52 protein-coding genes (2 of these 52 cut by a window edge) are annotated in these 55667 nt (G+C 71.8%); 19 read left to right on the plus strand and 33 right to left on the minus strand.

Annotation, left to right across the window (positions count from 1 at the left end; translation table 11 throughout):
- From ACE3UN_RS09840 to ACE3UN_RS09915, 16 genes are all read right to left on the minus strand, one after another.
- A protein-coding gene (locus tag ACE3UN_RS09840) for an AgmX/PglI C-terminal domain-containing protein (RefSeq protein ID WP_374674757.1) crosses the window boundary here: on the minus strand, positions 1 to 679 show its 5' portion. The gene continues 431 nt to the left of window position 1, outside the view; 679 of the gene's 1110 nt are visible here — the first part of the coding sequence; the start codon lies at positions 677 to 679; the stop codon falls past the left edge of the window.
- A gap of 73 nt (positions 680 to 752) precedes the next feature.
- The gene (locus tag ACE3UN_RS09845; RefSeq protein ID WP_374674758.1) at positions 753 to 1250 is read right to left on the minus strand and encodes an ExbD/TolR family protein; all 498 of its coding nucleotides are present in this window, start codon (positions 1248 to 1250) and stop codon (positions 753 to 755) included.
- A gap of 21 nt (positions 1251 to 1271) precedes the next feature.
- On the minus strand, positions 1272 to 1766 hold the full coding sequence (locus ACE3UN_RS09850; protein WP_374674759.1) for a biopolymer transporter ExbD: 495 nt from the start codon (positions 1764 to 1766) through the stop codon (positions 1272 to 1274).
- A gap of 16 nt (positions 1767 to 1782) precedes the next feature.
- Complete coding sequence (locus ACE3UN_RS09855; RefSeq protein WP_374674760.1) at positions 1783 to 2436, minus strand: MotA/TolQ/ExbB proton channel family protein; 654 nt, start codon at positions 2434 to 2436, stop codon at positions 1783 to 1785.
- A gap of 81 nt (positions 2437 to 2517) precedes the next feature.
- Positions 2518 to 2823 carry a hypothetical protein gene (locus tag ACE3UN_RS09860; protein WP_374674761.1) on the minus strand — a complete coding sequence of 102 codons (306 nt, stop codon included), beginning with the start codon at positions 2821 to 2823 and terminating at the stop codon, positions 2518 to 2520.
- Positions 2820 to 6059: a tetratricopeptide repeat protein gene (locus ACE3UN_RS09865; RefSeq protein ID WP_374674762.1), complete on the minus strand. Its 3240-nt coding sequence runs from the start codon at positions 6057 to 6059 to the stop codon at positions 2820 to 2822. Before ACE3UN_RS09865 ends, ACE3UN_RS09860 begins: the two co-directional genes overlap by 4 nt.
- Positions 6046 to 8115 (minus strand): hypothetical protein, encoded by a 2070-nt coding sequence (locus tag ACE3UN_RS09870; RefSeq protein ID WP_374674763.1) that lies wholly within the window; start codon positions 8113 to 8115, stop codon positions 6046 to 6048. The genes ACE3UN_RS09865 and ACE3UN_RS09870 overlap by 14 nt, the downstream gene beginning before the upstream one ends.
- Positions 8115 to 8744, minus strand: coding sequence for an AraC family transcriptional regulator (locus ACE3UN_RS09875; RefSeq protein ID WP_374674764.1), 630 nt, complete (start codon positions 8742 to 8744; stop codon positions 8115 to 8117). Before ACE3UN_RS09875 ends, ACE3UN_RS09870 begins: the two co-directional genes overlap by 1 nt.
- Positions 8745 to 8782: 38 nt before the next feature.
- Entirely contained in the window at positions 8783 to 9937 is a 1155-nt protein-coding gene (locus ACE3UN_RS09880; RefSeq protein ID WP_374674765.1) for a DUF3570 domain-containing protein, read from the minus strand.
- Positions 9924 to 10154 carry a DUF4266 domain-containing protein gene (locus ACE3UN_RS09885; protein ID WP_374674766.1) on the minus strand — a complete coding sequence of 77 codons (231 nt, stop codon included), beginning with the start codon at positions 10152 to 10154 and terminating at the stop codon, positions 9924 to 9926. Before ACE3UN_RS09885 ends, ACE3UN_RS09880 begins: the two co-directional genes overlap by 14 nt.
- 4 nt (positions 10155 to 10158) lie before the next feature.
- Entirely contained in the window at positions 10159 to 10677 is a 519-nt protein-coding gene (locus ACE3UN_RS09890) for a TlpA disulfide reductase family protein (protein ID WP_374674767.1), read from the minus strand.
- 8 nt (positions 10678 to 10685) lie between these two features.
- Positions 10686 to 11330, minus strand: coding sequence for an outer membrane beta-barrel domain-containing protein (locus tag ACE3UN_RS09895; protein ID WP_374674768.1), 645 nt, complete (start codon positions 11328 to 11330; stop codon positions 10686 to 10688).
- A 14-nt stretch (positions 11331 to 11344) separates the two neighbouring features.
- A complete protein-coding gene (locus ACE3UN_RS09900; protein ID WP_374674769.1) occupies positions 11345 to 12199 on the minus strand; it encodes an SH3 domain-containing protein in 855 nt (284 codons plus the stop codon).
- Positions 12196 to 12810, minus strand: coding sequence for a hypothetical protein (locus ACE3UN_RS09905; protein ID WP_374674770.1), 615 nt, complete (start codon positions 12808 to 12810; stop codon positions 12196 to 12198). Before ACE3UN_RS09905 ends, ACE3UN_RS09900 begins: the two co-directional genes overlap by 4 nt.
- Positions 12807 to 15812: a hypothetical protein gene (locus ACE3UN_RS09910; protein WP_374674771.1), complete on the minus strand. Its 3006-nt coding sequence runs from the start codon at positions 15810 to 15812 to the stop codon at positions 12807 to 12809. The genes ACE3UN_RS09905 and ACE3UN_RS09910 overlap by 4 nt, the downstream gene beginning before the upstream one ends.
- A gap of 50 nt (positions 15813 to 15862) precedes the next feature.
- A complete protein-coding gene (locus ACE3UN_RS09915) occupies positions 15863 to 16858 on the minus strand; it encodes an FAD:protein FMN transferase (protein ID WP_374674772.1) in 996 nt (331 codons plus the stop codon).
- 415 nt (positions 16859 to 17273) lie between these two features.
- On the opposite strand from ACE3UN_RS09915, the gene ACE3UN_RS09920 reads away from it, so the two are divergent.
- From ACE3UN_RS09920 to ACE3UN_RS09935, 4 genes are all read left to right on the plus strand, one after another.
- Positions 17274 to 18269 (plus strand): AAA family ATPase, encoded by a 996-nt coding sequence (locus ACE3UN_RS09920; RefSeq protein ID WP_374674773.1) that lies wholly within the window; start codon positions 17274 to 17276, stop codon positions 18267 to 18269.
- Positions 18270 to 18472: 203 nt separating this feature from the next.
- The gene (locus tag ACE3UN_RS09925) at positions 18473 to 19387 is read left to right on the plus strand and encodes a 5'-nucleotidase (RefSeq protein ID WP_374674774.1); all 915 of its coding nucleotides are present in this window, start codon (positions 18473 to 18475) and stop codon (positions 19385 to 19387) included.
- Positions 19384 to 20832: a peptide MFS transporter gene (locus tag ACE3UN_RS09930; protein ID WP_374674775.1), complete on the plus strand. Its 1449-nt coding sequence runs from the start codon at positions 19384 to 19386 to the stop codon at positions 20830 to 20832. Before ACE3UN_RS09925 ends, ACE3UN_RS09930 begins: the two co-directional genes overlap by 4 nt.
- Before the next feature lie 22 nt (positions 20833 to 20854).
- Positions 20855 to 21892: an NAD(P)H-dependent flavin oxidoreductase gene (locus ACE3UN_RS09935; protein ID WP_374674776.1), complete on the plus strand. Its 1038-nt coding sequence runs from the start codon at positions 20855 to 20857 to the stop codon at positions 21890 to 21892.
- A 42-nt stretch (positions 21893 to 21934) separates the two neighbouring features.
- Here ACE3UN_RS09935 and ACE3UN_RS09940 read toward each other — a convergent pair whose 3' ends face one another.
- Together ACE3UN_RS09940 and ACE3UN_RS09945 are read right to left on the minus strand one after the other, a co-directional pair.
- Complete coding sequence (locus tag ACE3UN_RS09940) at positions 21935 to 22774, minus strand: hypothetical protein (RefSeq protein ID WP_374674777.1); 840 nt, start codon at positions 22772 to 22774, stop codon at positions 21935 to 21937.
- Positions 22775 to 22901: 127 nt separating this feature from the next.
- Positions 22902 to 23627 (minus strand): Crp/Fnr family transcriptional regulator, encoded by a 726-nt coding sequence (locus ACE3UN_RS09945; RefSeq protein ID WP_374674778.1) that lies wholly within the window; start codon positions 23625 to 23627, stop codon positions 22902 to 22904.
- 232 nt (positions 23628 to 23859) lie between these two features.
- Between ACE3UN_RS09945 and ACE3UN_RS09950 the strand changes: the two genes are divergently transcribed.
- The 10 genes from ACE3UN_RS09950 (at position 23860) to ACE3UN_RS09995 (ending at position 35700) form a co-directional block, all read left to right on the plus strand.
- Entirely contained in the window at positions 23860 to 25806 is a 1947-nt protein-coding gene (locus tag ACE3UN_RS09950; protein ID WP_374674779.1) for a diguanylate cyclase, read from the plus strand.
- 162 nt (positions 25807 to 25968) lie between these two features.
- Positions 25969 to 27915, plus strand: coding sequence for an AMP-binding protein (locus ACE3UN_RS09955; RefSeq protein WP_374674780.1), 1947 nt, complete (start codon positions 25969 to 25971; stop codon positions 27913 to 27915).
- A 74-nt stretch (positions 27916 to 27989) separates the two neighbouring features.
- Positions 27990 to 28787, plus strand: coding sequence for an ABC transporter ATP-binding protein (locus ACE3UN_RS09960; RefSeq protein WP_374674881.1), 798 nt, complete (start codon positions 27990 to 27992; stop codon positions 28785 to 28787).
- Between the two features lie 15 nt (positions 28788 to 28802).
- Complete coding sequence (locus ACE3UN_RS09965; RefSeq protein WP_374674781.1) at positions 28803 to 29732, plus strand: branched-chain amino acid ABC transporter permease; 930 nt, start codon at positions 28803 to 28805, stop codon at positions 29730 to 29732.
- Between the two features lie 27 nt (positions 29733 to 29759).
- Positions 29760 to 30824, plus strand: coding sequence for a branched-chain amino acid ABC transporter permease (locus tag ACE3UN_RS09970; RefSeq protein WP_374674782.1), 1065 nt, complete (start codon positions 29760 to 29762; stop codon positions 30822 to 30824).
- 76 nt (positions 30825 to 30900) lie between these two features.
- Positions 30901 to 32238: an ABC transporter substrate-binding protein gene (locus ACE3UN_RS09975; RefSeq protein WP_374674783.1), complete on the plus strand. Its 1338-nt coding sequence runs from the start codon at positions 30901 to 30903 to the stop codon at positions 32236 to 32238.
- Positions 32239 to 32410: 172 nt separating this feature from the next.
- Positions 32411 to 33217: an ABC transporter ATP-binding protein gene (locus ACE3UN_RS09980; RefSeq protein ID WP_374674784.1), complete on the plus strand. Its 807-nt coding sequence runs from the start codon at positions 32411 to 32413 to the stop codon at positions 33215 to 33217.
- Between the two features lie 140 nt (positions 33218 to 33357).
- Positions 33358 to 33660, plus strand: coding sequence for a hypothetical protein (locus tag ACE3UN_RS09985; RefSeq protein WP_374674785.1), 303 nt, complete (start codon positions 33358 to 33360; stop codon positions 33658 to 33660).
- The gene (locus tag ACE3UN_RS09990) at positions 33657 to 34937 is read left to right on the plus strand and encodes a phenylacetate--CoA ligase family protein (RefSeq protein ID WP_374674786.1); all 1281 of its coding nucleotides are present in this window, start codon (positions 33657 to 33659) and stop codon (positions 34935 to 34937) included. The genes ACE3UN_RS09985 and ACE3UN_RS09990 overlap by 4 nt, the downstream gene beginning before the upstream one ends.
- A gap of 115 nt (positions 34938 to 35052) precedes the next feature.
- Complete coding sequence (locus ACE3UN_RS09995; protein WP_374674787.1) at positions 35053 to 35700, plus strand: DsbA family oxidoreductase; 648 nt, start codon at positions 35053 to 35055, stop codon at positions 35698 to 35700.
- On the opposite strand, the gene ACE3UN_RS10000 is transcribed toward ACE3UN_RS09995, so the two are convergent.
- Positions 35687 to 36064, minus strand: a complete 378-nt coding sequence (locus ACE3UN_RS10000) for a cupin domain-containing protein (protein WP_374674788.1) — start codon at positions 36062 to 36064, stop codon at positions 35687 to 35689. The genes ACE3UN_RS09995 and ACE3UN_RS10000 overlap by 14 nt on opposite strands.
- Before the next feature lie 141 nt (positions 36065 to 36205).
- On the opposite strand from ACE3UN_RS10000, the gene ACE3UN_RS10005 reads away from it, so the two are divergent.
- A complete protein-coding gene (locus ACE3UN_RS10005) occupies positions 36206 to 37174 on the plus strand; it encodes a tripartite tricarboxylate transporter substrate-binding protein (RefSeq protein ID WP_374674789.1) in 969 nt (322 codons plus the stop codon).
- Between the two features lie 142 nt (positions 37175 to 37316).
- On the opposite strand, the gene ACE3UN_RS10010 is transcribed toward ACE3UN_RS10005, so the two are convergent.
- The 6 genes from ACE3UN_RS10010 to kynB form a co-directional block, all read right to left on the minus strand.
- Positions 37317 to 39197, minus strand: a complete 1881-nt coding sequence (locus ACE3UN_RS10010) for an ATP-binding cassette domain-containing protein (protein WP_374674790.1) — start codon at positions 39195 to 39197, stop codon at positions 37317 to 37319.
- Positions 39198 to 39238: 41 nt separating this feature from the next.
- Complete coding sequence (gshB, locus tag ACE3UN_RS10015) at positions 39239 to 40195, minus strand: glutathione synthase (RefSeq protein WP_374674791.1); 957 nt, start codon at positions 40193 to 40195, stop codon at positions 39239 to 39241.
- 65 nt (positions 40196 to 40260) lie between these two features.
- Positions 40261 to 42069 (minus strand): aminopeptidase P family protein, encoded by a 1809-nt coding sequence (locus ACE3UN_RS10020; RefSeq protein WP_374674792.1) that lies wholly within the window; start codon positions 42067 to 42069, stop codon positions 40261 to 40263.
- A 167-nt stretch (positions 42070 to 42236) separates the two neighbouring features.
- The gene (kynA, locus tag ACE3UN_RS10025; protein ID WP_374674793.1) at positions 42237 to 43097 is read right to left on the minus strand and encodes a tryptophan 2,3-dioxygenase; all 861 of its coding nucleotides are present in this window, start codon (positions 43095 to 43097) and stop codon (positions 42237 to 42239) included.
- Positions 43094 to 44389 carry a kynureninase gene (gene kynU, locus ACE3UN_RS10030; protein WP_374674794.1) on the minus strand — a complete coding sequence of 432 codons (1296 nt, stop codon included), beginning with the start codon at positions 44387 to 44389 and terminating at the stop codon, positions 43094 to 43096. The genes kynA and kynU overlap by 4 nt, the downstream gene beginning before the upstream one ends.
- Positions 44386 to 45039: an arylformamidase gene (gene kynB, locus ACE3UN_RS10035; RefSeq protein ID WP_374674795.1), complete on the minus strand. Its 654-nt coding sequence runs from the start codon at positions 45037 to 45039 to the stop codon at positions 44386 to 44388. Before kynB ends, kynU begins: the two co-directional genes overlap by 4 nt.
- 148 nt (positions 45040 to 45187) lie before the next feature.
- On the opposite strand from kynB, the gene ACE3UN_RS10040 reads away from it, so the two are divergent.
- Together ACE3UN_RS10040 and ACE3UN_RS10045 are read left to right on the plus strand one after the other, a co-directional pair.
- Positions 45188 to 46837, plus strand: coding sequence for an AMP-binding protein (locus ACE3UN_RS10040; protein WP_374674796.1), 1650 nt, complete (start codon positions 45188 to 45190; stop codon positions 46835 to 46837).
- A gap of 2 nt (positions 46838 to 46839) precedes the next feature.
- Positions 46840 to 47259: a RidA family protein gene (locus ACE3UN_RS10045; RefSeq protein WP_374674797.1), complete on the plus strand. Its 420-nt coding sequence runs from the start codon at positions 46840 to 46842 to the stop codon at positions 47257 to 47259.
- 79 nt (positions 47260 to 47338) lie between these two features.
- Here ACE3UN_RS10045 and erpA read toward each other — a convergent pair whose 3' ends face one another.
- From erpA to rplM, 5 genes are all read right to left on the minus strand, one after another.
- A complete protein-coding gene (gene erpA / locus ACE3UN_RS10050) occupies positions 47339 to 47716 on the minus strand; it encodes an iron-sulfur cluster insertion protein ErpA (RefSeq protein ID WP_374674798.1) in 378 nt (125 codons plus the stop codon).
- A 37-nt stretch (positions 47717 to 47753) separates the two neighbouring features.
- Positions 47754 to 48155: a polymer-forming cytoskeletal protein gene (locus ACE3UN_RS10055; protein ID WP_374674799.1), complete on the minus strand. Its 402-nt coding sequence runs from the start codon at positions 48153 to 48155 to the stop codon at positions 47754 to 47756.
- A 22-nt stretch (positions 48156 to 48177) separates the two neighbouring features.
- Positions 48178 to 48891 carry a DUF6776 family protein gene (locus ACE3UN_RS10060; RefSeq protein ID WP_374674800.1) on the minus strand — a complete coding sequence of 238 codons (714 nt, stop codon included), beginning with the start codon at positions 48889 to 48891 and terminating at the stop codon, positions 48178 to 48180.
- Between the two features lie 86 nt (positions 48892 to 48977).
- Positions 48978 to 49370: a 30S ribosomal protein S9 gene (gene rpsI, locus ACE3UN_RS10065; RefSeq protein WP_374674801.1), complete on the minus strand. Its 393-nt coding sequence runs from the start codon at positions 49368 to 49370 to the stop codon at positions 48978 to 48980.
- A gap of 9 nt (positions 49371 to 49379) precedes the next feature.
- Positions 49380 to 49808 carry a 50S ribosomal protein L13 gene (gene rplM / locus ACE3UN_RS10070; RefSeq protein WP_374674802.1) on the minus strand — a complete coding sequence of 143 codons (429 nt, stop codon included), beginning with the start codon at positions 49806 to 49808 and terminating at the stop codon, positions 49380 to 49382.
- Positions 49809 to 50258: 450 nt separating this feature from the next.
- Here rplM and ACE3UN_RS10075 point away from each other — a divergent pair, with 450 nt between their 5' ends.
- Both ACE3UN_RS10075 and ACE3UN_RS10080 read left to right on the plus strand, forming a co-directional pair.
- On the plus strand, positions 50259 to 50840 hold the full coding sequence (locus ACE3UN_RS10075; protein ID WP_374674803.1) for an N-acetyltransferase family protein: 582 nt from the start codon (positions 50259 to 50261) through the stop codon (positions 50838 to 50840).
- A gap of 37 nt (positions 50841 to 50877) precedes the next feature.
- Positions 50878 to 51924 (plus strand): serine/threonine protein kinase, encoded by a 1047-nt coding sequence (locus tag ACE3UN_RS10080; protein ID WP_374674804.1) that lies wholly within the window; start codon positions 50878 to 50880, stop codon positions 51922 to 51924.
- A gap of 31 nt (positions 51925 to 51955) precedes the next feature.
- Here ACE3UN_RS10080 and htpG read toward each other — a convergent pair whose 3' ends face one another.
- The 3 genes from htpG to ACE3UN_RS10095 form a co-directional block, all read right to left on the minus strand.
- A complete protein-coding gene (gene htpG / locus ACE3UN_RS10085; protein WP_374674805.1) occupies positions 51956 to 53836 on the minus strand; it encodes a molecular chaperone HtpG in 1881 nt (626 codons plus the stop codon).
- Between the two features lie 101 nt (positions 53837 to 53937).
- A complete protein-coding gene (locus ACE3UN_RS10090) occupies positions 53938 to 54474 on the minus strand; it encodes a GFA family protein (RefSeq protein ID WP_374674806.1) in 537 nt (178 codons plus the stop codon).
- Positions 54471 to 55667: the 3' portion of an MBL fold metallo-hydrolase gene (locus tag ACE3UN_RS10095; protein WP_374674807.1), read on the minus strand. The gene runs 540 nt beyond the window's last position; 1197 of the gene's 1737 nt are visible here — the last part of the coding sequence; its start codon lies beyond the right edge, outside the window; the stop codon is at positions 54471 to 54473. Before ACE3UN_RS10095 ends, ACE3UN_RS10090 begins: the two co-directional genes overlap by 4 nt.

Genomic DNA, 55667 nt, shown 5'->3' on the forward strand with positions numbered 1-55667 from the left:
TGGAGCGGCCGGCCAGGCCGCCGCCCCCGGTGTCGCGGCTGTAGCCGGCGGTGTTGATGCCGCCCGAGCCGCCGGTGGCGTTGGACGTGATCATGGAGCGCGCCGGCAGGCCTTCCTGCGTGCCCGCGCCCACGCCGGCGCCCGTGCCGGTGCCCACGCCGAGGCCGGGCTTGATGGCCTCCTTGTTGAGCTGCACCGCCACCGGGGCGCCGTGCAGCTCGGCGAGCTGCTCCTTCATGGCCAGCAGGCCGACGCCGGTGGCGCGTCGCCGCGCCGCGTCGATGGCCTCGCCCGGCGGCTTGCCGGGCACCGGGTCGCGCGCCTCGGGCACCGGGGCGTTGCGCCGGTCGCGCTCGGGCTTGGGGGCCGGTTGGTCACGCTTGGCCTCGGGCGCGGGCTTGTCGGCCGGCGTGTCGGCCGGGCGCGCCGGTACGGGAGGCAGCGGCACCGGCGGCTTGGGCCGGGCCTCCTCCGTCAGCAGCTTGGCCAGCGGCGGCGGCAGCGGCTGCACCGCCTGCTCGCGCGTCACCTCGGGCAGCGGCACGAAGCGCACCACCACGCCGAACACCAGGCAGGCGGCGATGGCCACCTGGGCGATGCGCTGGAAGCGGCGCTCGTCGTCCTCCGGCACCGACCACGCCAGCACCGGCTGGCGAAACGAGATGGCGGCCGCGCTCATCGTGCACCCTCCACTCCGTGGTGTCCCTCGGAGAGGGACCGAGCGCCGCCTTCGGGCGGCCGTGCGACGTCGCTCATGCCGCCTCCGCCTTCTGCCGCACCGCGAAGGACACGTCGGCGAAGTTGGCGCGCGCGCAGGTGACCATCACCTTGCGCAGCAGCTGGTAGGGAATGTCCTTGTCGCCCATGATGGTGATGGTGCGGCCGCTGGCGGCGTTCTCCTCGCGCACCACCTGGCGCTGGGCCAGCACGTCGAGCTCGGCCTTGAGCGGCGCGATCACGTCATCGGCGGCGGCCATCACGTCGGCCACCGTCGCCACGCGGCGGCCTTCCACCACGATGTCGCTGCCGCTGACGAGCACCACGAGCGTCGGCTTCGGGGCCTGCTCGGCGGTGGACTCAGGCAGCGTCACGGCCTTGGACGCGGGCAGCACCTCCACCTCTGTCGAGTTCGACAGCAGGAAGAAGATGAGGATGGTGAACACGTCGACCAGGGCGGTGAGGTTCAGGTCCAGCTGCTGCGTGTTGCGCGCCTTGTGGGCGGCGCGCTTTTGCAGCGGGGTGAGTTTCATCGTCGCTTCCTTCGCGGCGGGTCAGCGCGGGCGCACCGGCGCGTCGCCGATCGCGATGTCGGGGAACAGCTCGGCGCGCACCAGCTGCGTGCCGTCCATGGAGTGGGCGGAGCGCACGGCGTCCATCACCTTCACCAGGCGGTCGTAGGAGGTGTCGGGCTCGGCCAGCACGCTGGCGTCGCGCTGCCCGGGGAACTTCAGCTTGATCTGCCGCACCAGCTGGTTGAGCGCCGCCACGTCCGGGCCGGAGGCCGTGTTCGGGATGCGCTGGATGAGGCCGCCGATGCGGTCACCCACCTCCAGCGCGTCCGGGCGGATCACCACCTCGAGCTGCAGCTTGTCGACCTGCAGCTGCTCGGCGCCCGGGCCGTTCTGCGCAGGCAGCGACATGTCCACCACCGCCAGGCGGGTGAACACGGCGGTGGACAGCAGGAACGGCACCAGCACCACGATCAGGTTCAGGAAGGCCGAGATCTCCAGCGCCGCTGGATGCTTCTTCAGGCGTCGCACACGCATGGCGAACCTTCCGTGCTCAGCGCGCGGCCGGCTGCTCGGGCGCGATGCGCTGCATCAGGTTCAGGAAGCTGATCTTGGCGGCTTCCAGGCCGTCGACGATCTCGCTGGTGCGCGCCTGCAGGAAGGCGTGGATCAGCAGGAACGGGATGGCCACCATCAGCGCGAAGGCGGTGTTGTTCATCGCGATGGAGATGGACGCGGACAGCAGCTCGGCCTTCTCGGCGGGGTTGACCTGCGCCACCGCCGTGAAGGCCTTGATCAGGCCCATGATGGTGCCCAGCAGGCCCACCAGGGTGATGACGTTGGCGAAGGTGGCGATGTAGTGCGTGCGCTTCTCCAGGCGCGGCACGATCTCCATCATGCCCTCCTCCATGGCGGCATCCAGGTCCTCGCGGCGGCGCGAGGTCTGCAGCCGGGTGAGGCCATGGGTCACGATGTTGGCGATGGCCGATTCGGACTTGGCGGCCTTGGCCAGCACGTCCTTGAGCTGGCCCGACTGCAGCGCGGGCAGCATCTGCGCCCATTCGGCGCGGTTCTGGGAACGCGCACGGCGCAGGAAGATCCAGCGCTCGATGGCGATGGCGATGCCGAGCGACATGATCGCGAGGCTGGGGAAGATGAACCAGCCGCAGTCCACAAAGAACTTCACGACCAACTGGAAGGCATTCATCACAGGTCTCCGAGAGGCAAACGGGCGAAAGGGAACAGGAACAGGACAGGGACGGGACAGCGGGATCGGGCGGCCGACGCCTCAGCGCGCGGCCGGTGGCGGCGCAGGCGCGGCCGCGGCCGGCGCGCCGTACTGGAGCTGGCGGCGGAAGACCTCGCGGTCCACCGGCGCCAGCGCCTCGTCGAGCACGCTCACCGTGGGGCGTCCGCTCATCTCGCCGGGCAGGGGTTTCTTCCACGGCACGATGTAGAGCACCTTGGGCAGCTCGCGGTTGCCGATGATCTGGGCACCGCGCTCGATGTCGATGCGGTCCTGGGCGCGCGCGGGGGCGGCCAGGCAGGCCAGCGCCGCGAGCGACACCAGGCCGACGGAAAGGCGGAGGTTCATCGTGGGTTCTCCTGGGCGGCGGCCGCGGGAGCAGCCGCCGTGCCCGCAGCCGGGGCAGCGGCGGGCGCAGCGGCGGGCGCCGGGGCGGCGGGCGGTGGGGCAGCGGGCCGGCGCTTCTTCAGGTCGGCGACCCACTTGGCCACCGTGGCGTCGCCGCCGGGGGTGAGGGCGAGGTACTTCTCGTACAGCGGCAGCGCCTGGTCGGGCTGGCCGAGGTACAGGTCGTGCAGCACGCCCAGGTTGAGCGTGGCCGGTGCATGGCCAGGGTCGGCGGCCAGGGCCTGCTCGTAGGCGGCACGCGCCTTGGCGAACTCGCCCTGCTCGCGCCATTGCACCGCCTGGCGGTTCAGTGGCCCGGCCGCGGACGAGCCGCCGTCGTCGGCACGCTCGACCTTGCCCCAGCGCACGGGGCGCAGGCTGCGCAGGGCCACGAAGCTCTTCTTCACCCAGTCGTCGTACACGCCCTGGGTGGCTCGGCTGGCGTTCAGCTCGTGCAGCTCGATGGCCTTTTCCTCGAAGGGGAAGGCCTGCTCCTCCAGCAGCACGTCGTACTGCTCGCGCTCGAGCTTGCTCAGCTTCTTCGGCCGCTCGGAGCCCATGAGCGACTTGCCGAAGTCCTGGTACACGGACGCGGTCTGGAAGGTGGCGGCGGTGGTCACCTCGGCCACGCCGTAGTCGGCGGCCACGGCGTAGGCCTTGAGCGCCTCCTCCATGCGGGTCTTCTTGAGCTTGAGCTGGCGCTGCAGCGGCTCGACCAGCTTCACCTGCTCGTAGCCGGCACGCACCGGCTCGGCCAGCGCCAGCGCGGCCAGCGCCGCCAGGGTGCGGGTGCGGCCGGTGCGCTCGCTGCCGCCCGCCTGGTCGGCGGCCAGGATCTCGCGCTGCCAGGCCAGGGCCTGCGCCGGCTGGCGGTCGGCCTCGGCGATCTGCGCCAGGCGGTGGCGGGCCTCCAGCGCCGGCTCCAGTGGGCGCGGATGCTGGCGCAGGTAGCGCTCCCAGGCCTTGGCCGCCTGGGCGCGGGCGGTGGGCGAGCCCTGGGCCGCGGCCTTGTCGTACAGCTCGGCCGCCTGCCACTGCGCCGACCGCGCCAGGGCCGGGTCGGACGCGGTGGCGGGGCTGGCGGCCACACGCTCGTACTCGGCCGCCGCCTCGGGCCAGCGGCCCAGCTCGGTGTAGGCCAGCGCCAGGCGGGCCGGCACCTGCTCGGCCAGCGCATGGCGCGGGAAGCGGCGACGGAAGTCCTCCAGCGTCGCGGCGGCGCCGGCCCAGTCCTTCAGCGCCAGCTGCGCCGCGGCGGCATCGAACTGGGCCGCCGTGCGCACGCTGCTGTCGGGGGCGGCGGTGGCCACCCGGGCGAAGTGGCCCGCCGCCGCCTGCGTCTGGCCGGCGCTGCGGGCCTGCTCGCCCTGCTTGTAGATGGCCGCGGCCAGGCGCTCGTTCAATGCCGCGCGGCCGCCATCATTGGCGGGCGTGAGGGCCAGCACCTCACCGTAGGCTGCCTCCGCGCGCTCGTGCGCGCCGGCCTCGAAGGCGGTATGGGCCACCACCGTCCAGGCCACGCGGCGCAGCCCGGCGTCCGCCGGCGGCTGCAGCGCGATCACCTGCTGCGCCGCGGCGGCGGCGCGCTCGCCCTGGCCCAGGTTGTACAGGCGTTCGGCGGCGTTCGTCAGCACGGCGGGCGTGCGGGTGTCCGTCGGGAAACGCTCGGCGAAGCGCAGGCCGCTGTCCACCTGCGTGGCCTGCAGCGCCGTGTGCTCGGCCGGGCGGTTCTCGGCCTGGGCGCGCTTGTCCTGCTCCACGTAGGACAGCAGGGCCGCGTAGCCGGCGTCCGCGCTCTGCGGGTGCGCCGGGAAGCGGTAGGCCGAGGTCTCGTACTCGGCCGCCGCGGCGGCGAACTGCTTGTCCTCGAACAGCAGCTCGGCGAGCAGGAAGTGCTGCTTCGGCGCCTCGGCCGCCTGCGGGAAGGCGGCCAGCCAGGCCCGGTACCAGCGCACCGCCTCCTGCACCTCGGCGGGGCTGCGCGTCTTCTGGGCGGCGGCGTGGTGGTGGGTGGCCAGCTCGGTGAGGTGGGTCTTGAGCAGCGGCTGGCTGCGCTCCCAGGCCTCGGGGTTGGCGCGGCGGTAGTCGCTGTCGGCGCCGTAGCGGGCCACGTACTCGCGCTTGGCATCGAGCGCCAGCGTGGCGAAGCCCGCCTGCTGGTGGATCTCGATCACCTGCGCCTGCATGGCCGGCGCCTGGGCGTGCCGGGGCTGGCGCCGCGCGAAGGCCGTGAGGGTGTCGGCCGCGTCCTTGGGGCGGTCCTGCTTGAGGTACAGGCCGGCGAGCTCGCGGTAGACCCGGAACTCGTAGCCGCGCCGCACGTCGCTCGTGACGTAGGCCGGAATGGACGCCGCCCCCTGCAGGTTCTCGAGCGACAGGCTGGTGACCCGGAAGGTGTCCTCGATCAGCTCGCGGTCGGCGCGGCTGAGGGACTCCACCTCGTCCAGCGGCGCGTCGGTGTCCAGCGGGCCGAGCTTCAGGTCGAGCACGGCGAAGAAGGAATGCAGCGCCTCCTCCAGCTTGGCCTGCTTGAAGACCGACCAGCCGTGCATGTACAGGGCCCGCTCGCGGAACACGCTGTCGGGCGTGGCCAGCACGGTCTCGTAGGCCTTCTCGGCGGCCGGGTACTGGCGCGCGGTGAACAGCAGCTCGCCACGCCGGAACTGGGCCTCGTCGAGGTAGCGCGTGCGCGGGTGCTCGGCCACCAGGCGATCCAGCGTCTTGAGCGCGGTCTCCAGCTGGCCGCCCTGCTCCTGCGCGCGGGCCAGCTGGTACAGCACGCGGTCGGTGTCGGCGGCGTCGGGGTAGGCCTTGAGGTAGTCCTGGTAGCGCGCGATGGCCCTGGCGTAGTCGGGGTCGGCCGGCGCGTTGCCGCTGGCGGTGGCCGCGCGGTTGTCCGCGGATTCCATGGCCAGGTCGCCGAGGCGGCGCATGGCCTGCGGGCGCTGCGGGGCGTTGGGCGCGGCCTCGAGGAACTGGCGGTAGGCCTGGATGGCCCGCTCTTCGTCGGCAGGGATGCCCGGGTCGGCGGCGATGGCGTAGCGCTTGCCCGCCAGCGTCTTGAGCGTGGGCGCGTTGTCGCCCGGCGCGGTGTCGGGCGTGCTGCCGCAGGCGGCCAGCACGGCGGCCGCCGCCAGGACGGACAGGCGCCCCACGAAGGCCGGGGCGCGGGACAGGAGGACGTCAGGGCTGGCCACGGTCGCCTTCCTTGGGCTGCGGCGCCGGTTGGGTCGCACGGTCGTAGAGCTGGGCCACGGCATAGCGTGCCTGGTCGGCATAACTGTCGAGACGCTGCTGCTGGGTCTGCAGCGCGGCCACGGCTTCGGTCTGCAGGGCCACGCGCTGCTCGGCCGTGAGCGCCGCCAGGCGGGGCTGCAGCGCGCGGATGCGCTCGGCCAGGGCGGCCAGGCGCTCGGCAAAGCGCTGGAAACGCACCGGCTCGTCGCGCTGGGCGGCGGCCAGCGAGGCATCACGCCCGCGGGCCACGCCCAGGGCCTCGTCCACGCGCTGCAGGCCCTTGTCGGCGTCCCACCGGCGCTGGGGCAGGGATTGCGCCAGCTGCCAGGTGAGGGCGCCCTCCAGGCGGCGCAGGCGCTCGCGCACGGCGGGCAGGTCCACCTCGGCGCCCAAGGCCGCGCCCTGCTCGTCCAGCAGGCGGCGGGCACGCTCGAGCTTCTGCAGCTGCGTGCGCTCGGCCGCGCTGGCGAACGCCACGCCGTCGGCCGCCCCGCGGGCCGCGGCCAGCTCGGCAGCGAGGGCATCCCGCTGCGCCTGCAGGCCATCCACCTGCAGCCCGGAGGCCCGTTCGCGCACCTGGGGCAGCCGCTCGGTGAAGCCGCGCTGGCGGTGCGTCAGCATGTCGCCGTACACCGCGAGCCGCTCCTGCCAGGCGTCCAGGTTGGCGCCCAGGAACACGAGGTCGCGGTGGTTCTTGAAGGCCTCCTGGAAGGCGTGGCTGGCCAGCACCGGCGCCAGGTGGGTGCGGTGCGGCACCTCGGGCAGCCGGGCCAGCGGGCGTGCCCAGCCCAGTTCCGCGGGCGGGTTCTCCTGCAGCAGCGCGTCGACGAACTCGCCGCCGCGGATGCTGGCGATGGAGTCGTCGAGCGCCCGGCGTTCGGCGGCGTAGACGGCGAGCGCTTCCTCGTAGCGCGTCAGTGCCTGGCCATGGGCCCCGGCCTCGGCCAGCGCATACGGCACGGCGATGCGGGCCTCCAGCACGGCGGGATCGGACGGGTCGCGGCCGGCGAGCTCCATCCAGGGGACCAGCGCCTGCTCGGGCTCGTCCTGCGCCGCGGCGGCCCAGCCGAAGCCCAGCAGCGCCTTGTTGGAGTGGCTGCCCTGCAGCCGCACGCGTTCCAGCGCCACGGCCGCGGCCTCGGGGTCCTCGTCGGCCAGCGCCGCATAGCCCAGCGCCACGTTGGCCTGGTCGCGCAGGCTGCGGCCCTCCTCGTCGTGCATGGGGGTGCGACCGAGCTCGTCGAGCACCGCGCGGCCGCCGTCGACGTCACCGCCACGGATCAGGGCGATGCCCAGGTTGTAGCGGGCGTAGTGCGGCGCGTTGCTGGTGCGCACGGGCACGCTGCGGAACCAGCGCAGGGTGAAGGCGTCGGCGAGCCAGCCGCCCACACGCGCGAAGATCGAGCGCTTGGGCGGCGGGGGCGCACCCGGCTCCGTGCCCTCGGCGGGCAGCGGCTGCGGCGGGCGCGCCAGCAAGGCACGCAGCGCCTCGGCCGCGCCCCCGGTGTCGCCCAGTGCCAGGCGCACCTGGCCGGCCAGCAGCAGGCGTTCCTCCTCCAGCAGGCCGGGCAGCGGGGCGCCGATGCGGCCCAGGGCCGCGTCGGCGGCCTCGGCCTCGCCGCGCTGGTAGCGCAGGCGCGCCAGGAAGAACCACGCGCGGTCGCGCACCGCCGGCGAGGCGGACCCGGCCAGCCGCTCGAAGATCTCGCCGGCTTCGCGGGTGAGGCCGTAGCCCAGCAGCAGGCCGCCGCGCAGGATCTCGGCCTCGTCTTCGTGGCGCGGCATGCGCTGGAAGTGCTGCGAGACCATCAGCGAGGTCAACGCGGGAAAGGGCTTGTCCTGGAAGAACTGGAACAGCACGTCGCCGTAGTGCGGCGCCTGCACGGTGCGCGCCGGCGCGGGCGCCGGCTGCGCGGACACGCCCGACCCGGCGGCGGCCGCACACAGCAGCGCGGCCGCCGCCCGCAGGGCGTGCCCCGCGCGCGGCCGGCGCGAGAAGGCGAAGGAGCCGCGCATCACCAGACCTTGACCTCGAACTGCGGCTGCAGGTTGGCCGTGGCGTCCTTGATCTGCAGCTCGATGTACTTGGGCTCGCCGCCCTTGTCGAACTTCAGCGTGGTGGCGCGCTTGTAGTCGCGCGTGTGCGGGCCCTGGCCGGTGAAGAACGCGGTGATCTCGTGGGCGCCCGCGCGCAGGTTGCCCACGTACAGGCGCTGCACGCCGCCGCGGTGCAGCGCAGCCACCTCGGCCGGCGTGTAGAGGTAGTGGGCGACGGTCTTCTCGTCGAACTTGATCTCCACCGATTCCAGCGAGAACAGCTTGCCCACGTCCATGGAGACGAACACCGCCACCTGGGTGCTGGCGGGGTAGAGCAGCTCCTCCTCCAGCACGAGCAGGTCGCGGTTGAGGTTGATCACCTCGGACTTCAGGTCCTGCACGCGCTGGTCCAGCGCGGCGCCGGAAGCCGCCGGTGCCGGGGCGGACGCCGCCGCGGCCGCGGGGGCCGTGGCCGAGGCCGCGGGCGCGGGAGGCACCGCGGCCGGCTGGGCCTGGGCAGCGGCCGGCACGCCCAGGCAGGCGGCGGCGAGCCACGCGGTGGCGAGCAGGGCGGAGGCGCCGAGGCGCCGGAAGGTCAGGAGGTGCATGCCGGTGTGCGCAAGGTGGACGTGGATCGACGAAGCCATCAGAAGGCGGCCGTGAGGTAGAGCTGCAGCAGGGTGCCGTTGAAGGCGTAGGGCCGCCCGGTGCGGATGTCGGTGAAGTTGTCGTAGTCGAAGCGCACGAACTCCAGCGAGGCATGCGCCTTGATCTCGTACTGGCCGGGCACCTTGGTCCAGCTGTAGGTGACGCGCCCGCCCAGGCTGGTGCTGCTGAAGGCGGCGAGCTGGCGGTTGCGGCTGACGTAGAGCGTCTCGGTCTCGGCGTTGTCGCTGTAGAACAGCGCCTCGCCCTGGCGGTTGAAGCGCAGCCAGCCGTCCACCAGCCAGCGGTCGCCCCAGTAGCGGCTGTAGCCGCCTTCCACCGTGTGGGCACGGATGCCCCAGTTGTCCCAGTAGTAGCGGTAGTCGGCATGCACCGCATGGCGCTGCCCGTCGCCCCAGCGCGTGCCGGTGAACCAGTCGCTCACGTCGCCCAGTGCGCGCAGCTTGATGGCCCGGCCGCCCCGCGTGCGCGGCACACGTTCGGGCACGGCGGCGCCGAACACACGCGCCACGCGGTAGGGGCTGCCCAGGAAGCCCTCGTCCGCGATCGCCTCCATGTTCAGGCTGGCCAGCCATCGTGGCGTGAGGATCTGGGTGACGCCGACGCGGTAGTTCCAGTGGCGGGCCTGGTCCAGCCAGCCGTCCAGCCCCTTCTGCCCCACCTGGTCGAAGCCCTCGGTGTAGCCCAGGCTCACGCTGGTCATGCCGCCGAACATCTCCTGCGTGACGTCCACGCCCCAGGTGTCGGCGGTGTAGTCGGGCTCCTCGCCCTGGCTGCCGAACACGCGGATGGACGAGTCACGCACCACGTAGTCCACGCCCACGTCGTACTGGCTGCGCGACTCGCTGTAGGGGCTGGCGGTGGTGACCACATCGATGGACGCGTTGCTCACCGCGTCGACGTAGTAGCCGGCCGAGAGCGAGACCTTGTCGAACAGGCTCTTGCGCACCAGCAGCGCGGGGCCCGAGGCCTGCACGCCGCCGCCGTCGTAGAGGTGGTACATCAGCTCGGCGCGGTCGGCCGGGAGGTCCACCGCGTGCGCGGCGCCCACCACGCTGCCCGACAGGCCCAGGATGCGCGCGAGCGCGCGGCCAGCGGCCCGCAGGGCACGGCGGATCGGGTCAGTTGCAGCCACAGCCGCCCCCCTGCACGCCGGTGGCGCCACGCGCGCCCTCGCGCACCGTGAACACGTGGTCGCGGTGGCGCTCGGCCAGCCCGTCGCGGGCCAGCTGCATGATGGGGTCGGACAGCCGCTCGCGTTCGTACGGCTTCACCCACGGTTCCACCGAGGCGCAGCCGGAGGCCGCCACGGCGCCGGCCAGCACGGCCAGGGTCAGGCAGAGGCGTCGCACGGCATCACTCCTTCAGCAGCGCGCGGATCTGGCGCTCGTACTCGGCCTCGGTGCCGCTGCGGTAGCCGCGGTGGACGAAGCGCACCTTGCCGTCGCGGTCGATCAGCACCGTGGACGGCATGGCGCTGAGGTCGTAGAGCTTGCTCACGCGCTTGTCGGCGTCCAGCAGCACGGGGAACTTCACCCCCAGCTGCGCGGCGATGCCGGCGGCGTTGCGGCTGTCCTCGTCGATGTTCACGCCCAGCAGCGTGAAGCCCGAGGCCTGGTACTTGGCGTGCAGCTTGTTGAGCTCGGGCATCTCCTCGCGGCAGGGCGCGCACCAAGTGGCCCAGAAGTTCACCATCACCACCTGGCCGCGCAGTTCCTGCAGGCGCACGTTGGGGCCGGACAGGGCCTTGAGGGTGAAGTCGGGCGCGGGCGCGGACGGCGCGATGGCGGCGGCAGCAGGCAGCACGGCGGCACCGGCCAGGGTGGCCAGCGCGGCCAGGCAGGTGCGCAGGACGGAGCGGAGTCGGTCGGCCATGGCGGGCGTCAGAACAGGAAGGACACGCCGGCGTTCAGCTCGACGTTGTGGGTGGTGTCGCGCTTGCCCAGCAGGTCGAGCTGGTAGACGTTGTCGCGCATGTCGATGCGCAGCGCCCAGAAGTCGGTGAGGTAGACCTTCACGCCCACGCCGATGTCCCAGGTGGACATGCGCTGGCCGTTGAACCGCGTGGTGCCGCCACCGGCCACCAGGTACACCTGCGAGGGCATCGCGTAGCGCGAGCCGATGAAGATCTCGCCCGGCAGCACGTTCCAGCCCACGTTGAGGTTGGAGTAGATGAGCTTCTCGGTGTCGCCGGTGAAGATGCCTCCGGGCAGGATGCGGCGGAAGGCCTCGTCGCTGACGGTCGTCTGGCCGGCGGAGGCCTCGACGAAGAAGTCCTCGGTGATGTGGTACGCCATGCGGGCGCCACCGGCCATGCTCGAGCCGAAATTCTGCGTCGAGTACAGGCCGCCGTAGAGGCCCACCTCGAAGTCGCTCGAGGGGAATTTCGGCAGCTTCACGTCGCGGCGGTCCACCTCGGGCACCACGGCGGCGTCCTTCAGGTCGGCGGCCGCGGCCGGCCCGCCGGCGAGCAGCGCGGCACACAGCGCGGAAACGAGGACGGCAGGCAGGCGGAATGCGGGTCGCATGGGCAGCAGGTGGCTCAGAAGTGGATCGACAGGCCGACGGTGCCGGCCTGGTACAGCCGCGAGTCGTCGTCATCGACGAACACGGCGTAGCGGGAGTAGTCCACCCGCAGCGACACGCGGCCGCTGAGGTGGTAGCGCGCGCCCAGGGTGAGCACGCCCATGTTGCCGTCGTACGGCTGGTTGTTGACGAGGCTCTCGTTGGGCGTGTGGTTGAAGCGGCCCACGCCCACGCCGACGAAGGGCGACAGGCGGCGGTCGGACCAGGGCTCGGCCAGCAGGCTGGCGGTCCAGATCGTCGTGCTGGAGGTCTGCCGGGCCACGTCCGCGAAGTTGACGTCCACGCTCAGCGTGTCGGAGAAGCGCCAGCCCGCCCAGGCGCGGGTGAACGCCGTCTTGGCCGTCGCGCCATAGCCGATGCCGAGGTCGAAGCGGCGGTTCAGGTAGTCCTGCAGCGTCGGGTCGGCCAGGTCGAAGGGCACGCCGTCCTCGGTGACGGTGTGGCGCATCTGCGCGCGCGAGACCCAGCCGGACACGCCGCGCGGCGTGCGCACCTTGAACCAGTCGGTGTGTCGCAGCTCGATGACCAGCCACTCCTCGCGCTCGGCGGCGTAGAAGACGGGGTAGCCGCGGCCCGGGCCGCTGCGCATGTCCACGTAGGGGCCGACCACCTGCACGCGGGCGACACGCTGGGTGGCCGACGGCGCGGTGGGGGCGACGCTGGCGGTGGCCGGGGCCGCCTCCTGCAGGCTGCCGGGCGGCAGCGAAGGCGGCGGCGTCTGCGCCTGCGCGGCGCAAGCGGCGGCGGCCAGCGCCAGGCCGAGGCAGCGGCGGGGCACGACGTGTCGCTGCGCGCGGTCGAGGTGGGTCATTCGGTCTTGCAGCTGCCGGTGTTGGGATTGGGCGGCGAGAACATGCCGTAGCTGGCCGTGCTGAACTCGTCCTGGCTGCTGGGCACGGGGTGCTCGATCCAGTAGCGGAACAGCCTGGCGTTGGGGTCCTCGTCGCTCTCGAAGACGAGCCCGCCGCCATGCAGCATGTTCAGCAGCAGCGGCTTGGCCAGCAGCCGGCTGTGGGTGGGGTCGCCCGGGATGGTGACGCCCTGGGCCGAATAGTAGTTGCGGTACATGTCGGTCGCGCGAATGACGTCGGGCGTGTTGGCCGGGTCGAGCAGGTCGATCACCACGGCGCTGCGCACCACGCGCAAGGCGCCGCCCGTGCCGGTGACGTCGTCGTGGCAACCGCTGCCCGCGCAGGTGTTGATCGAGATCTGGCCATTCTGGTCGATGGGCAGCTCGGCCAGCAGCACGGGGTACACGCAGCGCTGGAAATAGGCGAACGACAGCTTGCGGCCGTCGGCCCCGGGCGGGTTGACGATGTCGGGCGGGTTGTCGAGCGGGTTGCTGCCGCCGCCGCAGCCGGCCAGCGCGGCGCACAGCAGGGCGGCAGCCGCGCGCCAGGGAAGCGGGGCAGGTCGTTTCATCGGGTCGGGCAGCCGCTGGCGATCCAGTCGGCGATGGTGGTGTAGTCGGCGGACGCCGCCGGGAGCACGGCGCGTGCCTGGCCCGTGGCGCCCGCGGGGTGCGGGATCGTCGAGGGCCGCGACAGCAGGTAGTTGGACGGCGGCGAGCAGGTGTCGGAGATCATGGTCAGGGTGACGCCATAGTCGCCCTCCGCGTCGCCTGTGAGCACGAAGCGGTTGTGCGCGAAGCCGTCGGTGCCGCCGGGCGAACTGCCCCCTGCCTGGTGGCAGCTGGCACAGCGCGCCGTGAGGATGGGCTGCACGCGCGCGGCGAAGGTGGCCTCGCTCAGCCCGTTGACCACCCGCACGTTGGGCCCGTTGAACGGGTTGTTGTAGTACTGGCCGCCGAGGTCGATCCACTCCGCCACGAGCCGCTTCTCGGCGGCGTTGAGCAGGCTGCTGTGGTCGGGCGCGGGGGCCGGTGGCGTGGGATGGGCCGTGCGCGCGGCCTCACCCGCCTGCAGCGTCTGGCCCGACAGGATCTCCACGAGCCGGCTCTGCCGCGCCAGGCCGAGTGCACTGCCTTCGCTGGCCATGGTCTGCACCAGGGCGGGCTCACGCTGCAGCACCGGCACACCGCGCTCGATCACCGTGACCGGCCGGCCGTTGGCATCCAGCAGCGGACGGCCCAGCATGAGGCTCTCGTAGGACACGACACGGCCGGTGCCCGAGACGGTGGCGGACAGGTCGAGCGTGGCGGACGAGGCGTTGTGGCATGTGGTGCAGGTGTTCGCGCCGCGCGGCCGGGTCCACAGCGGCTGGATGTGCTCGCGGTAATTGATGATGCCGTCGGCCGGCACCGGCGTGGCCAGGTCATCGGCCGGGTTCGCGTTGCCGTCATAGCGGATCGCGACCGCGCTGCGCGCCACCACGCCGGGCTGCGCCGTGTCGGCCCAGTCGTCGGTGAAAAGCATGTCGCGTACCAGCTTCAGCGCATTCGCGTCCAGCCGGGTGCGCGTGGAGGCCATGGTCTCGCCCGACTGGTGCTGGCCCGCCAGCGCGGCGCGCAGGGCGCTGGGCATGGTGTCGGCCACCAGGCCGGAGTTGAGCGCACCGCCCCGGCGCGGGCTGTGGCAGCCGTCGCAGGTGCGGCGTTCACCCGGGCGCACCTGGATCCAGTTGGTGTGGGTCTGGAAGGCCCGGCCCTGGGCATCCACCACCGACAGCAGCACGGGCGTGTCGGCCGGCACATGCAGCTTGAAGGAGCCGTCCGGCTCGATGGGCGCGTAGCCCAGGATCTGCTGCGGCTCGAAGTCGGTCTCGCCGATGGCCTCGCGCAGGCCCATCATGTTCGACGGCGGCGGCACGCCGCGCACCGCCCGCACGAAGCGCGCCGGGCCGCAGCGGTAGGCCGGGTCGGCCGGGTTCTTCAGGCGCAGGATGTCGGCCACCTGGGCGCGCGTGTCCAGCCGGTCGCTCGGCGCCGTCTTGGGAATGGATTCGCTGCAACCCTCGGGCCGGTCGGCGGCGACGAGCACCGCGTCACCCATGCGGCCCAGGCCGTCGGTGTCGTAGACGCTGCGCACCTCCAGCAGGCCCAGGCCCTGGCGGGCCAGGTCGGCGTCCACCGAGGTGGGGTCCACCACGTTCGGGATGGGGCGCGCCATCAGCGCCACCGGGTCGGTGTACATGAAACCCTCGGGCGGCGCGGCCACGTTCAGCCAGGTCTGCTTGGCCGGGTCGAACATGTAGATCGCGTACGGCGGCGGCACGTTGTCCTGCAGCTCGTCACCCTCGACCTCGCCTTCCGAGCGGTTCTCGTCGGACAGGCGGGCGATCTCGTCCTCGGTGAGCGTGGCACAGGACACGATGTCCGCGCCGCGGCGCACTTCGCAGGGGCGGTAGGCCACCAGCAGGCGGTCGGTGCCGTCCCACAGCGGGTACGGGGTGGTGACGCGGCCGAAGCGGGACAGGCCGCGCTCGGTGTTGAGCGGCTCGGCGGTGGCATGCACCTGGCCGCCCTCCTGCGGCACGTCGGCATTGGCCGGCGTGTTCTGCTCGGAGTAGTTGGCCACGTCCACGAACATCAGCGCACCGCCCTCGTTCGTGCGCTGCAGCGGCATCACGGACGACGCCACGAAGCCGGCGTACTGGCCCTGCGGGTCCATGTCGCGCGGGTGCAGGAAGCTGTTGCCCTCGCTATGCGCGCCGTACAGCACGAACAGGTCGGTGCCATCGGGCTTCACGCGGAAGATCTTGAAGTGGTTGCGCCCGCCCACGTGGTCCCAGCGCGAGAACATGATGTCGCCGTTGGGCCGCACCACCGGGTTGCGGTCGTGGCTCTGGTTGAACGTGATCTGCTGGACGTTCTCACCCTGCAGGTTCATGGTGTGCAGGTTGAACACGCGCTCGCGCTCGTACTCGTCCAGCGCGAAGTAGCTGCGGCCGAGCGCCTGGTTGAGCTTGCTCTTGGCCTGGCGGTTGGACGAGAACACGAAGCCGCGGCCGCCCGGCAGGTAAGCCGGGTCCACGTCGTCGTCCTCGGTGGACGCCGTGAGGCGGCGCAGCTTGCCCTTGTCGAGCGAGGTGCCGCGCACGTCGTACTCCCAGATGTTCCAGCGGCCGGTGCAGGCGCGCTGCCCGTCCACCTGCGAGGTGTTGCTGGCCGGGCAGCGCAGCGCGAAGATGATGCGCCCGCCGTCGTACGAGACCTCCGGGTCGGAGGCATCGCCCTGCCCCTGCGTGATGGCGGCGGTGACGTTGTACTCGGTGGCGCTGGGCGAGGACAGGGCCTTGACGATGAGGTCGCCGCCCGGCGCGCTGGGTGCGCCGTTGGTGGGGTTCAGCGCGATGGTGTTCACGCGCTTGACGAACGCGATGGGCACGGCCCCCTCGCTGCTCAGCTCGTCTTCCTGGCTGGACGAGCCGGAGCCCGAGCAGGCGGCCAGCGTGGCGAGCGCCGCGCCGCCCAGGAGGGCGGGCAGGGCCCGCGCGGCACGGGCGATCAGGTGCAGGAGTGCCATGGGGGAGTCCTTTCGCTTCTGGGGGCGTTCGGTCGGAGACGGAGGAAGGCTCACTGGGGCAGCAGGCCGGCGGAGTGGTGCAGGCCGCCGGCGGCGTCCACGATCACCGCATCCACGCCGGGCAGCCCGTTGACGAGGGCGAGCCCCCGCTCCCGTCCCAGCACGAACACGGTCTTGGACAGCGCCTCGGCGGTGAGGCCGTCGTCGGCCACGATGGTGACGCTGCGGACACCGCCCGGTGAACGGCCGGTGCGCGGGTCCAGCAGGTGGTGGTGGCGCACGCCGGCGCGCTCGAAGTAGCGCTCGTAGTCGCCCGAGGTGGACACGGCCGCGTCCTGCAGCGGCAGCACCGCGACCGATGCGCCCGCGCGGCGCGGGTCGCGCACCGCCACCATCCACGGCCGCCCGCGCCGGTCGCCCAGCACATGGCTGTCGCCGCCGGCGCTGACGATGGCATGCCCGATGCCGCGCTGGCGCAGCAACGCGATGCAGCGGTCCACCGCATGGCCCTTGGCGAAGCCGCCGAGGTCGATGCGCATGCCGGGCAGGCCGAAGCGCAGCGTGCCGGCCCGGCGGTCCAGCCACAGGTGCTGCCAGCCGATGGCCGCACGGGCCTGGGCCAGCGTGGTCTCGTCGGGTGCCACCCCGGCGCGGTAGTCGTAGTGCTGGCCCGCGCTGGCATAGCTGATGTCGAACGCGCCGTCGGACCAGCGCGAGAAGTCGATCGCCCGGGCCACCAGCTCGGCCATCTCGGCCGACAGCGGCACGGGCCGGTCGCCGGCCTCGCGGTTGATGCGGGACAGCTCGGAGTCGGCGCGGTGGGGGCTCATGGTGCGGTCGATGCGGTGCATCTCCGCCATCACGGCGTCCATGGCGGCGCCGGCGCGCCGTGCGTCGTCCGCCCACAGCTCCACGGAGACCGCCGTGCCCATGATGGCCTCTTCCCGCCGGTGCCACGCGCCGGAGGCGGCGCTGCGCTGGCCGGCCAGGCCGGGAACGGCGCGGGCAGACAGACGGGAACGCAGGGCGGACAGGGCGGACAGCATGGGCGGGGGTACGGCGGACAGCCCCGCCGGCAAAGCCCGCGATGGCGCGGTGGAAATGTAACGGCGACAACCCCGCGCCGCATCGGGGCGATCGTGAGCGGTGTCCGTCGATGTGTATGCATTCGAAACACCGGCCGCAGGCGGGCACGCCAACCGTCCGCCAACAATGTCACGGCCCGAAGGCCAGCTCGCGGTCGGCGTGAGGCTTTCGCACGCGGTCGGTGCACGCCGGGACTCCACCGTTCGTTACCGCTTGCACCGACCCGGAACGCCGCCTGCACAACTGCGGCCGCGCTCGCCGCTTGTTCTTCGCTTCAGGCAGGCAACGGACTTGCTTGAATGGGCCACCGGCCGGCGTGCGGTATCTTTGTCCTGACGGTGCCCGCGCCGGTGACCGATGTCGACGGAGGTTCGCATGTCCACATCCGCCCAACGCCTGCCCGCCCTCGGGGGTGTCCTGCCGATCGCGCGCCTGCGCCACCTCTTCCGCCCGGAGGACGTGGAAAAGCGGCTGCAGAAGCTGCCGCCGCGCGAGCACGAATCGCTGCGCGCCACGTACGAGCGCATGCTCGAACGTGGCCCCGAGCGCTTCCAGGTCAAGCCGGGCGGCCTGCCCGCCATGGACCACCTCTACGACGAGCTGCCTAACTTCCACGAGGTGCTGGACGACCTCAGGCGCCAGCTGGCGCTGTGCCAGGACAGCCAGGACGCGCTGGAGCTCACGCCCATGCTGCTGCTGGGCCCGCCCGGCGTGGGCAAGACGCACTTCGCGCGCGAGGTGGCGCGCCTGCTGGGCACCGGCATGGGCTTCGTGTCGATGAGCTCGCTGACGGCGGGCTGGGTGCTGTCTGGCGCGTCCAGCCAGTGGAAGGGCGCCCGCCCGGGCAAGGTGTTCGAGACGCTCATCGACGGGCCCTACGCCAACCCCGTGATGGTGGTCGACGAGATCGACAAGGCGCGCGGCGAGCACGCCTACGACCCGCTCGGCTCGTTGTACAGCCTGCTCGAGCACGACACCGCCGGCGCCTTCACCGACGAGTTCGCCGAGGTGCCCATCGACGCCAGCCAGGTCATCTGGGTGGCCACCGCCAACGACGAGCGCAGCATTCCCGACCCCATCCTCAACCGCTGCAACGTCTTCGAGATCGACATGCCCGACGCGGACGCGGCGCGCGCCATCGCCGTGCGCCTGTACCAGGGCATCCGCGGCGAGCACGACTGGGGACGCCATTTCGATCCCGCGCCCGAAGAGGACACGCTCGCCCGGCTGGCCGAGATGCCCCCGCGCGAGATGCGCCGCGCCTGGATGACCGGCTTCGGCAATGCCCGCCTCGCCGCCCGCGACAAGGTCACCCCCGATGACCTGCCCGCCCCCACCGGCAAGAAAGCCGGCATCGGCTTCATGCACTGAGCCAGGCGAGCGCAGCCAAGCCGCCCGTCAAGCGGCGTGCGCGGATCCGGCTTGGCCGGTCCGCTGCGCGAGCCCCCTCGGGGGGCCGAGGCCGGACGTGGAGAGTCGAGTGGACTCTTCACGCCTGCCGAGGGGCCGGGCCACTGCCCCGGCGCGGTCTGCAAGACGCCCCCGGCAGGGGGCGTGGGGGCTAACATCCCTCGATGCCTGCCACCCTGGACGGCCGCCTGGTCGTTGCCCTGTCCTCTCGCGCGCTGTTCGACTTCGAGGAGGAGAACCGCCTGTTCGAGGCGGGCGACGACCGCGCCTACATGCAGCTGCAGCTGCAGCGCCTGGAGCTGCCCGCTCAACCCGGCGTGGCGTTCTCGCTCGCGCGCAAGCTGCTGGCCTTCAACACCCGGCCCGATGCGCCGCGCGTGGAGGTGGTCATCCTCTCGCGCAACGACCCGGCCTCGGGGCTGCGCGTGTTCCGCTCGGCCAAGCACTACGGCCTGGCCATCGAGCGCGGCGCGTTCACCCGCGGCGCCTCGCCGTGGCGTTACCTCAGGCCGCTGGGCGCCACGCTGTTCCTCTCGGCCCACCTGCCGGACGTGCGCCAGGCGCTCGATGCCGGCGTGCCCGCCGCACAGGTGTACCCGCATTCGGCCCGCGCCTCCGAGGCCCATCCGGACGAGCTGCGCATCGCCTTCGACGGCGACGCGGTGCTGTTCTCGGACGAAGCCGAGCGCATCTTCCAGGACCAGGGGCTCGACGCCTTCCAGCGCCACGAGGTGAGCCGCGCCGCCACCCCGCTGCCGCCCGGGCCGTTCAAGCCGCTGCTGGAGGCCCTGCACCGCCTGCAGCGCAGCGACGACAACGGCGACGGCGTGCGCATCCGCACGGCGCTGGTCACCGCCCGCAGCGCGCCGGCGCACGAGCGCGCCATCCGCACCCTGATGGACTGGCAGATCGAGGTGGACGAGGCCATCTTCCTCGGCGGCCTGCCCAAGGGCCCGTTCCTGCGCGAGTTCGAGCCCGACTTCTTCTTCGACGACCAGACCGGCCACATCGACAACGCCGCCCCGCATGTGCCGGCCGGCTGGGTGGCCGCCGGCGTGCGCAACCCCCCTTCACCATGAGCGACACCCTGCCCCGTCACCCGCCCGGTCTGCGGGTGATCTTCTTCACCGAGATGTGGGAGCGCTTCAGCTACTACGGCATGCGCGCCCTGCTGGTGCTGTACCTGGTCAATGCGCTGGGCATGCCGCGCGCGGACGCGCTGGCACTGTACGGGCTGTACACCGGGCTGGTGTACGTGACGCCGCTCATCGGCGGCGCGCTGGCCGACCGCTGGCTCGGCGCGCGCCGCGCCGCGGTGGCCGGCGCCCTCATCATGATGCTGGGCCATTTCGCGATGGCCTTCGAGCCGCTGCTGCACCTGGCGCTGGGCCTGCTCATCGTGGGCAACGGCTTCTTCAAGCCCAACAGCACGTCGATGGTGGGCATGCTCTACGCGCCGGGCGACCCGCGGCGGGCCGGTGGCTACACCATCTTCTACATGGGCGTGAACCTGGGCGCCTTCCTCGCGCCGCTGGTGGCCGGCACCCTGGGCGAGCGCCTGGGCTGGCACTACGGCTTTGCCAGCGCGGGCGTGGGCATGGCCATCGGCTCGGTCGTGCTGTGGCGTGGCCAGCATCGGCTGGGTGACGCCGGCCTGCGGCCCGGCCAGCCGCCGCTGGGCGGCCTGGCCGACGCGCGGCTGATGGTCGCGCTGTGCGTGGCGGCGGTGGCGGGGGTGGGCACGGTGCTGGCCGTCTGGCCCTGGGTGCAGGCCGGCTGGCAGGCGCTGCCGGCCGCGGGGCAAGCCGTGCTGGGCCTGGCGGGGCTGGCCGCCGCAGTCGCGGCCGTCGCCCGGCCACCGGCCGGTGCCGCGCCACTCACCGCCGCGGAGCGCGGACGGCTCGTGGCCATCGGCATCGTCGCCTTCTTCGTCGTCTTCTTCTGGATGGGCTTCGAGCAGGCCGGCGGGTCGATGACCTTGTTCGCCGACACGCAGACCGACCGTCACGCGTTCGGCCAGGAGATCCCCGCCTCCTGGTTCCAGGCCATCAATCCGCTGGCCATCATCGTGCTCGCGCCGTTGTTCTCCGCTGGCTGGACGGCACTGGATCGCTCGCGCTTCGCGCTGTCCGACCCGGCCAAGCAAGGCTGGGGCATGGTGGTGCTGGGCCTGGGCTTCGTGGTGATGGTCATGGCCCAGCAGCGGGCCGAGGTGCAGGGCACGGTGGGGCCGCAGTGGCTGGCGATGGTGTACCTGCTGCACACCATGGGTGAGCTGATGCTGTCGCCCGTGGGCCTGTCGCTGGTGTCCGCCGCCGCGCCGGCGCGGCTGGCGGGCCTGCTGATGGGGCTGTGGATGGCCGCGATCGGCGTGGCCAACTACCTGGCCGGCGCGCTGGAGGGCCTGCTGGCCGGCAGCGGCATCCCGCTGTTCGCGTTCCTGCTCGGCTCGTCCCTCGGCGCGGGTGCGCTGCTGCTGCTGGCCAGCCCCTGGCTGGCGCGCCAGCTGCGCCGTGTCGACTGACACCCCTGCCCCGGAGACCACCATGGACCTCGCCCGCTGGCTCGGCATCGAGCACCCCGTCCTGCAGGCGCCGATGGCCGGCGTGCAGGGCCATGCGCTGGCCGCCGCCGTGTGCCGGGCCGGCGGCCTCGGTGCGCTGCCGGCCGCCATGCTCACGCCCGAGCAGCTGGCCGACGAGCTGCACGCGCTGCGCCAGGCCACCAGCGCGCCCTTCAACGTGAACTTCTTCTGCCACCGGCCGCCCGTGCCGGACGAGGCGGTGCTGGCGCGCTGGCGCGACGCGCTGGCCCCGGCCTACGCGCAGGCCGGCATCGACCCCGCCACGGTCCCCGCGGGCGCCGGCCGGCAGCCCTTCAGCCACGCGGTGGCGGACGTGGTGGAGCCGTTCCGGCCTGCGGTGGTGAGCTTCCATTTCGGCCTGCCCGAGCCGGCCCTGCTGGCGCGCGTGAAGGGCTGGGGGTCGAAGGTGCTGTCGTCCGCCACGACGGTGGACGAGGCGCGCTGGCTGGAGGCGCATGGCGCCGACGCGGTGATCGCCCAGGGCCTGGAGGCGGGCGGGCACCGCGGCATGTTCCTGGACCACGAGATCGCCACGCAGCTGGGCAGCCTGGCGCTCTGGCCGCAGGTGGTGCGGGCCGTGCGTGTGCCCGTCATCGCCGCAGGCGGCGTCGTGGACGCCGCCACGGTGCGCGCGGCCCGGGCGCTGGGCGTGCACGGCGTGCAGGCGGGCACGGCCTACCTGCTGTGCGACGAGGCGCTCACGTCCCCGCTGCACCGCGCCGCCCTGCAGGCCGGCGGCCCCACCGCGCTGACCAACGTGTTCACCGGGCGTCCGGCACGTGGCATCGTCAACCACGCGGTGCGGGCGTGGGGCCCCATGAGCCCGCTGGCGCCCGCCTTTCCGCTGGCCACCGGCGCCATGGCCCCGCTGCGCAGCTGGGCCGAGTCGCGCGGCGACAGCGGCTTCACGCCGCTGTGGGCCGGCCAGCACCACCGCGGGCTCTCCACGGGCGGTGCGGCCGGCATCACCGCCGCGCTCGCGGCGGGCTGGCGGGCCTGAGCCGCGCGAGGGCCGCCGGCTGGCGGCCCTGCGGCGGGCCCGTCAGGGCGTGGGCAGCCGGTCGCCGCTGGCGTTCACGTAGACCGTGTCGAAGGTCGCGGCGGCCCAGCCGCTGCGCAGGGCACCCGTCGCAGTGCAGTTCTCCACGATGTTGCGGATCTGCAGCGCCTTGAACGGCAGGCCGGGCGCCACCGTGTCCACCATGGCATAGGTGTAGGTCGCGTAGGGGTCGGCCCCGCGCTTGAAGCTGAACGTCTTGGCGGCCTGGTCCCAGCGCAGGAAGAGCCGGACCGACGTGTTCGCCGCCACGCTCGCGCCAAGCTGCTGGCGGAACAGCTGGGTGGTCGTCGAGCAGTCGGCCGACGTGCACTTGTCCACCCGGGCGACGATGTTGCTGTAGCCCTCGGGCGCCACGCTGGCCGCGCTGCGCTCGAACCGCACTTGGGCGATCACGTCGTTCAGCTGGCTGCCCGCCGTCTTGCCGCCGCTGTTGAAGAAACTGCCGGCCAGGCGCGCCGTGGAGATGCCGATCTCGGTGTTCGCGGCACACGGCTCGCTGCCGATGCCCAGCACCGCCACGTTCGCGGCGATCTCCTTGATCTTCGCCGGATCGTAGAAGGCCAGGCCGTAGGACGCCGCGGTCAGCCCGGTGTTGTCGGTCTTCTTGGCCAGCACGCGCTGGCCGAGTTCCAGCTGGCCGGCGGCGTTGATGTAGCGCTTCTGCTCCACCGGGCCGTACGCCGGGCCCCACAGGTTGGGGTCGAGGTCCCCATCCACCGAGACGAAGCTGTCGTACTCGACCAGCGTTTCCAGGGCGGCATGGCTGGGCAGGGACAGGGTGGCGGCCAGTGCGGCCCAGGCCAGGGCGGTGCGGAAGTGCATGGGATTCCCTCAGGGTGTAACGAATTGGAACCAACCACTGTAGAGGCGCTGCCACCAGGCCGGGGAGCGGCATCCGCACGCCCGGGCGTGCAGAAGTCTCGCTCGCCTGGGGAACGTTCGGGCGGCGTCAGGCCGGCACCACGCCCGGCGCGAACTGCCGCAGCCCCTGCAGGTCCAGCACACGCAGGCCGCCGTACTCGATGGCGATGAGCCCGGCGGCCTGCAGGGTGCGCAGCGCCTGGTTCACACGCTGGCGCGACAGGCCCACCAGGTAGGCCAGCTCCTGCTGGGTGATGCGCAGCAGCTGGCCCACGCCCGGGTACAGCACGGGATGGAACAGCGACGCGAGGTTGCGGGCGACCCGCGTGTCGGGGTCGCCCAGCCGGTCCGTCTCGCGCGCGGCGATGAACTGGCCCAGGCGTTCGTTGAGCTGGTTCAGCACGAAGCGGTTGAAGGGGATGCTGCGCGCGAGCAGGTCGTGGAAGGTCTCGATGGGAAGGCCGGCCACGCGGCTGCGGCGCAGTGTCTCGATGTTGTAGCGGTACGGCTCGCGCTTGAGCAGCGTGCCTTCGCCGAACCAGGCGCCTGGCGGCACGCCGGTGAAGGTGATGGGCGCACCGGCCCCGGGCTCGTTGCTCATCTTCAGCAGGCCGTCGATGACGCCGAACCAGAAGGTGGCGGGCCGGCCGATGCGGCAGATGAGCTCCCCCGGCTCGGCGTGCGCCACCATGAGGCTGCCCGCCGCCCGCTCGCGGTCGGCCGGCTCCAGCAGGGCCAGCCAGGCGATGCCGGCCAGTTCGCCGCTGCTGAGCGAGCGGGCGCGGTCGCGCAGGGGACGGGATTCGAGCAGCATCGTGGCGGGCGGGGCGAACAGCGCGACGGACAAGGTGACCGGCCGCCGAATTGTCATCACAGATGGGCTTTGGCGTCAAAACCGGGCCGCGCCCGGGTCAAGGCGGCCGCCACCGGGCCGATAACGCGCCGTGGTTCCGTTCCGCCCGCCCCGTCTTGCCTGCGTGCGCCACCCGTCGTGGCCCCGTGCGGTCGCCCTCGCCCTCTGCCTCGCCCTCGGCGCCGCCCTGCCCATGGCGGCGCCGGCTGCTGTCGACGGCACCGCATCGACGGTGGTGCAGGCGCTGCGCGAGCACGGCTATGCCTCCCCCGCCGACGCGCTGCAGCGGCTGCGCAGCGCGGCCGCGCCGGCCGATGCCGAGGGCACCGCCTGGGACCGCGTGGGCTGGCGCGCGGCGTCGCTCATGGCCGACATGGCCTGGCGCGTGAACGACCCGGCCGTGCACGCCGGGGCGATGCAGCGCCTTCGCCATCTGGCCGACGACCCGGCGTGCGCCCCTTGCCGGGCCGCCTTGCTGCTGCGCCAGGTGCAGCAGGACGAATCGGTCGAGAACGCCCCCTGGGCCGACCTGCTCGCCCGCCTGTCCGCCCTGCCCGAGCCGGCGGATGCGGCCTTGCGGGTGGAATGGCGCCTGGCGCGCGCGATGGCGCACTCCATGCTGGGCGACTACGACAGCGCCATCGCCGACGCGGTGCACGCCACCGAGGTGGCCGCCTCGCACCACCTGCCCGCCGACCGCGTGGAGGCGCTCAGTGCGCTGGCCGTGGTCAGCGCGAACCGCCGCGACCTGCCGCGCGCCGTGGGCTATGTGCGCGAGGGCATCGCGCTGGCCCGCGAGATCGGCTTCGAGCACGCGCTGGTGCGTCTGCTGGTGGACCTGAGCTACTCGCTCGCGGCCCAGAAGGAAAGCCGCGAGCGCCGCCAGGTGCTGGAGGAGGTGCTGCGCCTGGCCGAGCGCCGGCCGGGCCAGGAGCAGGTGCAGATGAACGCGCTGATCAACCTGGCGGCGCTGGGCAACGACACCGGGCAGTACGCACGCGCCGCCGAGTTCGCGCGCCGCGCCGAGCGCCTGGCCGACCGCGAGGTCGACCCCAACGGCCATGCGTTCGCCTTGGTCAACCGCGGCGTGGCCTGGGTGCACCTGGGCCGCCACGACGAAGGCCTGGCGCTGGTGCGCACGGCGGTGGAGATCGCCGAGCGCACCGGCAACCAGCGCGAGCTGGCCGACCTGGTGGAGCAGCAGGTGGCCGCGCTGGAGGCTGCCGGCCGCCCACAGGAGGCGCTGCAGGCGCTGCGCCGCTGGGTGAAGCTGGACCAGGCGCTCACCACCACCCAGCGCGAGCAGGCGGTGGCCAGGCTGCAGGAGCAGTTCGCTGCCCAGCAGCGCGCCCGCGAGATCGAGCACCTGAAATCCGACAAGGCGCGCCAGGACGCCGAGCTGCAGCTGCGCACATGGCGCGAGATCGCCTGGGCCCTGGCGGCGCTGGCGGTCGCCTGGCTGGCCTTCGCCACCTGGAAGCGGCTGTCGCGCTCGCGCCAGGACGTGGCGCGCCTGAGCGCGGAATCGTTGCACGACCCCCTGACCGGCGCCTGCAACCGCCGCTTCGGCGAGGGCCTGCTGCAGCGGCTGGAGCAGGACAACGCGGCCCTGCCCCCGGCGCGCCGACGCGCCGTGTCGCTGCTGCTGCTGGACGTGGACCACTTCAAGCGGGTCAACGACACGCACGGCCATGCCGCCGGCGACGCGGTGCTGGTGGAGATGACACGCCGCCTGGCCGAGGTGCTGCGCGACGGCGACGCCATCGTGCGTTGGGGTGGCGAGGAGTTCTTGCTCGTGCTGCCAGGCACCGACGCCACCGGCCTGCGCGCCGTGGCCGAGCGGGTGCTGGCCGCCCTGGGCAGCGCACCCATGGACCTGCCGGGCGGCACGCCGCTGCCCGTGCGCGCCTCGGCCGGGGGGGTGAGCTTTCGCGCCGGCCGCGGCCAGCCCTGGGCCGCCTGGCTGGCCCAGGCCGACGCCGCGCTGTACCTGGCCAAGGCCCAGGGGCGCAACCAGGTCGTCCTGGCGCTGGGTGAGGCGCCGCTGCCGGAGGCCGACCTGGCGCGGCTGCCCGCCTGTGCCGCCGCCGGCGGCGTGGACCTGCGCGCCGTGCCCGGCGTGCCTGACGCGTCAAATTGACGTATCGCTGACACGCGGCACCGCCGCGGGCTGGGGAAAGTCCGGGGGTGGCGGGTGGGCGAATTGTCGTCCAACCGACAACACAGCGTCAAACTTCGGCCTACGATGCACAGCACACCGGCAGGCATGCCCTCGTCGGTGCACCACAAGGAGACACCCGCCGTGCAGACCACCTTTGTGCGCCTCATGCTGGAGCACGCCGCCCGCCGCCCCCACGCGGCGGCGCTGCGCGAGAAGGAATACGGCATCTGGCAGACCACCACCTGGGGCGATCTGGCGCAGCTGGTGCGTCACCTGGCCTGCGGCTTCGCGGCCGCGGGCCTGAAGCGCGGCCAGCACATCGTGGTCATCGGCGACAACCGCCCGCGGCTGACCGCCACCATGCTCGCCGCCCAGGCGCTGGGGGCCGTGCCGGTGCCGCTCTACCAGGATGCGGCCGCCGCCGAGTTCGTCTTCCCGCTGAACAACGCCGAGGTGGCGTTCGCGGTGGTGGAGGACCAGGAGCAGGTGGACAAGCTGCTGGAGATCCGCGAGCAGTGCCCCGCCCTGTCGCGCATCTGGTACGACGACCCCCGCGGCCTGCGCAACTACCAGGAGCCCGGGCTGGCGTCCCTCGACGCGCTGCGCGAGGACGGCCGCGCGCATGACCACGCGCATCCGCGCCTGTTCGACGACGAGGTGGCCCACGGCCAGGCCGACGACGTGGCGGCCATGTTCTTCACCTCGGGCACCACAGGCAACCCGAAGGGCGTGGTGCACACGCACTTCTCGCTGCTGGACCGCGCCGCGGCGGGCAAGCACTTCGACCACCTGACGGAAGGCGAGGAGGTGCTGGCGTACCTGCCGCCCGCGTGGATCGGCCAGAACATCTTCAGCTTCGCGCAGTGGCTGGCCTGCGGCTACATCGTCAACTGCCCCGAATCGGCCGCCACGGTGGCCATCGACCTGAAGGAGATCGGCCCCACCTACTACTTCGCGCCGCCGCGCATCTTCGAGGGCATGCTCACCTCGGTGATGATCCGCATGGAGGACGCCGCTCGCCCGAAGCGCGCGCTGTTCCACCACTTCATGGCCCTGGCCAAGCGCGTGGGACCCGCGCTGATGGACGGCAAGCCGGTGGGCCTGCTCGACCGGCTGCGCTACGCCATCGGCAACCTGGCCGTCTACGGGCCGCTGCGCAACACGCTGGGGCTGTCACGGGTGCGCGTGGCCTACACCGCGGGCGAGGCCATCGGCCCCGACCTGTTCAGCTTCTACCGCTCCATCGGCGTGAACCTGAAGCAGCTGTACGGCTCCACCGAGACGGCCGTATTCGTGTGCCTGCAGCCCGACCACGAGGCCAAGGCCGACACCGTGGGCGTGCCGGTGGACGGCGTGCAGATCAGGCTGTCCGACTCGGGCGAGCTGCTGGTCAAGTCGCCCGGCCTGCTCAAGGAGTACTACAAGAACCCGCAGGCCACCGCCGAGGTGCTCACCGCCGACGGCTGGTACCACACGGGCGACGCCGGCTTCCTGGACGCCGGTGGCCACCTGAAGATCATCGACCGCGCCAAGGACGTGGGGCGGCTGATGGGCGGCGCCAACGACGGCGCGATGTTCGCGCCCAAGTACGTGGAGAACAAGCTCAAGTTCTTCCCGCACATCAAGGAGGCGGTGGCCTTCGGTGACAAGCGCGACCGCGTCTGCGCCTTCATCAACATCGACTTCGAGGCCGTGGGCAACTGGGCCGAGAAGCGCTGTCTGCCCTACGCCGGCTACACCGACCTGGCGGGCAAGCCGGAGGTGTACGCGCTCATCCGCGACTGCGTGGAGCAGGTGAATGCCGACCTGGCCCGCGATGAGCTGCTGGCGGGCAGCCAGATCCACCGCTTCCTCGTGCTGCACAAGGAGCTGGACGCCGACGACGGCGAGATGACGCGCACCCGCAAGGTCAAGCGCGGCTACATCGCCGACAAGTACGGCGTGCTGGTCGAGGCCATGTACGCCGGCCGGCCCGAGCAGTTCATCGAGACGGCGGTGAAGTTCGAGGACGGGCGCAGCGGCAGCGTGAGCGCCACGCTGAAGATCCAGGACGTGAAGACCTTCGACGCCGTGCGGAGGGCCGCATGAGCGTCGACACCATGACCCGCGCGGACACGCGCATGGCCGCGGCAGGGGCCGACGGCACCTTGGAAGGAGGGGCCATGACGCCCCAGGGCAAGCAGCGCCGCGTCGGCGACGTGATCCTCGACGTGCAGAACATCAGCCTGCGGTTCGGCGGCGTCAAGGCGCTCACCGACATCAGCTTCAACGTGCGCGAGCACGAGGTGCGGGCCATCATCGGCCCCAACGGCGCCGGCAAGAGCTCGATGCTCAACTGCATCAACGGCGTCTACACGCCGCAGGAGGGCAAGATCACCTTCCGCGGCCAGACCTTCAGCCACATGAACTCGCGCCAGGTGGCCGAGATGGGTGTCGCGCGCACCTTCCAGAACCTGGCGCTGTTCAAGGGCATGAGCGTGATTGACAACCTCATGACCGGCCGCAACCTCAAGATGAGGACGAACATCCTCCAGCAGGCGATCCGGTTGGGCGCCGCCGAACGCGAGGAGGTGGCGCACCGTGCCTTCGTCGAGCGCATCATCGATTTCCTCGAGATCCAGGCCTGGCGCAAGACGCCCGTGGGCCGCCTGCCCTACGGCCTGCAGAAGCGCGTGGACCTGGGCCGCGCGCTGGCCATGGAGCCGCAGGTGCTGCTGCTGGACGAGCCGATGGCCGGCATGAACGTGGAAGAGAAGCAGGACATGTGCCGCTTCATCCTCGACGTGAACGACGAGTTCGGCACCACCATCGTGCTGATCGAGCACGACATGGGCGTGGTGATGGACATCTCCGACCGCGTGGTGGTGCTCGACTACGGCAAGAAGATCGGTGACGGCACGCCCGAGGAGGTGCGCACCAACCCCGACGTGATCAGCGCCTACCTGGGCACCAGCCACTGAAGGACGCGACGGACCATGGGATTCTTTCTTGAAACGCTGTTCGGCGGCCTGATGGCGGGCATGCTGTACTCGCTCATCGCGCTCGGCTTCGTGCTCATCTTCAAGGCCTCGGGCGTCTTCAATTTCGCGCAGGGCGCGATGGTGCTGTTCGCCGCGCTGGCCATGGCGCGCTTTTCCGAGTGGTTCCCCAAGTGGCTGGGCTTCGACAACCCGGTGCTGGCGAACCTGCTGGCCTTCGCCGCGGCCATGGCGCTGATGGTGGCGGTGGCCTGGGCCATCGAGCGCTTCGTGCTCGGCAAGCTGGTCAACCAGGAGGGCATCACCCTGCTGATGGCCACGCTCGGCATCAGCTACTTCATGGACGGCTTCGGCCAGACGCTGTTCGGCTCGGACATCTACAAGATCGACATCGGCATGCCGAAGGACCCGATCTTCCTGTTCGAGGGCACCTTCGAAGGCGGCGTGCTGCTGAACAAGGAAGACCTGTACGCCGCGCTCATCGCCGCGGCGCTGGTGGCGGGGCTGTCGCTGTTCTTCCAGAAGACGGCCACGGGCCGCGCGCTGCGCGCCGTGGCGGACGACCACCAGGCCGCGCAGTCCATCGGCATCCCGCTGTCGCGCATCTGGGTGATCGTGTGGTCGGTGGCCGGCTTCGCCGCGCTGGTGGCCGGCGTCATCTGGGGCAGCAAGCTGGGCGTGCAGTTCTCGCTGCAGCAGGTGGCGCTGAAGGCGCTGCCGGTGGTCATCCTGGGCGGCCTGACCTCGGTGCCCGGCGCCATCATCGGCGGCCTGATCATCGGCGTGGGCGAGAAGCTCAGCGAGGTCTACATCGGCCCCAGCCTGGGCGGCGGCATCGAGATCTGGTTCGCCTACGTGCTGGCGCTGGTGTTCCTGCTGTTCCGGCCGCAGGGGCTGTTCGGCGAAAAGATCATCGACCGCGTCTGAGCGCGCACGGCGGAACAGGAGAAAGACATGCTCTACCGTGAGAACGGCCAGTTCAAGACCAGCTACCACGCCGACCAGCAGATCTTCCCGGTCGTGCAGGACAAGGTGGTGATCCTGGCACTCATCGCGCTGGCCTTCGTGGCCGTGCCCTTCCTGGCCAGCGAGTACATGCTGCGGGCCATCTTCGTGCCCTTCCTCATCCTCGCCATGGCGGCGCTGGGGCTGAACATCCTGGTGGGCTACTGCGGCCAGATCTCGCTGGGCACGGGCGCCTTCATGGCGATCGGCGCCTACGGGGCCTACAACTTCTTCGTGCGCATCGACGGCATGCCGCTGATCGCCGCGCTGCTGCTGGGCGGCCTGTGCGCCACGGTGGTGGGCGTGCTGTTCGGCGTGCCCTCGCTGCGCATCCGCGGGCTGTACCTGGCGGTGGCCACGCTGGCCGCCCAGTTCTTCACCGACTGGGCCTTCCTGCGCATCCGCTGGTTCACCAACGACTCGGCGTCGGGCTCGGTGAGCGTGGCGGGCCTGAACGTGTTCGGCATGCCCATCGAGACGCCGGTGCAGAAGTACCTGTTCTGCCTGGCCTTCGTCACCGTGTTCGCCCTCATGGCCAAGAACCTGGTGCGCGGCCACATCGGCCGCGAGTGGATGGCCATGCGCGACATGGACGTGGCCGCGGCCGTGATCGGCATCCGCCCCGTCTATGCCAAGCTCAGTGCCTTCGCGGTGAGCTCCTTCATCGTGGGCGTGGCCGGCGGGCTGTGGGGCTTCGTGCACCTGGGCTCGTGGGAGCCGGCGGCCTTCTCGGTGGACCGCTCGTTCCAGCTGCTGTTCATGGTGATCATCGGCGGCCTGGGCTCCATCGCCGGCAGCTTCTTCGGCGCCGCCTTCATCGTGCTGCTGCCGATCTTCCTGGACGCGCTGCCCGCCGCGCTGGGCATTCCCATCGACACCGCCCTGGCCTCGCACCTGACCTACATGATCTTCGGCGCGCTGATCGTGTTCTTCCTGGTGGTGGAGCCGCACGGCATCGCGCGGCTGTGGTCCACCGCCCGCGAGAAGCTGCGCCTGTGGCCCTTCCCCCACTGACGCCCGCCCCGCACCCCTTTCCCACACCGCAGGGCGAAGCACCCTGCTTCTCGAGTCCCCACCCCTGGAGGTAGACATGACGACGAAGTTGAAGACCCTGACCGCCGCCGCCCTCGTGGCCGTCTCGGGCCTCGCGGCGCTGGCCACCGCACCCGCGGCCCACGCCCAGGCCAAGGAGCAGTTCTTCCCCCTGCTGGTCTACCGCACCGGCCCCTACGCGCCCAACGGCACGCCGTGGGCCAACGGCAAGCAGGACTACATCAAGATGATCAACGCCCGCGACGGCGGCGTGAACGGCGTCAAGCTCACCTTCGAGGAGTGCGAGACGGGCTACGCCACCGACAAGGGCGTGGAGTGCTACGAGCGCCTGAAGGGCAAGAACGCCACCGTGTTCGACCCCCAGGCCACCGGCATCACGTTCGCGCTGACCGACAAGGTGCCCAATGACAAGGTGCCCCTGATCACGCTGGGCTACGGCCTGTCGGCCAGCGCCGACGGCGGCGTGTTCAAGTGGAACTTCCCGCTGATGGGCAGCTACTGGACGGCCGCCGACATCCTCATCCAGCACCTCGGCAAGAAGGAGGGCGGGATGGACAAGCTCAAGGGCAAGAAGATCGCGCTGGTCTACCACGACAGCCCCTTCGGCAAGGAGCCCATGCCGCTGCTGGACGAGCGCCAGCGCATGCACGGCTTCGAGCTGGTGAAGATCCCCGTCACGGCGCCCGGCGTCGAGCAGAAGTCCGCCTGGCTGCAGGTGCGCCAGCAGCGCCCCGACTACGTGCTGCTGTGGGGCTGGGGCGTGATGAACTCCACCGCGCTGAAGGAAGCCCAGGCCACCGGCTATCCGCGCGAGAAGATGTACGGCGTGTGGTGGGCCGGTGCCGAGCCGGACGTCAAGGACGTCGGCGCCGGCGCCAAGGGCTACAACGCGCTGGCGCTGAACACCTCGGGCCAGCAGCCCAAGGTGATCCAGGACATCCTGAAGTTCGTGCACGACAAGGGCCAGGGCACCGGGCCGAAGGACGAGGTGGGCTCCGTGCTCTACACCCGCGGCGTGATCATCCAGGCCATGGCCATCGAGGCCGTGCGCCGCGCCCAGGAGCGCTTCGGCAAGGGCAAGGTCATGACCGGCGAGCAGGTGCGCTGGGGCCTGGAGAACCTGTCGCTCGACGCCAAGGCACTGGACAAGCTGGGCCTGACCGGCGTGATCCGCCCGGTGAGCACCTCGTGCCAGGACCACATGGGCTCCACCTGGGCCCGCGTGCACACCTGGGACGGCGCCAAGTGGGACTTCTCGTCGGATTGGTACCAGGCCGACGAGCAGATCATCAAGCCGATGGTCAAGGCCGCCGCGGACAAGTACGCCGGCGACAAGAAGCTGACGCGCCGCGCGCCGGCGGACTGCCAGAGCTGAGGCGCCAATGCGCCTCAGCTCTGGCCTTGCCAGGGCCTTGGCGCACCCTCCCCTTCCCCTCCCGCCAGGCGGGAGGGGCCTGAGACACCCCAGACCCCGCCAGGCGGGGTGGCCCCTTGGCGGGGCCTTCTTCGAAGCACTGCGCGCAGTGCTTCGAAGAGAAAGGCCAACGATGAGCAATGTGCTTTTGAACGTCAACGGCATCGAGGTGATCTACAACCATGTGATCCTCGTGCTCAAGGGCGTGTCGCTGCAGGTGCCCGAGGGCAGCGTGGTGGCGCTGCTGGGTGGCAATGGCGCGGGCAAGACCACCACGCTGCGGGCGGTGAGCAACCTGCTGGCCGGCGAGCGGGGTGACGTCACCAAGGGCTCGATCGACCTGCGCGGCGAGCGCATCGAGCGCCTGACCCCCGCCGAGATGGTGGAGCGCGGGGTCATCCAGGTGATGGAGGGGCGGCACTGCTTCGCCCACCTCACCATCGAGGAGAACCTCATGACCGGCGCCTACACGCGCCGCGACGGCAAGGCGGCCGTGGCCGAGACGCTGGAGAAGGTCTACACCTACTTCCCGCGCCTGAAGACACGCCGCACCAGCCAGGCCGCGTACACCTCGGGCGGCGAGCAGCAGATGTGCGCCATCGGGCGCGCGCTGATGGCCAACCCGAAGATGGTGCTGCTGGACGAACCCAGCATGGGCCTGGCGCCGCAGATCGTGGAAGAGGTGTTCGAGATCGTGAAGGACCTGAACACCCGCGAGAAGGTCACCTTCCTGCTCGCCGAGCAGAACACCCACATCGCGCTGAAGTACGCCGACTATGGCTACATCCTGGAGAACGGCCGCATCGTGATGGACGGCGAGGCCAAGGCCCTGCGCGAGAACGAGGACGTGAAGGAGTTCTACCTCGGCATGGGCGGCGGCGACCGCAAGAGCTTCAAGGACGTGAAGAGCTACAAGCGCCGGAAGCGTTGGCTTGCGTGATGGGACCACCCCCGAAGCGCCTTCGGCGCGCCCCCTCGAGGGGGCGCCACTGGCGGCCCGGCATAGCCGGTTCCGCGGTGGCCGCTTGACGGCGTGGCGGCTGTGCCGCGCGCGATTGATACCGTCGCAGAGGTCTGCCTGTGAACGAAGAAGAGTTTGGTTTTGCCGCACCGCCCTTCAAGCCGGCGGAGGCGCTGCTTGGCCTGCAGCGCAGCCTGCGTGACACCCGGGTGCTGGCCGAGCGCGGCGACGGCTTCGAGTGGAAGGGGCTGCGCGTGGTGGAGCTGGCGCTGACGGACACCGCGATCGAGGCGCGGCTGGCGAAGCGGCCGTCGCGCCAGGTGCCCGAATGGGACCGCCACACGCTGGACAGCAGCGCCGCCGTGCGCCGGTTCACCGACGAGCTGAAGAAGCGCCTGGCGCGCTGGAGCGAGGACGAGTGATGAGTTTCTACGATGCCCTGGAGACGCGCCCGGCGGCCGAGCGCGAAGCCGCGCTGATGGCGGCCCTGCCCGGCGTGGTGAGCCACGCCCGTGCCCGGGCCGGCGCCTACGCCGAGCTGCTGCGCGAGGTGGACGCCGCCGCCGTGGCCAGCCGCGAGGCCCTGTCCCGCCTGCCCGTGGTGCGCAAGAGCGAGCTGCTCGCCCGCCAGCAGGCGGCCCGCGCCGCGGCCGGCAGCGCGCCGGTGCACGACCCCTTCGGCGGCTTTGCCGCCATCGGCTGGGCCGGCCTGCCGCACGCCACCGGCGCGCGGCGCGTGTTCCAGTCACCCGGGCCCATCTACGAGCCCGAAGGTGCGGCCGCCGACTACTGGCGCATGGCGCGCGCCATCCATGCCGCGGGCTTCCGTGCCGGCGACCTGGTGCACTGCAGTTTCAGCTACCACCTCACCCCCGCCGGCTCGATGATGGAGACCGGCGCCCACGCGGTGGGCTGCACCGTGTTCCCGGGCGGCATCGGCAACACCGAGCTGCAGCTGCAGGCGGTGGCCGAGTTGAAGCCGCACGGCTACATCGGCACGCCCAGCTTCCTGCGCATCCTGGTGGAAAAGGCCGAGGAGACCGGCCAGCGCCTGTCCTTCACCAAGGCCATGGTCAGCGGCGAGGCGCTGCCGCCGTCGCTGCGCCAGTGGTTCGCCGAGCGCGGCATCGCCGCCTTCCAGTGCTACGCCACGGCCGACCTGGGGCTGATCGCCTACGAGACGCCGGCCCGCGAAGGCCTGGTGGTGGACGAAGGCGTGATCGTGGAGATCGTGCGCCCCGGCACCGGCGACCCGGTGCCCGAGGGCGAGGTGGGCGAGGTCGTGGTCACCACGCTGAACCCGGATTACCCGCTGGTGCGCTTCGGCACCGGCGACCTCTCGGCCATCCTGCCCGGCCCCTGCCCCACCGGCCGCACCCAGCAGCGCATCCGCGGCTGGCTCGGCCGCGCCGACCAGACCGCCAAGGTACGCGGCATGTTCGTGCACCCCGGCCAGGTGGCCGAGGTGCTGCGCCGCCACCCCGAGGCGCGCCGCGGCCGCCTGGTGGTGGAAGGCGAGATGGCCAACGACCGCATGACGCTGAAGGTGGAGGCCGATGGCGCGCCCGCCGGCCTGGCCGAGCGCATCGCCGACACCATCCGCGACGTCACCAAGCTGCGCGGCGCCGTGGAGCTGCTGCCACCCGGCAGCCTGCCCAACGACGGCAAGGTCATCGAGGACGCGCGAAAATACGACTAGTCGCAGCCGCTCGCACGCGGGCTGCATGGTCCAGGGCGTGCGCGGATCCGGCTCTGCCGGTCCGCTGCGCGAGCCCCCCCGGGGGGCAGCGAGCGCCAGCGAGCGTGGGGGCCCCATGAAGATCGATTTCGTTTCGGACATCGCCTGCCCCTGGTGCGCCGTGGGCCTGAACGGGCTGGAGCGGGCGCTCGAGCGCCTGGGGCCCGAGATCACCGTGCAGCTGCAGGTGCACCCTTTCGAGCTCAACCCGCAGATGGCGCCCGAGGGCGAGGACGCGGCCGAGCACCTGCAGCGCAAGTACCGCCTGAGTGCCGAGCAGCTCGAGCGCAACCGTGCCCTGCTGCGCGAGCGCGGCGCCGCGGTGGGCTTCACCTTCGGTGACCGCCTGCGCGTGTGGAACACCTTCGATGCCCACCGCCTGCTGCACTGGGCCGGCCTGCAGGGCGAGGCCCCGCAGCGCGCGCTCAAGCACGCCCTGCTGCGTGCCTACCACGGCCGCGGCGAGAACCCGGGTGACCCCGAGGTGCTGGCGCGCGCCGCCGAGGAGGCGGGCCTGGACCCGGCCGCCGCCCGCGAGGTGATCGCCAGCGGCGCCCATGCCGACGACGTCCGGGAGGCCGAGGCCCGCTGGCAGGCCGAAGGCATCCGGGCCGTGCCCTCCGTGATCGTGAACGACCGCTACCTCATCCAGGGCGGCCAGCCCCCCGAGGCCTACGAGCAGGCCCTGCGCGAGATCGCGGCCGAGTCGGCTACTTCTCGATGATCACGAAGTGCTTGCGCAGCCGCTCGAGCACCTCGAACGAGCCCTCGAAGCCGGGCGGCAGCACCACCGCCTGACCGGGGCCGAAGGTCTCGACGTGGCCGCTGGCGTCGTGCAGGCGGCACACGCCCTCCAGCACGATGAAGTACTCGTGCTCGCGCGGGCCGAAGGCGATGCGCCAGCGGCCCGGCTCGCATTCCCAGATGCCGGCGGCCAGGCCTTCTTCGGCGCTCTCGTGCAGCACCCAGGTGCGGCGCTCGGGGTCGCCCACCTCGCGGCGCTCCGGCCGCGGGTGGTCGATCACCGGGGCCGTGGCCGGCGCGGGGTCGAAGCGGATGACGCGGGGCGGGCGGGCGGGCTGGTCCATGGCGTGGCGCGAGGCAGGCGTGGCGTGAAGAACGGCATGCTAGCCCCTTCAGGGTGGCCCCTTACGTAGTTCCCGATGTGGCGCAGCCGGGCCGCTGGCTAGCATGGGCCACCTCAGCGCCTCCCCCTCGTGAAGCACGCCATGAAACGCCTTGCCCTTGCCCTCGCCGCCTTCGCCGTTGCCGGCTCTGCCCTGGCCGAGTACCCCGAGAAGCCCGTCACCATCGTCGTGCCTTTCGCGGCCGGCGGCCCCACCGACAAGGTCGCGCGCGACCTGGCCGAAGCCCTGCGCAAGCCGCTGGGCGGCACCCTCGTGATCGAGAACGTCGGCGGCGCCGGCGGCACGCTGGGCGCCACCAAGGTGGCCAAGGCCGCGCCGGACGGCTACACGCTGCTGCTGCACCACATCGGCATGGCCACCTCGCCCGCCCTGTACCGCACGCTGCAGTACAAGACGCTGGACGACTTCGAGTACCTGGGCCTCATCAACGAAGTGCCCATGACGCTCATCGGCAAGACCGCCCTGCCGGCCAACAACTATGCCGAGCTGGGCAAGTGGCTGGAAGCCAATCGCGGCAAGATCAACCTGGCCAACGCCGGCCTGGGCTCCGCCTCGCACCTGTGCGGCCTGCTGTTCCAGCAGAGCGTCAAGATCGACATGACCACCGTGCCCTACAAGGGCACCGCGCCGGCCATGACCGACCTGCTCGGCGGCCAGGTCGACCTGATGTGCGACCAGACGACCAACACCACCAGCCAGATCGAATCGGGCAAGGTGAAGGCCTTCGCCGTGACCACGTCCAAGCGCCTGACGACCCCGGCGCTGGCCAAGCTGCCCACGCTCGACGAATCCGGCCTGAAGGGCTTCAACGTGTCGATCTGGCACGGCCTGTACGCCCCCAAGGGCACGCCCAAGGCGGTGCTGGATAAGGTGAACGCGGCCCTCAAGACCGCCCTGAAGGACGCCGAGTTCATCAAGCGTGAAGACGCGCTGGGTGCCGTGATCGTCACCGACGGGCGCGTGAACCCGGCCGAGCACAAGAAGTTCGTGGACGCCGAGATCAACAAGTGGGGCCCGGTCATCAAGGCCGCCGGCCAGTACGCCGATTGATGGTTGGCCCCCACGCCGGGCTGTGGGCCCCCACGCTCGCTGGCGCGAGCTGCCCCCCGAGGGGGCTCGCGCAGCGGGCCGGCCAAGCCGGACCCGCGCACGCCCTGGATGGGACGGCCCGCTTCTGCGGGCCTTTGCTTTTCTAGGCGCGCTGTGAGAGGGTTTCCCAGCGCTCCAGCAGGGCCATGAGCTCGTCCTCGATGGCGGCGTGGCGGGTGGTGACCTCGGTGATGCGCTGGGGTGATTCGATGTAGAGCGTGGTGCCGCCGATGAGCGCGGCGAGCTCGGCCTGCTCCTTCTCCAGGGCCTCGATGCGCGCGGGCAGTTCGTCCAGCTCGCGCTGCTCCTTGTAGCTGAGCTTGCGGCGGGGCTCGGTGCTGCGGGGGGCGGTGGGCGCCGGGGCCGCCGCGGGTGCGGCGGGGGCGGCCGGTCGCGCCGCCTCGGCCGCCGCCGCGCTGCGCGCCGCCTGGGCCTGCCAGTCGGTGATGCCGCCTTCGTACTCGCGCCAGCGGCCCTCGCCCTCGGCCACCACGGTGCTGGTGACCACGTTGTCCACGAAGCGGCGGTCGTGGCTGACGAGGAACACCGTGCCGTCGTAGTCCTGCAGCAGCTCTTCCAGCAGCTCCAGCGTCTCGATGTCCAGGTCGTTGGTGGGCTCGTCCAGCACCAGCACGTTGGCCGGCCGCGCGAACAGGCGCGCCAGCAGCAGCCGGTTGCGCTCGCCGCCGGACAGGCTGCGCACCGGCGAATTCGCGCGCGCCGGGGCGAAGAGGAAATCGCCCAGGTAGCTCATCACGTGCTTGCGCTGGCTGCCGATCTCGATCCACTCGCTGCCCGGGCTGATGGTGTCGGCCAGGGTCTTGTCCGGGTCCAGCGCATCGCGCATCTGGTCGAAGTAGGCGATGGTGAGGTTGGCGCCGGTGCGCACCCGGCCGCTGTCGGGCGCGAGCTGCCCGAGGATGAGCTTGAGCAGCGTCGTCTTGCCGGCACCGTTGGGGCCCACCAGGCCCACCTTGTCGCCGCGCAGGAAGATGGCGGAGAAATCCTGCACCACCGGCCGGCCGCCGAAGGCCTTGGTCACGCCCTCCAGCTCGGCCACCAGCTTGCCGCTGGCGGCGCCACGGTCGACGTCCAGGCGCACGCGGCCTTGCTGTTCGCGCCGCGCGCGGTGCTCCTCGCGCAGCGTGTGCAGCCGCGCCACGCGCGCCACGCTGCGCGTTCGGCGGGCCTCCACGCCCTTGCGGATCCACACCTCTTCCTGGGCCAGCAGCTTGTCGAAGCGCGCATTGGCCAGCGCCTCGGCCTCCAGCTCACGCTGCTTGGCGGCCTCGAAGGCCGCGAAGTTGCCGGGGTAGCCGCGCAGCTCGCCGCGGTCCAGCTCGACGATGCGGGTGGCCACCGCGTCCAGGAAGGCGCGGTCGTGGGTGATGAGCACGAGGGCGCCGCGGAAGGAGGTCAGCAGGCCGGCCAGCCAGTCGATGGCTTCCAGGTCCAGGTGGTTGGTGGGCTCGTCCAGCAGCAGCACGTCGGGCTGGGCGGCCAGCGCGCGCGCCAGGGCCACGCGCTTGCGCGTGCCGCCGGACAGGCTGCCCATCACGGCGGCGGGGTCCAGGCGCAGCCGCTGCAGCGTCTCGTCCACGCGCTGCTCCCAGGTCCAGCCGCCCAGCGCCTCCAGCCGCGTCTGCAGCGCGTCCAGGTCGTCGCCGGGCGCATGCGCCTCGAAGCGCTCGCGCAGCGCGCGCGCCTCGGCCACGCCTTCGGCCACGGTGTCGAACACGGTGGCGCGCTCGCTGAACACCGGCTCCTGCGGCACGTAGACGGTGCGCACGCCCGACTGCAGCTGCAGGCTGCCGTCGTCGGGCCGCTCCAGCCCGGCCAGGATCTTCAGCAGCGAGGACTTGCCGGTGCCGTTGCGGCCGATGAGGCCGACGCGCTCGCCGGCCTCCAGCGAGAAATCCGCCCCGTCGAGCAGGGGCACATGGCCGAAGGCGAGGTGGGCGTGGGTGAGGGTGAGCAGGGCCATGGGGCGATTGTCCCTTGGCGGCCAGCGCCGCGCCCTGCCGGTCAGGCGGTCATGCGCTCCAGCGCGTCCACGAACATCCCCGCCACGTCGAAGCCGGTCTGGTCGGTGATCTCCTGGAAGCAGGTGGGGCTGGTGACGTTGATCTCGGTGAGGTGATCGCCGATCACGTCCAGGCCGATGAGCAGCAGGCCGCGGGCCGCCAGCGTGGGGCCGATGGCCTGGGCGATCTCGCGGTCGCGCGCGCTGAGCGGCTGTGCGACGCCCTTGCCGCCGGCGGCCAGGTTGCCGCGTACCTCGCTGCCCTGGGGGATGCGCGCCAGCGAGAACGGCACGGGCTCGCCGCCGATCACCAGCACGCGCTTGTCGCCCGCGCTGATCGCCGGCAGGTAGCGCTGCACCATCACGGTCTGCGCGCCGTCGCGGTTGAGGGTCTCGATGATGCTGCCCAGGTTCAGGCCGTCGTCCTTGACCCGGAAGATGCCCATGCCGCCCATGCCGTCCAGCGGCTTGAGGATGATGTCGCGCTGCTCGGCATGGAAGGCGCGGATGTCGTCGGCCGAGCGCGTGACCAGCGTGGGGCCGATGAACTCCGGGAACTCCAGGATCGCGAGCTTCTCGGGGTGGTCGCGCAGCGCGCGCGGCGAGTTGAAGACCTTCGCGCCGTGCTTCTCGGCCCGCTCCAGCAGGTGGGTGGCGTAGAAGTACTCGCTGTCGAACGGCGGGTCCTGGCGCATCAGCACGGCGCCGAACTCGCGCAGCGGGCGCGTCGCGGAGTCCTCCACGGTGTACCAGTCGTACACGCCAGCGCCCGAGCGCCCGGTGAGCGCGATGCGCCGCGCCCGCGCCTGGACCGCGCCGCCACGCTGCCAGCTGAGCCCGTCCGGCTCGGTGGCCCACAGCACGTGGCCGCGCCGCGCGGCCTCGCGCATCATGGCGAAGGTGGAGTCCTTGTGGGTCTTGAACCCGTCCAGCGGGTCGGCAACGAAGAGCAGGTCCATGGCGGCAGTGTGCCGCAGCCGCGGCCGGCCGGTGGGCGGCAGGCCTTCCCGGGACCCCCGCCGGCTCAGCCGGCCAGCGGCTCGGTGCGGGCCATCAGCCAGGCCAGGGCATCACCACTCACCTTGGGCGCCAGGCGCTCGCGCACGACGGCGTGGTAGCGGTTCAGCCAGGCGATCTCGTCGGCGCGCAGCAGGCCCATGTCGATGCAGCGGGTGTCGATGGGGCACAGCGTGAGCGTCTCGAACTCGAGGAACTCGCCGAACTCGCTGGACGGCGCCGGCACGTTGAGCACCAGGTTCTCGATGCGCACGCCCCAGCGGCCGGGCCGGTACAGGCCCGGCTCCACCGAGGTGATCATGCCGGGCTCCATGGCCATCTGCGGCTCGACCACCGCCTTGCTGATGGTCTGCGGCCCTTCGTGCACCGCCAGGAAGTAGCCCACGCCGTGGCCGGTGCCGTGGCCGTACTCCAGGCTCTCGGCCCACAGCGGCGCGCGCGCCAGCGCATCCAGCATGGGGCTGGGCGTGCCGCGCGGGAAGCGCGCGCGGCTGAGCTGCAGCGTGCCCTTGAGCACCAGCGTGTAGTCGCGGCGGTGCTCGGCCGAGAGCGTGCCCACGGGCCACACGCGGGTGATGTCGGTGGTGCCGCCCAGGTACTGCGCGCCGGAGTCGATCAGCAGCAGGCCGTCGCCCTCGATGCGGGCGTGCGACTCGGGCGTGGCCCGGTAGTGCGGCATCGCGCCGTTGGCGTTGAAGCCGGCGATGGTGGGGAAGCTCAGGCCCACGAAGCCGGGGCGCTTGGCGCGCTCGGCGGTGAGCTTCTCGTCGATGGTCAGCTCGGTCATGGCCTCGCCGCGGGCCAGGGCCTGCTCGAACCAGGCGTAGAACGCACACATGGCGGCGCCGTCCTCTTCCATGGCCTGGCGCACGAAGGCCGCCTCCTCGGCCGTCTTGCGGCTCTTGAGCAGGGTGCTGGGGTTGATGGCCTCCACCACCGCCACGCCGGCCGCCACCGCCTCGCGCAGGCCGAGCGTGACGCGCTTCGGGTCCACCAGCAGGCGGGCGTCGGCGGGCAGGGCCGCCAGGGCAGCCGGCGCGCGCTCGTAGGCGTCCACGGCGATGCCGTCGGCGGCCAGGCGCGCGGCCAGGGCCGTGTCCACCTTGCCGGCGCCCACGAACAGCGTGGCCGAGCCCGGGCCGATCAGCAGGTGGGCCAGGAACACCGGGTTGTAGGCCACGTCGGCGCCGCGCAGGTTGGTGATCCAGGCGATGTCGTCCACCGTGGAGACGAAGTGGTGGCTGGCGCCGTGGCGCGCCATGCCCTCGCGTACCTGGGCCAGCTTGGCAGCGCGCGACACCGGCGCATGCGGCGCCACGTGCTCGTAGATGCCGGCGGTGGGCAGCGTGGGCCGGTCGGCCCAGGCGGCGTCCAGCACATCGAGGTCGGTGCGCAGGCGGATGCCGGCCCGCTCGGTGACCGTGCGCAGCTGCTGCGCGGCGGCCAGCCCCAGCACCTGGCCGTCCACGGCGAGCACCTGGCCGCGCGCCACCTGCTCGGCGATCCAGTCCAGGTGGTAGGTGGCAGAGCCGGTGGGGATCTTCACCAGCGCGATGCCGCTGCCGGCCAGCTCCGCCTCGGCCTGCGTCCAGTAGCGGCTGTCGGCGAACAGCGCGGCTTCGGTGGCGGTGACCACCAGCGTGCCCATGGAGCCCGTGAAGCCGGAGAACCACTCGCGGCCCTGCCAGCGGCCGGGCAGGTATTCGGAGATGTGCGGGTCGCTGGAGGGCACCAGCACCGCATCGACCCCCTGCGCCGCCATGGCCTCCCGCAGGCGGGCGATGCGAAGGCGGGCGGGGGCGGTGCGGGTGTCCATGCGGTGTCTCCGTGAGGGGAATGGGCCTCGCGCGGCGCCGGTCGGGCGCGGTGGGGCCGGGGAAGCGGCGCGCGCCCGTTCGGCGCGCGGCTGTCGGCGATTCTAGGAGCGCCGGGTGACCGAGCCCGCCCCGGGGTCACCCGGGGCCGCTGCGGTGCGCGGCGTGCTCACAGGTCGGTGCGCAGCTTCCAGATCTCGGGGAACAGCACCGTGTCCAGCATCTTGCGCAGGTAGCTCACGCCTCCCGTGCCACCCGTGCCGCGCTTGAAGCCGATGACGCGCTCGACCGTGGTGACGTGGCGGAACCGCCAGAGCCGAAAGGCGTCTTCCAGGTCGGTGAGCTCCTCGCCGAGCTGGTAGAGGTCCCAGTGCGCCTCGGGGTCGCGGTAGACGGTGAGCCAGGCCTGCTCCACGGCGTCGCTGGCGGGGTAAGGCTGCGTCCAGTCGCGCTCGAGGTGGCTCGCGGGCACGGCGATGCCGCGCCGGGCCAGCAGGCGCAGCGATTCGTCGTACAGCGAGGGGGCGCGCCAGGCCGTCTCGACGAGGGCATGCAGGTCGGCGCGGTGGGCATGGGGCTTGAGCATCGCCGGGTTCTTGTTGCCCAGCATGAACTCGATGCAGCGGTACTGCCAGCTCTGGAAACCGCTGGACTGCGCCAGGTAGGGGCGGATGGCCGAGTACTCGGGCGGCGTCATGGTGGCCAGCACGTCCCACGCGTGGACCAGCTGCTCCATGATCTTGGACACGCGCGCCAGCATCTTGAACGCCGGTGGCAGGCGGTCGTCGGCGATGGCCGCCACGGCCGCGCGCAGCTCGTGCAGCATGAGCTTCATCCACAGCTCGCTGGTCTGGTGCTGCACGATGAACAACATCTCGTCGTGGCCGGGCGAGAGCGGGTGCTGCGCGTTGAGCACCTCGTCCAGGTGCAGGTAGTCGCCATAGCTCATGGCGCGCGAGAAGTCGAGCTGGGCGCCCTCCTCCTGCACGATGTGCTCGCCGCGCGGCGACGGGGTGTGCGGACAGCTCATGTGACGGCGGCCTTGTGCTGGAAGCGCGGCGCGCGCCAGGCCGCGGTGTCGAGCACCTGGGCCAGCACGGTCACCGCGTCGTGGACATCGACGAAGCGGGTGTACAGCGGCGTGAAGCCGAAACGCAGCAGGTGCGGCTGCTCGGGCGTGCCGTCCCCCGCGCGGAAGTCGCCGATCACGCCCTGCTCGATCAGCGCCTGCATGGCGGCGTAGCCGTCCAGCCCGGGCGGGCAGGCCAGCGACACCTGGCTGCCGCGGCGGGCCGGCTCGGACGGTGTCACGCTGCGCAGGCCGTGCGCGGCGCAGCGTGCCGCCACCTGCGCCAGGAACAGGTCGGTCAGCGCCAGCGACTTGGCACGCAGCGCGGCCATGCCGCCCAGCGGCTCGGCGGCCAGCAGGGTGTCCACCCCGCATTCCAGCACCGACATGCCGATCACCGAGGGCGTGCCGCAGAGGTAGCGCGCCATGCCGGCGGCCGGGCGGTAGGCGGTGTCGAAGGTGAAGGGGCTGGCGTGGCCCATCCAGCCGGACAGCGGCTGCTCGATGTGGGCGGCATGGCGCGCATGGGCCCAGACGAAGGCCGGCGCCCCGGGGCCGCCGTTGAGGTACTTGTAGCCGCAGCCGATGGCGAAATCGGCACCTGCCCCGTTGAGGTCCACAGGGATGGCACCGGCCGAGTGGGCCAGGTCCCAGACCGTGAGCGCACCCACGGCATGCGCGCGCGCCGTCAGCGCCGCCATGTCGTGCACGGCGCCGGTGCGGTAGTTCACCTGGGTGAGCATGAGCACCGCCACGCGCTCGTCCAGGCGGGCGTCGATCTGCTCGGCGTCCACCAGCTCGAGCTCCGCGCCGTGCTGCGCCGCCAGGGACTGGGCGATGTACAGGTCGGTGGGGAAGTTGCTGCGCTCGGACAGGATGACGCGCCGACCCGGGGCCTGGCGCCGGGCCCGCGCGAGCGCCGCAGTGAGCACCTTGAACAGGTTCACCGAGGTCGAGTCGGCCACCACCACTTCGCCCGGCGCCGCGCCCACCAGGCGGGCGATCTTGTCGCCCACCCGCTGCGGCAGGGTGATCCACCCGGCGGTGTTCCAGCTGCGGATGAGGCCTTCGCCCCATTCCTGCTGCACCACGGCGTGCGCCCGCGCCGGGGCGGTGGCGGGCATCACGCCCAGCGAGTTGCCGTCCAGGTAGTTCACGCCGGGCGGCAGCGTGAACTGGTCGCGCAGGCGCGCCAGGGGGTCGGCGGCGTCGAGCGCCGCGCAGTCGTCGCGGGTCAGGGGGGCAGTGGTCATGGCAGCAGTTCGCGCAGCACCGCGCGCACCGGGGAGGCGTCGGCGGTGGTCAGCTTCAGGGGCAGGGCGATGAGTTCGTAGTCGCCCTCGGGCACGTCGTCGAGCAGCAGGTTCTCCAGCACGCGCAGGCCGCGCTGGCGCAGCACCTGGTGGCTGGGCAGCGTCTTGCTGTCGGCGGGGTCGACGCTGGCGGAGTCGATGCCCACCAGCTGCACGCCGCGGTCGGCCAGCGCCTCGATGCAGGCGGCGTCGAAAGCCGGCAGCGCGGTGTCGAAGCGGTCCTGCGGCATGTGGTGGTAGGTGCGCACCAGCACGCGCGGCGGCAGCGCGTCGTCCACGGCATGGGCCAGGTCGCCCCAACGCACCAGCGGCCGCGCGGCCATCGCATGGATGACGCGGCAGCGGCCCAGGTAGGGCGCCAGGTCCACCTGGCCGATGGGGGCGCCGCCGGCCTCGTAGTGCAGCGGCGCGTCGGCATGGGCGCCCACGTGCGGCGAGAGCGTGAGCGCGGACACGTTCACCGGGCAGCCGGGCCCGAGGGTGGCGCCCCAGACCTGCTGGTAGGCCGTGTCGCCCGGGAACACCGGGGCGCCGGCGTGCACCGGCGGCGAGATGTCCCAGAGGCGGCGGGGGGGAGGGGCGGTGGGCATGTCGGGATTGGACCACCCCGGCGCCGGCCAGATCGACCAGCAGGGTGGCAGCGTGGTGCGCAGATAGTATAGGTATGAATAGTTGACAGGTGAAATAATCGCGCCTAGATTGCGCCCACCGCAACCCGTGGCCTTCGCGGAGCACACCATGCCCCTGCCGCTGCTGCCCAGCGCCCACGCCGATACCTTCGCCCGCGACCGCCTGCCCCCGCCCGCGCAATGGCCGGAGCTGCTCTACGAGCTGCCCGAGCTGCAGTTTCCCGACCGGCTGAATTGCGTGGCCGCCCTGCTGGACGCCCATGTGGCCGAGGGCCGAGGCGAGCGCCTGGCGCTGCAGGGCGAGGGCGTGCGCTGGACCTACGCCGAGCTGCAATCGCAGGTGGACCGCATCGCCCGCGAACTGGTGGACGGCATGGGCCTGCGCAGCGGCCAGCGCGTGCTGCTGCGCGGCGCCAACAGCCCCATGCTGGCTGCCTGCTGGCTGGCGGTGGTGAAGGTGGGCGGCATCGCGGTGGGCACCATGCCGCTGCTGCGCGCCAGGGAGCTGCAGCAGATCATCGACAAGGCGCAGGTGAGCCATGCCCTGTGCGACGCCCGGCTGGCCGACGAGTTGCAGCGCGCACGCGCCGACGGCGGCGCGGCCAGCCTGCACGAGGTGGCCCTGTTCCACACCGACGCGCCGGACGGCCTGGAGGCACGCGCCGCCCGCCGCCAGCCCGGCCTGCCCGCCCTGCTCACCGCCGCCGACGACGTCTGCCTGATGGCCTTCACCTCGGGCACCACGGGTGTGCCCAAGGCCACCATGCACTTCCACCGCGACGTGATGGCCGCGTGCGCCTGCTGGCCCGCGCATGTGCTGCGCGCCACGCCGGACGACGTGTTCATCGGCAGCCCGCCGCTGGCCTTCACCTTCGGCCTGGGTGGCCTGCTGCTGTTCCCGTTTGCCATCGGCGCCAGCGCCGCCCTGGTGGAGAAGGCCACGCCGGACACGCTGCCGGACGCCATCGCCCGCTTCGGGGCCACGGTGTGCTTCACCGCACCCACCTCCTACCGCGCGATGGCGCTGGCGGCCCAGGCCGACCCGGCGCGCCGGGAGAAGCTGCGCCCGCTGCGCAAGTGCGTGTCCGCCGGCGAGGCCCTGCCCGCCGCCACCCGCGCACTGTGGCGCGAGGCCACGGGCATCGAGATCATCGACGGCATCGGGTCCACCGAGCTGCTGCACATCTTCATCTCCGCCGACGAGGCGCATGCACGCGGCGGCGCCACCGGCGTGGTGGTGCCGGGCTACCGCGCCGCCATCCTGGACGACGAAGGCCACGAGCTGCCCGCGGGCCAGGTGGGCCGGCTGGCCATCAAGGGCCCCACCGGCTGCAAGTACCTGGATGACCCACGCCAGACGCAGTACGTGCAGCACGGCGGCTGGAACCTCACCGGCGACGCCTACCTCGTGGACACCGACGGCCATTTTGTCTACCAGGCGCGCACCGACGACATGATCATCAGCGGCGGCTACAACATCGCCGGCCCCGAGGTGGAGAGCGCGCTCCTCGCGCACCCCGCCGTGGCCGAATGCGGCGTGGTGGGCTGGCCCGACGAGGAGCGCGGCCAGGTGGTCAAGGCCTTCGTGGTGCTCAAGCCGGGCCACACGGGCGACGACGCACTGGTGCGCACCCTGCAGGACCACGTGAAGCAGACCATCGCGCCCTACAAGTACCCGCGCGTGGTGGAGTTCCGCACGGCCTTGCCGCGCACCGAGACCGGCAAGCTGCAGCGCTTCCGCCTGCGGCAGGGAGAGTGACGATGCAGCGCGACGACGTTCCCCGCCCCCACCGCGTGCTGCAGCCTGCCGGCTGGGCGCCGCCCCGCGGCTACGCCAACGGTGTCGCCGCGCGCGGCACGCAGGTGTTCGTCGCCGGGCAGATCGGCTGGAACGCGCAATGTGCCTTCGACAGCGACGACCTGGTGGCGCAGACGCGCCAGGCGTTGCGCAACGTGCGCGCCGTGCTGGACGAAGCGGGCGCTGCGCCCCAGCACATCGTGCGCATGACCTGGTACCTGCTGGACCGCGCCGAGTACCTGGCGCGCGGCCGTGAGCTCGGTGCCGTGTTCCGCGAGGAGATCGGCCACTACGGCATCGCCATGAGCGCGGTGCAGGTGGCTGCGCTGATCGAGTCGCGGGCGAAGGTGGAGATCGAGGTCACGGCGGTGATCCCGGAGTGACGGAATGACACAGGCCGCCCGAAGGCAGCCTGTGTGAAGAAGGCCGCCCAAAGGCAGCCTGTGCGCGCGGCGAGGCGACTCAGCCGGCCGAGAACGACGACCCGCAGCCGCAGGTCGTCGTGGCGTTCGGGTTCTTGATGACGAACTGGGCGCCCTGGAGGTCTTCCTTGTAGTCGATCTCCGCGCCCATGAGGTACTGCAGGCTCATCGCGTCGATCAGCAGGGTGACGCCGTTCTTGCTCATCTGCGTGTCGTCGTCGTTCACGATCTCGTCGAAGGTGAAGCCGTACTGGAAGCCGGAGCAGCCGCCGCCCTGCACGAAGACGCGCAGCTTCAGGTCGGGGTTGCCTTCCTCGGCCACCAGGTCGGCCACCTTCGCCGCCGCGCTGTCGGTGAAGAGGATGGGGGCGGGCATGTCGCCGGTGACGGCGGTGGGGGTGTCGGCCAGGGCGTTCATGGCTTCCTCGGAACTGGAATGGGTGGGAAGAAAGGGGTCAGGCGTCGTTCGCGGCCGCGAGCATCAGGGCAGGCTTCGCACCTTCGCCGGAGCGGCGGCGCAGTTCTCCCTCGATGGTGGCACCCTGGTGCATTTCAAGGGTCTCGTAGCGCACTTCGCCGTGGATGCGGGCCTTGGGCTGGATCTCCAGCAGCTCGGCGGATTCCACCGGGCCCATCACCTGCCCATTGATGATCACATGTCCGGCGATCACCTTGCCCATGATGCGGGCATTTTCGCTGATGACCAGCAGCGTGGGCCGGTCCCCCACGGCGACGACGTCCCCCTGCACCTCACCATCGATGCGCAGGCCGTCGGTGAATCGCAGCTCGCCCTGCACGACGGTGCCTTCTCCCACCAGGCTGCGGATGGGAGGCTGCTTGCGAAACTTGAACCACATGGGGTGTGTCCTCAGAACTGCATCACAACGTGGCCTTCTGCGTGGCCAACACGGCGCCGGCGGCGCTCAACACCCTCACCTCGGCGGTTTTTACCACGGCCCCTGCCGGCACCGACGCCCGCCCTTCCAGGCGCACGTACTGCTTGACGCGCAGCGGCGCCGCCTCGGCCAGCGGGCTGGCGGACCACGGACGGCCATCGCGCGTGCCGGCCAGGGTGAGCTCGTAGCGCCCCTCGAACGGGCGGCTGGCCTTGCCGTTCTGCATGACCAGCAGCTGGTAGCGCAGCTCGCCGGGCGACAAGGGCTCCACCTGGAAGCCGCGCACCACCAGGCCGTCGCTGACATCCGCCACCGGCAGCAGGCGCTCGAAGAAGCCGAGGTCCGCCTTCAGCGCCAGGTTGTCCGCCTCGGCCTGGCGCAGCTGCGAGGCCAGGCGCTCCTGCGCCGCCCGCTCCGCCTTGAGCAGGCTGTCCGCGGTGGCGGCGATGGCCTGCGCCCGCGTGGCCTCCTCGCGCAGATCGGCCAGCTCGGTGCGCAGCCGGGCCAGCTCCTCGCGCGTGCCGCCGTCCAGGCCGGCGATGTCCTTGCCGAACTCGAAGGCCCACAGGGCGATCGCCGCCGAGAAACCCAGCGCCACGGCGAACACCGCCCAGCGCAGGGGCCACGGCAGGTGGCTGCGCACGATGACCCGCGGCGCGCTGATCGACAAGCGGCGGCGCAACAGCTTCAAGCGCATGTGACGGGGCGTGAGTGAGGGCCGGAAAAAACGAAAGGCCGCCAATGGCGACCTTTCGGGGGCTGGCTGGCCGCGAGGCGGCGAGCTTAGCGCTTCGAGAACTGCTTGCGGCGGCGGGCGCCGTGCAGACCGACCTTCTTGCGCTCGACTTCACGCGCGTCACGCGTCACGAAGCCGGCGTGGCTCAGGTCGGGCTTGAGCGCCGCGTCGTAGTCGATCAGGGCGCGGGTGATGCCGTGGCGCACCGCACCGGCCTGGCCGGATTCGCCGCCGCCGTGCACGTTCACCTGGATGTCGAAGGCCTCGCCATTGCCCGTCAGCAGCAGGGGCTGCTTGACGATCATGATGGAGGTCTGGCGGCCGAAGTACTGGTCGACGGGCTTGCCGTTCACCATGATCTGGCCGCTGCCCTTCTTGATGAAGACGCGAGCGACCGACGACTTGCGGCGGCCGGTGCCGTAGTTCCAATTACCGATCATCACCGCTCCTTAGATTTCCAGCGCCTTGGGCTGCTGGGCGGTGTGCGGATGCGTGTCGCCCGCGTACACCTTCAGCTTCTTGATCATGGCGTAGCCGAGCGGGCCCTTGGGCAGCATGCCCTTGACGGCCTTCTCCAGGGCGCGGCCCGGGTGCTTGGCTTGCATGTCCTTGAACTTCGTGGCGTAGATGCCGCCGGGGAAGCCCGAGTGACGGTAGTAGATCTTGTCGTTGGCCTTGTTGCCGGTGACGCGGATCTTGTCGGCGTTCAGGACGATGATGTAATCGCCGGTGTCCACGTGAGGCGTGTAGATGGCCTTGTGCTTGCCGCGCAAACGGAGTGCCACTTCGCTGGCAACACGTCCGAGCACCTTGTCGGTGGCGTCAATCACAAGCCACTCGTGCTTCACCTCGGCCGGCTTGGCGCTGAAGGTCTTCATGAGGGGGCTTCTGGATAAGGAGATCCGGCTGTGCGAGCGGCTCAGGCCTGGTCCCATCGGCGCCGCTGTTCACACGCGGCCTCTCAGGCGCACCGGGCACCTCGCCTGCCAGAACCGCGCCGCACATGACGACCCTTGTTCCTGCAGGCAAAGCCCACTCTCCCCGCCGAAAACGGGAAAGCCGGTGAGTCTAGCACAGGCCTTGGCTCTGACAAAACGCATCTGCGTGCGCAATGCCCGCGTGATTGGGGCACGCACTCCATCCCGACCCGATAGACTCAGGGAAATCACTTAGCCGACGGAGGCCCCACCGTGGCCCAACCCGCTCCCCCGCCGACAGCCCGCCCCCCGGTCACCCCGGGCGCGGCGCCTGCGTCGGCCCGCCCGGCCGACAGCACGGCCTTCCGCTGGATTCCCATCCGCTCCCTCGCGCAGCGCCACCGCGCGAAAGTGCTCACTCACTTGCTGGCGTTGGCCCCGGAGGACCGCTACCTGCGCTTCGGCTATGCCGCGAACGACGCGCAGATCCGCCGCTATGTGGACCTGCTCGACTTCGACCGCGACGAGGTCTTCGGCGTCTTCAACCGCAAGCTCGAGCTGATCGCGATGGCGCACCTGGCCTACCTGCCCGATTCGGCCCAGACCCGCCATGCCGCCGAGTTCGGCGTGTCGGTGCTGCCCAAGGTGCGCGGCCGGGGCTACGGCGCCCGCCTGTTCGACCATGCCGTGCTGCATGCGCGCAACCGGCATGTGGACACCATGATCATCCACGCGCTGAGCGAAAACGCCGCGATGCTGAAGATCGCGCGCAACGCCGGCGCCACGGTCGAGCGCGACGGCGGCGAATCGGAAGCGCGACTGCGCCTGCCCGCCGAGACCTTCGGCTCGGTGCTGGAGGAACTGGTGGAGAACCAGGCTGGCGAGCTGGACTACCAGCTCAAGAGCCACGCCCAGCGCATGGACGGGCTGCGCCGCATCGTGGGCGAGATCAAGGCCGGCATCAAGAAGGTGCGCAGCTCGGTCATCGAATGACCGCCGGGGGCGGCGGGCCGGCGCGTACCATGCGCCGATGCCTGCCTCCACCGAAGCGCCCGACACGGCGAGTCCCGCCCCGTACGCCGGCCTGACGCCCGACGAGGTGCTGGATGCACTGTGGGGCGCCGGCCTGCGCGCCGACGGCCGCCTGCTGCAGCTGAATTCCTACGAGAACCGCGTCTTCCAGGCCCCGCTGGAGGACGGCCGCGTCGTGGTGGCCAAGTTCTACCGCCCCGGCCGCTGGACGGACGCGCAGATTGCCGAGGAGCACCGCTTCGCGCTGGAACTGGCCGCGGAGGAACTGCCCGTGGTGCCGCCCTTGTCGCTGCAGGCCGGCCCGCGCGTGGCGCCCGATCCGCACACCGACACCCTCGCCCACTTCACCACCGCGGCGGGACAGGCCTTCCGCTTTGCGGTGAGTGAACGCCGCGCCGGGCGCGCCCCGGAGCTGGAAGAGCCCGCCACGCTGGCGTGGTGCGGCCGGCTGCTCGCGCGCATGCACCGCGTGGGCGAGCGCCAGCCCTTCACCCACCGGCGCACGCTGGACGCCGCCACCTTCGGCCACGGCGCACGCCAGCGCCTGCTCGATGGCGGGTTCGTTGACCCGGAAATCGACCAGGGCTGGATCCGGGCCAGCGCCACCGCGCTGGAAGCGGTGGACGCGGCCTTCGCCCGCCACGGCCCGGTGCACGCGCTGCGCCTGCACGGCGACTGCCATGCCGGCAACCTGCTGTGGCGGGAGGACACCGGCCCCCATTTCGTGGACCTGGACGACTGCTGCATGGGACCGGCCGTGCAGGACCTGTGGATGCTGCTGCCGGGTGAACGCGGTGCGGTGGAGACCGCCCTGTACCACCTGATGGACGGCTACCGCGACTTCCGCGATTTCGACGACCGCGAGCTGCTGCTCATCGAGCCGCTGCGTACGCTGCGCATGCTGCACCACAGCGCCTGGCTGGCCGAGCGCTGGAACGACCCGGCCTTCCCGATCGCCTTCCCGTGGTTCGCCAGCCCCGCCCACTGGAGCCAGCAGGCGGCCGACCTGCGCGAGCAGGTCGAGCGCATGGCAGACATCGGCTGAGGCCGGGCGGCCGCCGCCGATGCGCCCCCGCTCAGGCGCTCAGCAGCTTCGTCACCCGCTGTACATAGGCCGCGGGGTTCTCCAGATGGCCGCCCTCGGCCAGCAGCGCCTGGTCGAACAGGATCTGCGCCAGGTCGTCGAAGCGCGGGTCGTCGGCCAGGCGCTTGACCAGCGCGTGCTCCGGGTTCACCTCGAGGATGGGCATGGCGGCCGGCGCGTCCTGTCCGGCCTGCTTGAGCAGGCGGGCCAGGTGCGCGCTCATGTCCTGCTCGTCCACCACGATGCACGCGGGTGATTCGACGAGGCGGGTGGTGACGCGCACGTCCTTCGCGCGGTCCTTCAGCGCGTCCTTGAGCTTGTCGAGCACGGGCTTGAAGGCCTCGGCGGCGCTTTCGGCCTGCTTCTTCTCTTCCTCGTCCTGCAGCTTGCCCAGGTCCACCGCGCCCTTGGCCACGCTCTGCAGCGCGTGGCCCTCGAACTCGTGCAGGTGCGACAGCATCCACTCGTCGACACGGTCGGTGAGCAGCAGCACCTCCAGGCCCTTCTTGCGGAACAGCTCCAACTGCGGGCTGGACTTGGCCGCGGCCAGCGTGTCGGCGGTGATCACGTAGATCGCTTCCTGGCCCTCCTTCATGCGCGCCACGTAGTCGGCCAGCGACACGCCCTCGTCGGCATGGGTGGACGCGAAGCGGAACAGCTTGGCCAGGCGCTCGCGGTTGGCGAAGTCCTCGCCGATGCCCTCCTTGAGCACCGCGCCGAACTCCTTCCAGAACGCCAGGTACCTGGCCTTGTCGTCGGCGCTGTCGCTGTCGGCCAGGCCCTCCAGCATGGACAGCACCCGCCTGGTGGAGCCTTCGCGGATGGCCTTCACGTCGCGGCTTTCCTGCAGCAGCTCGCGGCTCACGTTCAGCGGCAGGTCGGCGGAATCGATCACCCCTTTCACGAAGCGCAGGTACACCGGCATCAGCGCCTCGGCGTCGTCCATGATGAACACGCGCTTGACGTACAGCTTCACGCCACCGCGCTTGTCGCGGTTCCACAGGTCGAAGGGCGCCTTGGCCGGGATGTACAGCAGCTGGGTGTACTCGCTGCGGCCTTCCACCCGGTTGTGGGTGTAGGCCAGCGGTGCGGCCTGGTCGTAGCTGAGCTGCTTGTAGAACTCCTGGTACTCGGCGTCGGTGACGTCGCTCTTGGCGCGCGCCCACAGCGCCGCCGCCTTGTTCACCGTCTCCCACTCGTCCCTGGCCACGTACTTGGCGGCCTCGGCGTCCCACTCCTCCTTGCGCATCAGGATGGGCAGCGAGATGTGGTCGGAGTACTTGCTGATGATGGAGCGCAGCTTCCAGGCGGCCAGGAACTCGGCCTCCTCCTCGCGCAGGTGCAGGATGACGTCGGTGCCGCGGGTGGGCTTGTCGATCGTCTCGATCTCGTACTCGCCCGTGCCCTCTGAGCTCCAGCGCACGCCCTCGGCGGCCGGCAGCCCGGCGCGGCGCGATTCGACCGTGATGCGGTCGGCCACGATGAAGCCGGAGTAGAAGCCCACGCCGAACTGGCCGATGAGCTGGGCGTCCTTCTTCTGGTCGCCTTCCAGGCGCGACATGAACTCGCGCGTGCCGCTCTTGGCGATGGTGCCCAGGTGCTGGGCCGCCTCCTCGGCGCTCATGCCCACGCCGTTGTCGCGGATGGTGATGGTCTTCGCCTCGGCGTCCACCAGCACGCGGATGTCCAGGTTGGGCGCGTCCTCGTAGAGCTCAGGCTTGTCCAGCGCCTCGAAGCGCAGCTTGTCGCAGGCGTCGGAGGCGTTGGACACCAGCTCGCGCAGGAAGATCTCCTTGTTGGAGTACAGCGAGTGGGTGACGAGGTGCAGGATCTGCTTGACTTCGGCCTGGAAGGCGTGGGTGTGCTTGCTCATGGTCGTCTGGAAGGAGGAAGTCGATTCAAGGGCACGCCGGCCAGCCGGCGCGCGCTGCGGCGGCAGATGGGGCCGCCCGCGGCGGTTTCAAGAGGGGCGCATCACCAGACCGGCCGGCCCGCCGCCACGTGCGCGTCGCGCTCGGCCTGCCAGCGCTCGATCTGCGGCAGCAGCGCCTGGCGCCGCGCCAGGCATTCGGGCCGCCAGACCTCGTCGCGCTCGTAGTACTCGGGCACGGCCAGCGCCGCCGGGGGCCAGGGCAGCCAGGGCTGGCGCGAGGCGGTGAAGATGTGCACGTCCGGCGGCAGCCGCTCGGGCTCGTCCAGCGTGCCCACGCGCACGAAGGCCACGGCGGGCCCGGAGCCCGCGTAGTGGCTCCACAGGGCCAGCCAGCAGCGTGGACAGCGGTGCACGCGCTGGCCCAGGCCGCTGTCGCTGGGCGTGACGACGGCCACGGCCTTGCCGACCAGCGGCTGCAGGCGGTCGGCCTCGATCATGGCGTTCCAGGCGAAGGGGCCGCCGGTCTCGCGCTGGCACCAGCGGCAGTGGCAGGCGTGCACGACCAGCGGCGGGCCCTGCAGGCGGTAGCGCACCTGGCCGCAATCGCAGCCTCCGTCGAGCACCCCGTCGCCGCTCACCGCGACGCCTCCAGGGCCGGGGCCTCCAGGCTGTGCCAGGTGTCGCCTTCGCGCCGCGCCCGGCCGTCGGCCACCAGCTTGAGCAGGTGGGCGGTGAGCGAGCGTTCGGCGATGCCGTGGCGCGAGGCCGGCACGTCGCCGTAGACCTGCGGCACCAGCCGGTGGGCGGTGGCGGGCCCGGCCGCCTGCAGCGCCGCGGCGACCTTCGCCTCGCGCGCCAGGCGGTGGGCGATCAGGCGCCGCACCTCCGCCTGGGGCTCCACCATCAGGAAGCCGTGGCCGGGGGCGAAAGCGCGCAGCCCGGGCAGGTGCAGCAGCTTGTCGAGCGAGGCGAGGTAAGCCGCCATGTCGCCATCGGGCGGGTTGATGACGACGGTGGAGCCCTGCATCACATGGTCGCCGGTGAACAGCAGGCCCTCCTCCTCCAGCAGCCAGCACACATGGTTGGACGCGTGGCCGGGCGTGGCCACGGCGCGCAGCGTGGCGCCGGTGCCCAGCACCAGCCGTTCGCCGTCCTGCGGCTGGTGGGCCGGGGCGAAGCCGTGGTCCTGCCACTGGGGGTGCGCCGGCTGGCAGCCCACGACGGGTGCGCCCGTCAGCTCGGCCAGGCGCCGCGCGGCGGGCGAGTGGTCCACATGGGTGTGCGTGGCCACGATGCGCACGATGCGGCGGGGCGCCGCGGCCTGCATGACGGCCGCCAGATGCGCCTCGGTGTGCGCGTCGTCGGGGCCGGGGTCGATCACCGTCACCTCGTCGCCGCCGGGCGCGTGCACCAGGTAGGTGTTGGTGCCCGGCCCGGTCATCACCGAGCCGTTGCCGCAGGTCACGCGAACGACACGGTCGGACAGCCTCACCGGCCGGTCGGCGGGCAGCTCGAAGCACACGTCGCCGCGGCCGGCCGGGTCGAGCCGCGCGATCTCCGCGTACGCCCATTCGCGGGGCAGCACGGGGCGTACGCGGCCCGCGGCGTCGCAACCCAGGCGCGGCATCATGCGCGGCGGGTGGCGCCGGGTGCGGGCATCGGCCAGGATGGCCGCCACCGAGTCGAAGCGGCCCAGGTCCTTCAGCGTCTCGCGCGTCACCGGCAGCAGCTTGAGGGCACGCTCCTTTTTCAGCGCCTGCGCGGGGGTCAGCCAGGCCAGCTCCAGCGCCTCGCCGGCGTCCACCACCGCCACCTGGCCGACCGGGGCGCG

The organism is Ideonella sp. (genome assembly GCF_041918995.1).
Classification (GTDB): domain Bacteria; phylum Pseudomonadota; class Gammaproteobacteria; order Burkholderiales; family Burkholderiaceae_C; genus Ideonella.

Bases quoted from the DNA above. Each gene is read 5' to 3' on its own strand.
- ACE3UN_RS09970 (WP_374674782.1), top strand. From the start codon at position 29,760: ATGCTCTACCGTGAGAACGGCCAGTTCAAGACCAGCTACCACGCCGAC.
- ACE3UN_RS09910 (WP_374674771.1), bottom strand. From the start codon at position 15,812: ATGGCACTCCTGCACCTGATCGCCCGTGCCGCGCGGGCCCTGCCCGCC.
- kynU (WP_374674794.1), bottom strand. From the start codon at position 44,389: ATGACCACTGCCCCCCTGACCCGCGACGACTGCGCGGCGCTCGACGCC.
- ACE3UN_RS10005 (WP_374674789.1), top strand. From the start codon at position 36,206: ATGAAACGCCTTGCCCTTGCCCTCGCCGCCTTCGCCGTTGCCGGCTCT.
- ACE3UN_RS09890 (WP_374674767.1), bottom strand. From the start codon at position 10,677: ATGGCCGACCGACTCCGCTCCGTCCTGCGCACCTGCCTGGCCGCGCTG.
- ACE3UN_RS10010 (WP_374674790.1), bottom strand. From the start codon at position 39,197: ATGGCCCTGCTCACCCTCACCCACGCCCACCTCGCCTTCGGCCATGTG.
- ACE3UN_RS10020 (WP_374674792.1), bottom strand. From the start codon at position 42,069: ATGGACACCCGCACCGCCCCCGCCCGCCTTCGCATCGCCCGCCTGCGG.
- ACE3UN_RS09945 (WP_374674778.1), bottom strand. From the start codon at position 23,627: ATGCTGCTCGAATCCCGTCCCCTGCGCGACCGCGCCCGCTCGCTCAGC.
- kynA (WP_374674793.1), bottom strand. From the start codon at position 43,097: ATGAGCTGTCCGCACACCCCGTCGCCGCGCGGCGAGCACATCGTGCAG.
- ACE3UN_RS09870 (WP_374674763.1), bottom strand. From the start codon at position 8,115: ATGCGCGGCTCCTTCGCCTTCTCGCGCCGGCCGCGCGCGGGGCACGCC.
- ACE3UN_RS10060 (WP_374674800.1), bottom strand. From the start codon at position 48,891: ATGCGCTTGAAGCTGTTGCGCCGCCGCTTGTCGATCAGCGCGCCGCGG.
- ACE3UN_RS09925 (WP_374674774.1), top strand. From the start codon at position 18,473: ATGCCTGCCACCCTGGACGGCCGCCTGGTCGTTGCCCTGTCCTCTCGC.
- erpA (WP_374674798.1), bottom strand. From the start codon at position 47,716: ATGAACGCCCTGGCCGACACCCCCACCGCCGTCACCGGCGACATGCCC.
- ACE3UN_RS09940 (WP_374674777.1), bottom strand. From the start codon at position 22,774: ATGCACTTCCGCACCGCCCTGGCCTGGGCCGCACTGGCCGCCACCCTG.
- ACE3UN_RS10040 (WP_374674796.1), top strand. From the start codon at position 45,188: ATGCCCCTGCCGCTGCTGCCCAGCGCCCACGCCGATACCTTCGCCCGC.
- ACE3UN_RS09915 (WP_374674772.1), bottom strand. From the start codon at position 16,858: ATGCTGTCCGCCCTGTCCGCCCTGCGTTCCCGTCTGTCTGCCCGCGCC.
- gshB (WP_374674791.1), bottom strand. From the start codon at position 40,195: ATGGACCTGCTCTTCGTTGCCGACCCGCTGGACGGGTTCAAGACCCAC.
- ACE3UN_RS09975 (WP_374674783.1), top strand. From the start codon at position 30,901: ATGACGACGAAGTTGAAGACCCTGACCGCCGCCGCCCTCGTGGCCGTC.
- ACE3UN_RS09935 (WP_374674776.1), top strand. From the start codon at position 20,855: ATGGACCTCGCCCGCTGGCTCGGCATCGAGCACCCCGTCCTGCAGGCG.
- ACE3UN_RS09950 (WP_374674779.1), top strand. From the start codon at position 23,860: ATGGCGGCGCCGGCTGCTGTCGACGGCACCGCATCGACGGTGGTGCAG.
- ACE3UN_RS09895 (WP_374674768.1), bottom strand. From the start codon at position 11,330: ATGCGACCCGCATTCCGCCTGCCTGCCGTCCTCGTTTCCGCGCTGTGT.
- ACE3UN_RS10045 (WP_374674797.1), top strand. From the start codon at position 46,840: ATGCAGCGCGACGACGTTCCCCGCCCCCACCGCGTGCTGCAGCCTGCC.
- ACE3UN_RS09855 (WP_374674760.1), bottom strand. From the start codon at position 2,436: ATGAATGCCTTCCAGTTGGTCGTGAAGTTCTTTGTGGACTGCGGCTGG.
- ACE3UN_RS09980 (WP_374674784.1), top strand. From the start codon at position 32,411: ATGAGCAATGTGCTTTTGAACGTCAACGGCATCGAGGTGATCTACAAC.
- ACE3UN_RS09965 (WP_374674781.1), top strand. From the start codon at position 28,803: ATGGGATTCTTTCTTGAAACGCTGTTCGGCGGCCTGATGGCGGGCATG.
- ACE3UN_RS10055 (WP_374674799.1), bottom strand. From the start codon at position 48,155: ATGTGGTTCAAGTTTCGCAAGCAGCCTCCCATCCGCAGCCTGGTGGGA.
- kynB (WP_374674795.1), bottom strand. From the start codon at position 45,039: ATGCCCACCGCCCCTCCCCCCCGCCGCCTCTGGGACATCTCGCCGCCG.
- ACE3UN_RS09960 (WP_374674881.1), top strand. From the start codon at position 27,990: ATGACGCCCCAGGGCAAGCAGCGCCGCGTCGGCGACGTGATCCTCGAC.
- ACE3UN_RS09850 (WP_374674759.1), bottom strand. From the start codon at position 1,766: ATGCGTGTGCGACGCCTGAAGAAGCATCCAGCGGCGCTGGAGATCTCG.
- ACE3UN_RS09875 (WP_374674764.1), bottom strand. From the start codon at position 8,744: ATGCACCTCCTGACCTTCCGGCGCCTCGGCGCCTCCGCCCTGCTCGCC.
- ACE3UN_RS10080 (WP_374674804.1), top strand. From the start codon at position 50,878: ATGCCTGCCTCCACCGAAGCGCCCGACACGGCGAGTCCCGCCCCGTAC.
- ACE3UN_RS09860 (WP_374674761.1), bottom strand. From the start codon at position 2,823: ATGAACCTCCGCCTTTCCGTCGGCCTGGTGTCGCTCGCGGCGCTGGCC.
- ACE3UN_RS09930 (WP_374674775.1), top strand. From the start codon at position 19,384: ATGAGCGACACCCTGCCCCGTCACCCGCCCGGTCTGCGGGTGATCTTC.
- ACE3UN_RS09905 (WP_374674770.1), bottom strand. From the start codon at position 12,810: ATGAAACGACCTGCCCCGCTTCCCTGGCGCGCGGCTGCCGCCCTGCTG.
- rplM (WP_374674802.1), bottom strand. From the start codon at position 49,808: ATGAAGACCTTCAGCGCCAAGCCGGCCGAGGTGAAGCACGAGTGGCTT.
- htpG (WP_374674805.1), bottom strand. From the start codon at position 53,836: ATGAGCAAGCACACCCACGCCTTCCAGGCCGAAGTCAAGCAGATCCTG.
- ACE3UN_RS09995 (WP_374674787.1), top strand. From the start codon at position 35,053: ATGAAGATCGATTTCGTTTCGGACATCGCCTGCCCCTGGTGCGCCGTG.
- ACE3UN_RS10000 (WP_374674788.1), bottom strand. From the start codon at position 36,064: ATGGACCAGCCCGCCCGCCCGCCCCGCGTCATCCGCTTCGACCCCGCG.
- ACE3UN_RS09920 (WP_374674773.1), top strand. From the start codon at position 17,274: ATGTCCACATCCGCCCAACGCCTGCCCGCCCTCGGGGGTGTCCTGCCG.
- ACE3UN_RS09900 (WP_374674769.1), bottom strand. From the start codon at position 12,199: ATGACCCACCTCGACCGCGCGCAGCGACACGTCGTGCCCCGCCGCTGC.
- ACE3UN_RS09845 (WP_374674758.1), bottom strand. From the start codon at position 1,250: ATGAAACTCACCCCGCTGCAAAAGCGCGCCGCCCACAAGGCGCGCAAC.
- rpsI (WP_374674801.1), bottom strand. From the start codon at position 49,370: ATGATCGGTAATTGGAACTACGGCACCGGCCGCCGCAAGTCGTCGGTC.